This window comes from Fundidesulfovibrio agrisoli (assembly GCF_022808715.1).
Lineage (GTDB): Bacteria > Desulfobacterota > Desulfovibrionia > Desulfovibrionales > Desulfovibrionaceae > Fundidesulfovibrio > Fundidesulfovibrio agrisoli.
Genome location: NZ_JAKZKX010000013.1, coordinates 1 through 42,996 on the forward strand (window position 1 = coordinate 1; position 42,996 = coordinate 42,996).

Genomic DNA, 42,996 nt, shown 5'->3' on the forward strand with positions numbered 1-42,996 from the left:
GTTCGAGCCCGAGACTCGTTTTCTGAGCCAACGCGAAGCGGAATGGGAGTCCAGAGGGCCGAAGGCCCTTTGGCCGCCGGAGGCATATTGTGACGATCCAATGAAAAACGCCCGCTTGCGCGGGCGTTTCGTTATTCTGCTAATTCCCGGCCTCTTCGGCCTGGGCTCCGGTGAGCCCGTAGCGCCGCTGTCTGGCGGCGTAGGACTCCAGGGCCTTGTCCAGTTCGGCTGCGTCGAAGTCCGGCCAGGGCACGTCCGTGAAGTAGTACTCCGCGTAGGCGCTCTGCCAGAGCAGGTAGTTGCTGATGCGCACCTCTCCGCTGGTGCGGATCACCAGGTCGGGGTCGGGCTGGCCCGCGGTGTACAGCTCCGCGGAGAAGCTCTCCTCGGTGACGCCCTTGGGCCCCACGCCGCGCTCCATGAGCCTGCGGCAGGCCCGCAGGATCTCCTCCCGGCCGGAGTAGTTCAGGGCCAGGTTGAGCGACATGGAGGCGCACTTCTCGGTCTTCTTGATGACGTGCTTGAGCACCTGGCGCATGGTGAACGGAAACTGGTCCATCTCGCCGAACACGCGCAGCCTGATGTCCTGCTCCACAAGGGAGGAGAGCTCGTTGTTCAGGAAGCGCACGATGAGGTCGAACAGGAAGTTCACCTCGTCCTTGGGCCGCCCCCAGTTCTCTGTGGAGAACGTGTAGAGCGTCAGGTGGCCGATGCCCAGTTCCCGGCAGCGCGTCACCAGGGCCTTGGCGTTGCGGGTGCCCGCGTCGTGGCCCTCGCTGCGCGTGAGGCCCTGGCGCTGGGCCCAGCGGCCGTTGCCGTCCATGATGACGGCCAGGTGGCGCGGCAGCGCCGAAGCCGGGGCCGTCATTAGATCTCCATGATTTCCTTCTCCTTCTTGGCGAGCTGCTGGTCGAGCTTGGCCACGAAGGAGTCGGTGATCTTCTGGATTTCAGCCTCGCCCTTGCGCACGTCGTCCTCGGAGAGGGACTTGTCCTTGAGCTTCTTCTTCAGGGCGTCGTTGGCGTCGCGGCGGATGTTGCGCACGGCCACCTTGCCTTCCTCGGTGTACTTCTTGGCCACCTTGACCAGCTCCTTGCGGCGGTCCTCGGTGAGGGGAGGCATGCCGATGCGGATGATCTTGCCGTCGTTGACCGGGTTGAGGCCCAGGTCGGACTTCTGGATGGCCTTCTCGATCAGGCCGAAGGCGGCGCGGTCCCAGGGCTGGATGGTGATGGTGCGGCTGTCCGGCGTGGAGACGGAAGCCAACTGGTCGATGGGCGTGGGTGTGCCGTAGTAGTCCACCTTGATGCCGTCGAGCAGGGCAACGGAGGCCCGGCCGGTGCGCAGGTGGGAGAATTCCTTGTCCAGGGCCGCGGAGGCCTTTTCCATGCGGGTCTTGACGTCAGCGATCACGGCGTCCATGCGTCTCTCCTTATTCCACGATGGTGCCGGCCTTCTGGCCGGTGACCACCTTTTTCAGGTTGCCGGGCACGAACATGTTGAAGACCACGATGGGCATGCTGTTGTCCATGGCCAGGGTCACGGCGGTGGAGTCCATGACCTTGAGCTGCTTCTCCAGCACGTCCATGTAGGTGAGGCGGTCGAACATGACCGCGTCGGGGTTGGTCTTGGGGTCCTTGTCGTAGACGCCGTCCACCTTGGTGCCCTTGATGATGACCTGGGTCTTGAGCTCCATGGCGCGCAGGGCGGCGGCGGTGTCGGTGGTGAAGTAGGGGTTGCCGGTGCCGGCGGCGCAGATGACCACGCGGCCCTTCTCCAGGTGGTGGATGGCCCGGCGGCGGATGTAGGGCTCGCAGACCTCGCGCATGGTGATGGCGGAGAGCACCCTGGTGGAGAGCCCGAGCTTCTCCAGGGCGTCCTGCACGGCCACGGCGTTCATCACGGTGGCGAGCATGCCCATGTAGTCGGCGCTGGCGCGGTCCATGCCCGAAGCGGAGGCGGACATGCCCCTGAAGATGTTGCCGCCGCCGATGACCATGGACAGCTGCACGCCCATCTCGGCGGCTTCGACGATCTGGCCGCAGAAGGCGGAGACGGTTTCAGGGTCGATGCCGAAGCCCTTGGTTCCGGCGAGGGCTTCGCCGGAGAGCTTGAAGAGGACGCGCTTGAAACGAAGGTTTTCCATATGAATTCATCCTGGGGAGGGCGCGAAGGGCCGCCGGCCGCGGGCCAGGCCGCGCGGCGCGGGTGCGCGGCGCCCACCCCGAATCCCGGCTGGCCGGGGCAGGGGGGTGCTACAAAAATGACGCGATCGACGCGAAGCTACGTAATGGTTTTCTTGAAGAAGCGCGAGGGGAAACTTTCCTGAAAAAAGTTTCCGCCCCGCGCTTGAGATCAAAAAAAACGGGCCTTGCGGCCCGTTTTTTCGGCAGTTATTCGGCTGCGTCTTCGCCCAGCTGCATGCGGACGAAGCGGCCGATCTGGATGTTTTCACCCAGGGTGGCCACCAGGTCGTTCAGCAGGGTCTGAACGGTGAGCTTGTCGTCCTTGATGTAGGGCTGCTCGAGCAGGCAGACTTCCTTGTAGTACTTCTTGACGCGGCCATCGACGATCTTGTCGATGATGTTGTCGGGCTTGCCCTCGGCCTTGGTCTGGGCGACGTAGATGTCCCTCTCCTTGGCGAGCACATCGGCGGGCACCTGCTCGGAGGAGACGCAGATGGGGTTAGCCGCGGCGATCTGCATGGCCACGTTCCTGGCGAACTCCTGGAACTTCTCGCCGCGGGCGACGAAGTCGGTCTCGCACTTGACTTCCACCAGCACGGCGATCTTGCCGTTGGAGTGGATGTAGGAGCCGATGACGCCTTCGGAGGTGGAGCGGCCGGCCTTCTTGGCGGCCTTGGCCAGGCCCTTTTCACGCAGCCAGGCAATGGCCTTTTCAGGATCGCAGTTGCAGGCCTCCAGGGCCTTCTTGCAGTCCATCATGCCCGCGCTGGTACGGTCGCGCAGTTCCTTGACAACACTGGCGCTGATCTGAGCCATGGCTATTGCTCCTCCTGCTCCGCGGCGGCTTCGGCCACCGGAGCGGCTTCGGGTTTCACTTCATCCTTACCGGCGGCAACCTCTTCCTTGGAAGCGGCCTGGCCTTCGAGGCAGGCGTCGGCCACGCAGGTGACGAAGAGCTTGATGGCGCGGATGGCGTCGTCGTTGCCGGGGATGATGTAGTCGATCAGGTCGGGATCGCAGTTGGTGTCGACCACGGCCACGACGGGGATGCCCAGCTTGCGGCACTCCTGCACGGCGATCTCTTCACGCTTGGGGTCGATGATGAACGCGGCGGCGGGCAGGCCGTCCATGTCCTTGATGCCGCCCAGGGTGGCGTTGAGCTTGGTCACTTCGCGGCCGTACATGGAGATTTCTTTCTTGTGGTAGCGCTTGTGGATGGAGCCGTCCTCGAAGGCGGTCTCCAGCTTCTTCAGGCGGTCGATGGAGCCGCGGATGGTCTGGAAGTTGGTGAGCATGCCGCCCATCCAGCGGTGGGTCACGAAGTACTGGCCGGAGCGCTCGGCTTCCTTGCGGACGGCCTCCTGGGCCTGGCGCTTGGTGCCGACGAAGATGATGCGTCCGCCCTTGACCACGGTGTCGACCAGGAAGTCGTGGGCCTTCTGGAACAGCTTCACGGTCTGCTGGAGGTCGATGATATGGATGCCGTTGCGGGCGCCGAAGATGAAGGGGCGCATTTTGGGGTTCCAACGGCGGGTCTGGTGTCCGAAGTGGACGCCGGTCTCGAGCAACTGCTTCATGGTGACGTAAGCCATGAGTCTCTCCTTTGGGTTTTTCCTCCACGCCGGGCCCCGCTGCCAGCCCGGAAGGGCACCCGTGGCGGCGATGACGGCGTGTGTGATGTTGTGAAGCAGGGATAGCTACTACGCAATGCGCGTGTTGGCAAGGGGGTAGGGGCCGGAGCGTGCGATTTTCGGCTCCGTGCAGGGCTGTTGTGCAAGGCCTTGCACTGGCATGTGCAGGCATGTGCAAGGGCGGGTGCGCCGCATCGGCGATCTTTTTCATGAAAATCAGTCATTTCGAGCTGTTCTCCGTTGGCACGCTCAATGCTACCGGGTCGGTAGGCATTGAGCCCCAAAAGGAGTACAGAATATGTCCAAGACTTCCCGTTACCTGCAGGCCGTTGGCGGCATGTCCCTGGCTTTCCTCATCGGCCTGAGCGCCATGGCCGCCCAGGACGCCGCCACCGCACCCAAGGCCGCCCCGCAGGCCCAAGCCCAGGCTCAGACCTCCGCCGCGTCCGCGCCCGCGAAGCCCCAGACCTTCGCCCCGGGCATGCCCGGCTGGATGATGCACCTGCCCGCCGAGCAGCAGGAGACCGCCCGCAAGATCTGGCTCACGGAAGGCCGCACCGTCCTGGCCCTCAAGGAGATGCTCAAGGCCAAGCGTCATGAGCTCAACGCCATGATGGCCATGCCGAACGCGGACGACAAGGCCGTGGCCGCCCTGGTCAAGGAAGTCGCCTCCCAGGAGGAGAAGCTGCTCGGGGCCGAGGTCGCCCTGCGCCGCAAGCTGGAAAAGGAAGGCATTCCCACCTGGGGCCGCATGGACGGCATGATGGACGGCATGGGCGGCAAGGAAGGCTGCATGTCCGGCATGATGGACAAGATGGGCGGCATGATGATGGGCGGCAAGATGGATAAGATGGGCCAGATGGGCGGCATGATGGGCGGCATGGACCACTCCTCGGGCCATGACGCCGGTCAGGGCGGCATGGGCAAGCCCGCCGCTGCGGCCGCCACGCCGGCCGCCGGTCACGGCGCCCACAACGGATAACGGATTTCCCTCCATCCCTCGCATGGGCGGGCCACGGCGCGGCGTCGTGGCCCGTCTTACTTTTCGGCGCGCAGCCCCGATCCGGATGCCCCCGGAAATGTTAGACTTGGCCGGGCGGAGCATGTACCGTGCCTCGCGGCGGACCGGGCGTTGCCCGCCGCCGCGAACCACATCCAGTTGCGCAGCGGTACACGATGGGACATCACGAATCATCCGTCGCCACGCCGGGGAACATCCCGGCGCAAGCGCCATCCGCCTGGGCGCAGGCCGCCGTGCTGGCGCTGCCGCTGCTGTTCTACTGCGCCGCCTGCCTCTACCGCCTGGGTGACAAGTCCCTCTGGGTGGACGAGGTGCTGGTGCCGCTCACCGCGCGCTACCCCGTGGAGTACATCCTCCAGCGCAGCCTGGTCACCGATTTCCATCCCCCCGGCTACTACCTGATCGTCAAGTTCTGGTCCGCCCTCTCGGATGCGGACGCCTTCCTGCGCGGCTTCTCCGTGCTCTGCGGGGGGCTGGCCGTGCTCGTCTGCCAGCGGCTGGGGCGCGAGGCCCTGGGCGCCGGGGCGGGCCTGGCCGCGGCCTCGGCCCTGGCGGTGAGCCCCCTGTTCATCTCCCTGGCGCGGCAGGTGCGCCCCTACACCCTGATCGTGCTGCTGTGCGCCTTGCTGCTGCTGGGCCTGTGGCGGGAGGTGCGCCTGCGCCGCGACGGCGAGGGGCGGGGCGGGGCCTGGCCACTGGCCGTGGCGCTCTGCCTGGGGCCGCTGGTGCATTACACCTTCCTGTTCGTGATCCTGGCCGGGGGGATCTGCCTGCTCACGGAGCCCGCCGCCCTGGCGGGCATGCTGCGCCGCCGCAAGGCCCTGCTGGCCGCGGGCGCGGCGAGCCTGGGCTGCTCCGGGTATTTCCTGCTGCACCGCATGGGCGAGGCCGGGCAGCCCGGCACGGTGCTGGCCACGCTCAGCAACATCGGCTCCAACATGGTCTACCTGCTCTCCTACCAGTGGGGGATGAACACCCTGGCCGCCGCCATGGGCGCGGCCTGCCTGTTCGGGCTGTGGGCGGCCTTCGGGCGCTCCCGGCGGATGGGCCGGATGCTGGCCGTTTACGTGCTCTCGCCCTGGGTCGCGCTGGCCGCGCTGCGCTACGCCTCCTACTCCAACCCCTGGCACTACGCCTACACGCTGCCCGCCCTGGCCCTGTGCCTGGGGGCCGCTGCGGACAGGCTCTGCCGGGGGCGCATCCTGCCCCTGGCGCTTGTGGGCGCGTTGTTCTGCGCCGGTGCGGCCCTGCAGTTGGCCCCGCGCTGGGAGGCCCTGTACGCGGACGACTCCGAGAACTTCGCGGCGGTTGCCCAGGCCCTGGAGCGCGCGGGCACTGCCGGGCGGGCCTTCGTGGTGCCGGAGCGGCTGCACCAGAACGCGGTGGCGCGCTACCTCTCCCCCCAGGCCCGCAAGGACTTCCTGACCCAGCGCATCGGGCCGGAGTCCGGTGAACTGGAGCTGCTCTGCGTGGGGCCGGAGTGCGGCTCCGTGCTGGGCGACAGCTTCCCGGCTGGCTCCGGCGGGGTCTCCAGGCCCCTGAAGATCGCCAGATCCACCGCGCTGGACATCTCCGGCGAGCCGGAATCGATGGAGCTTTCCTTCAGGCCGGGCGCGTTCTACTCCCAGGTGTACGAGGCCGAGAACGTGCAGCTCGACACGGGCTTCGGGGGCAGGATCATGCCCACGGACAACAACGTCAGCGCCGGATTCGTATACCGCTTCGTGAACCGGGGGCCCAAGTTCCCCTACGCCTCGGCCATCGTGCTGCGCTACGCCAACCTGGGCCTGGGCAACGCGCTCAGGGTCTCCGTGAAGTTCGACGACGAGGCCCCCCAACTGCTCTTCGCCACCGGCGGCATCGACGCGCGCCGGGCCAAGGCCATCCCCGTATTCCGGGAGAAGCCCTTCGCCTCCATGCTGGTCATGGTGGAGATGCTCTGCGCCCCGCGCACCCCGGCCTTCCCGGGCGGCAACCAGCAAACCATCCGGGTGGAGGGGCTCTCCATGCTCTTCTCCTGCTACAAGAGCCATGAGTAGCATGCTGCGCGCCATTGTCCTCATTGGCCTCCTGCTGGGCCTGCTCCTGGCGGCCGGGTGCGGCCAGGGCGGAGACGCCTTCGTGGCCGACGCCGTGCTGGAGGCCCCCGGGGGCGTGGTGCGGCAGGTGTACGGCCTGGGCAAGCCGAGCCTGCTGGGCTGTTCGGGAATCTACGCGCGGCTGGGGCAGTTCCCGCTGACCAGCCTGGCCTTCCACTCGCCCAAGGCCCGCGACGGCCGCCTGGTGCTGAGTTTCGTGAACATGGTGCCGGGCCAGTACGTGGGGCTCTCCATGAACTACGCCCCACTCAAGGATTGGAAACTGCCGATGGAACTGGACCTTGAGCGCCGGGTGGAGCTGACCATGCCCGTGCGCATCGAGGCCGGGCTCAACGTGGTCACGCTCTCCTACCTGAACACGGACGCGACCCCCCAGGGCTACGGCTACGAGTTCGGCTCCCGGAGGGCCATGATCGTGGATATGCGGGTGGAGGCGGACTGAGGCTGGGGCCGCCGAACTATCGGCGGTCCGGTTTTCGCGGCAACGCAGCCCGCGAGGATTTGAGGCGGGCCGCTAGAGCGAGATGACCACCGGCACCACCACGGGGTCGCGCTCCAGCACCTTGCGGAAGAAGCGCCGCAGGGAGGAGCGGATGCGCTCCTTGAGCTTGTCCGTGTTGCCGGGGGGCACGTTGTCGATGGTGTCCAGGATGACGCACTTGGCGTCCTCCAGCACGTGTGAATACTGCTGCTCGAACACGAAGCCCTTGGAGATCAGGTTGGGGCCGATCATCACTTCGCCGGTCTTCTCGTCCATGACCAGCATCACCACCACCATGCCTTCGCCCGCCAGGAGCTGGCGCTCCTTGAGCACGCTCTGGCCCACGTCGCCCACGCCCTTGCCGTCCACGTAGACCTGCTCCACGAGGATGGGGTCCTCCAGGCGGATGCCGCCCTCACCCAGGAAGGTGATGGGCTGGCCGTCCTCGATGATGATGGCCCGCTCCGGGGCCACGCCGTGCTCCAAGGCCAGGCGGCGGTGCTTGACCAGGTGGCGGTACTCGCCGTGCACGGGGATGAAGAACTTGGGGCGCACGGTGTCCAGCATGATGGCCAGCTCTTCCTGGTGGGCGTGCCCGGAGGCGTGGATGCCCTGGACGCGCTCGTAGAGCACCTCCGCGCCCTGGCGGTAGAGCTTGTCGATGAGCTTGTGGATGGCCCGGATGTTGCCGGGGATGAAGCGCGAGCTCATGAGCACCAGGTCGCCCGGGTGCACGCGCAGCTGGCGGTGCTCGCCCGTGGCCAGGCGCGACAGCGCGGAGAGCGGCTCGCCCTGGGAGCCGGTGACCAGCAGCACGGACTTGTCCAGGGGCATGGCGGGCAGCTCGTCCATGTCGGCCCAGACCCCGGCGGGCATGCGCAGGTAGCCCAGGTCGCGGGCCAGCTCGATGTTGGTGGCCAGGCTCCTGCCGGAAACCGCCACGCGCTTGCCCGTGTCGTGCGCCAGGTCGAAGATCTCCTGCATGCGCTGGATGTGGCTGGAGAACAGCGTGACCACGATGCGGCCCGTGGCCTTGCGGAAAATCTCGCCCAGGCTCTGCTTGATCTCCATCTCGGTGAGGGCGAAGCCGTCGCGCTCCACGTTGGTGGAGTCCGACATCATGCACAGCACGCCGGGTTCGGCGAAGCTGCGGAAGGCGTCCAGGTCGGTCTGGTGGCCGTCCAGCGGGTAGCGGTCGATCTTGAAGTCCCCGGTGTGCACGATGCGCCCGGCCGGGGTCTCGATGCCCAGGCCGTAGCTGTGCACGATGGAGTGGCAGACCTGGAAGAAATTGAAGGCGAAGGGGCCTATCTCCACGCGCTCGTTCTTCTGCACGGGGCGCAGGTCCGCGTGCTTGAGCAGGCCGTGCTCCTCGAGCTTCTTGGCAACCAGGGCCAGGGTGAAGGGCGAGCCGTAGATGGGGGCGTCGATGTAGGGCATCAGCCAGGGCAGGGCGCCGATGTGGTCCTCGTGGCCGTGGGTGAGCACGATGGCCTTGAGCTGCTCCTTGCGGGCCAGGATGAAATCGAAGCGGGGGATGACCACGTCCACGCCGAAGAGGTAGTCCTCGGGGAACATGAGGCCGCAGTCCACCATGACCAGGCTGCCGTCGCAGCTCAGGCCCATGCAGTTCATGCCGATCTCCCCCAGGCCGCCCAGGGGATAGATGGTCACTGCGGCGGACATTGGCGAACCTCCTGGTATGCTGCCCCCATGTAGTCCTGCAGCCAGGCGCGGAAGGCTTCGCGCTCGCGGATGGTGAAGCGCTCGGCCGGGTCGAAGGCGGGCAGGGCCTTCACGTGCACCACGCCGGGCTTGGGAACCCACTTGCCTCTGGGCAGCACCTCGCCAGAGCCGGAGACGATCACCGGGGCCACGGGGATGCCGCACTTGAGGGCCATGATCATGCCGCCGATCTTGAATTCGCCCAGGCGGCTGAAGTCATGGCTGCGGGTGCCCTCGGGGAAGACCACCACGGAGATGCCCTTCTTGGCGGCGGCCACCGCGTCGTCGATGGACTTCATGGCCTTGCGCGAGTTCTCCCGCAGGATGGGGATGTGCCCGGTGCGGCGCATGGCCGGCCCGAAAACGGGTATCTTGAACAGGCTCTCCTTGGCCACGAAGCGCACGTTCCAGCCGCGCAGGGCGTGCACCAGCACCAGGATGTCGAACTGGCTCTGGTGGTTGGCCAGGAACACGCAGGGCTGCCCCGGCTTCAGGGCGGAGAGGTCCGCGCGGACCTCAACGCCTGAAACGGCCAGGGAAAGCCGGGCCCACAGGCACATGAACCAGTGGGCCACGGGGGCGTTCTCCCCGATCCCGGCCGTGAGCCAGCACAGGCAGGAAACGGCGACGAGCAGGGGCAGGAAGAACGCCAGGTACGTGATGCGGTACAGAATCGTCATCGTGCTACGCTACGCGACGTCCCCTTCGTGGTCGTGGTCGCAGCCGCAGGCGCTCTCGATGGTCACGACGATCTCGGTGGCGTCACGCAGGGCGCCGGAGAGGTCCTTGAGCTGGGCGGGGGTCAGGTCGTCGGCGTCGAGCAGCTCGGCGGCCTTGAAGACGACGCGCATGGCGTTTTCCAGCAGCAGGTCCTGGGGATCGATCTCGAAGGTTTCTTCTTCCACGGTATTCTCCTTGCGATTGGGTGCGGATTTGGTGCGAACAACGGGTCTGTACCCTCCGCACGGGCAAAAAGCTAGGCCTCGGGAGCCAGATGCCGCATGATGATCTCGAGGTCCGCCGGGCGGGACTTGAGGTTCAGCGACACCGAGTGCCCGTGCACATGCAGGCTGCCGCCCGCGAACTCCACATATCCGGCCGAGAGCACGGACGAATAGGGGACCAGTTCGCGCATCTCGCCATGGCTGACTCGGCCGGGGAAGAGGATCGGGGCCGGATGCCCCGCGAAATCCTCGAAGATGATGTACTTCATGGTCGTCCTCCGAGGCTATTGGTAGAGTTTTTCCGGGCTGTTGTCACGAGGCAGGGCTGCGGTGGGCCCCGGCCGCCGCACGAATGTCACTGCGATGACCTTTACAATGCATCAAAAAGTGCATAATAACCGCTGGCTGAACAACGCATGTAAAGCCAATTTACATATATATCAGGTTGATAGCAATGAACCAAGTCCCCATGAACCTTCGCCGCCTGGTGGCCGACGTGCTGCCCAAGGGTTTCGAGGTCGCCCGCGCAGGCGAGGACGAACCCGCTGGCGGCTACGCCTACTTCTACGTCACCGACCCGGACCAGCGCCGCCGCACCTTCTCCCACGCGACGCCCACCCTGGACGAGCTCTACGGCGAGATCCGCAAGCTGGCCGTGGAAGTGCGCCGCCTGGACTACTGGAAGCGCAAGTCCGAGATCTCCGACGCGGACATCGACGCCCTGGTGGAGAGCGTGTGCACCAACATGCCCAAGTTCAAGGGCCAGCGCTGGGGCTACGCCGCCAAGGACATGACCACCCCCTGCTGCGGCACCAAGATTCCGGCGGGCAAATGGTGGATCCACGAGGACGCCGGAATGCTCGGCCAGTTCGCGCCCATCGCCGCCAATGCGGGCTCCCCCGACGTGGTGTTCATGGACGCCCAGGACTTCGCCCGCTACCTCATCGAGCGCAAGGAGTCGCGCTTCGAGAGGTCCGTGCGCCAGTAACGGCCGCATCGCTTCGATTTTCAAGCCGCCGCGGGGGTGACCCCGCGGCGGCTTTTCATTGTCGGCCCAATGGATTGTTCCGGGCCCGTCAGCGGGCGGCCCCTTCAACATGCGAAGAAAGCCCCGCGCCGAGGTTTCGGCGCGGGGCTTTTTATTGCGGGCGATTGGGCCGCCGGGCGCTACATCTTCCCCAGCAGCTCCAACTCCTTCTCGTGCTCCTGGACCCACACGAACAGGTCCTCCAGGATGTTGCGGGCGCTCTTCTTGGGCGTCCAGCCGAAGGTCTCGCGCACCTTGGCGGTGTCCGTGAGGTAGATGGCCATGTCCGCCGGGCGGTTTTCGGTTTCGCGCAGCACCTCGATGCGGTTGCCGGTGATCTCCTCGCAGAGCATGGTGGTCTCCAGAAGCGAGAGGCTGACTTCCAGGCCGCCGCCCACGTTGAAGATGCCGCCGTCGGCCTTGCCCCAATCCGCCAGCTGCAATTCGAGCAGATCGAACAGGTCCGCCGGGTGGAACAGGTCGCGCACCTGTTTTCCCGAGCCGCCGAAGCCGATGTACTTGAGCTTGCGCTTGAAATAGTGGGCCTGCATCCACAGCGAGAACACGCCCTGGTCCACCTTGCCGAACTGCCAGGGTCCCGCGATCACGCCGCAGCGGTTGACCACGCCGCGCACGCCGTACATGGCGCGGTACTCCTCCAGCACGAACTCCGAGCAGAGCTTGGTGGCCCCGTACATGGACTTGGCCCCGTAGATGGGGAAGTTCTCGGCCACGCCGCGCGGGCTCCAGCCTTGGGGGCCGTCCTCGGTGGACCACACCAGGCGCGTGGCCCCTTCGGTCACGGGCACGGCGTTCAGCGGATCATAGGCGTAGACCCGGCTGGTGGAGAGGAACACCACGTCCGCCTTGTGCTTGCGGCAGACCTCCAGGCAGTTGATGGTGCCGGTGAGGTTGGTGTTGATGAGGTATTCGGGGCTGCCGCCGAACCCGGCCAGCACGGAGGGCTCGGCCGAGCACTCCAGCAGCAGGTCGATCTTGGACTCGAAGCTCAAGTCCTCGGTGTTGCGGATGTCGCCGTGCACGAAGCGGATGCCCGCGTCGGCCAGACGGCTCAGGTTGAACTCAGAGCCCCGGCGCTTCAGGTTGTCCAGGACGATGATCTCCTGCTCCGGGTAGCGGGCCTTGAAGGCCATGGCCAGGTTGGAGCCCACGAAGCCGGCCCCGCCGGTGACCAGGATGGCGCCGTCGTACTTTTTCATGTTTCCCTCTGGGTGGAGCCGACCTGCATGCAGCGGGCCGGACGTGCGGCTGTGTTTCGTGGGCCGCGTATCAGGTGAAGGCCGGGAAGGGAAGACCCGCCGGTGAACGCAGACCGGGTGGCCTGTCAATAAAGCGCATTGTAACAGCCTGTTCAAGAAACCCGCTGGCAAGGCGCAAGGGAAAGTCAAGGCCGAAGCGTAGCTGGCCTACGCGAGGGTTTGACTTTTCCGCGGCAACGCAGCCAGCGGGGATTCTGGGGCAGGCTGTCAGGCCCTCTCGGTGCGCACCAGCTGGGCCAGGCCCAGGGAGGCCACGGCCAGGGCCGCGCCCGTGAGGAATGGGATGCGGTAGTTGAAGGTCCAGAGCCAGCCGCCCAGGGCCGGGATGAACACCGCGGCCACGTGGTTGATGGTGAAGCCCACGGCCGAGGAGGGCGCGATGTCGGGCTTGTCCGCGATCTTCTGCAAGTAGGTGCGGATGCAGACCACGAAATTGAAGGCCAGGCTGTCCAGGATGAACATGGCTCCGGCCACCAGGTGCGACTCGGTGTAGGCGTAGGTGACGAAAACCAGGATGGCGCAGACGTACTCGATGCTCATGAGCGCCCGCTCGCCGAAGCGGTTGATCATGCGCCCGATCACAGGGTTGGCCACCCAGGCCACCAGGTTGTTGACCACGAACAGGGCGCTCATGGTGGACAGGGAGTATTCGAACTTCTTCACCAGCAGGTAGGCCGCGAAGACCATGAAGATCTGGCGGCGCGCCCCGGAGAGGAAGGTCAGGGCGTAGTAGATCCAGTAGCGGGCGCGCAGGACCATCTTCTTGTGCTGGGGGGGCATGTCCTTGTCGGAGGGGTCCTGGAACAGGGCCCAGAAGCCCAGCAGGGCCACGAAGCCGCCCACCAGCCCGAACAGGGTGGGGTAGCCCAGGCGGCCAGCCAGCAGGTAGATGAACACGCCCACCGCGATGTTGGCGATGGCCGAGGCGGCCCGGAGCCTCCCCAGAATCACCGGGGCCATCTCCAGGCTGAAGTATTGCAGAGAGAGCGACTGGTTGAGCGGCTCGAAGAAATGGAAACCCGTGGACATGAGCAGCGTGGTGAACACCACGCCCCAGAAACTCGGCGCCAGCCCCGAGACCGAGACGCCCACCCCCAGCACCAGCACGGAGAGCGCGGCCGCGCGGTGCTCGCTCATGATGAGCAGCAGGTAGATGACCAGCAGGGAGAGGAAGCCCGGAACCTCGCGCACGGAGTGCACCAGGCCCATCTCGAACGGCCCGAGCCCGGCGGCCTCCACCGCGAAGTTGTTGATGAGCGTCACCCAGCCCTGCATGCCAATCTGGGAGGCCACCGCGGTTACGAGAAGAAACAGATACATCCTGCGCTGGGGTATGGACATGGGGCCGCCTGTTGGTCGAAAACTGCGTCTAGGCCGATGATTCCTGCCAGAAAACTCCCCTCCGGTCGAGCCTCAAGGCGCTCCCGCCCGCCGGGAGGGTGTTGTTGACAGCGCGCGGCTGGGGTTTTAGACGCCATACATGGAAAGCGCATCCCGTGTTGCTTCCGCCTTTACGGATGCGGACCGTCATCAGGAGGTTTCCGGCGTAGCGCGCCGTGCGGCTTCCGGACGCCCCCTGCGCGCCGGACCCCCAGCCTCCGTCCTCCGCAGATGATCGACCTGAACACCGCCCTGCTGCTGGGCTTCCTGCTGCAATTCGCCATGGGCATGGTCATGGTGCTGGCCTACACCCTGCGCGCGGCCTATCCCGGGTTCCGCTCCTGGACCTTCGCCCTGATCTGCTGGGTCTTCGCCGGGGGGAGCTTCTACGCCCGGAGCGTGCTGGGCGAGATGCCTTCGGTGGTGCTTACCAACGGGCTCTATTTCACCAGCATCCTGCTGTTCTACAGCGGGCTGGCCCGTTTCTACGGTTTCGACAGGGACCGCTCCCGGCAGCGCCAGAATTTCTTCGTCGCTTTGAGCATGTACGCGGTGGTGCTCTGCTTCCTATTCGTGAAGAACGACCTCCACGTGCGCGTGCTGCTCAACAGCCTGACCATGGGCGTGCTCATGGTGCGCACGGGACTGGACGCCCTGCGGGGCTCGCGCGGGCGTTGCCTCCCGATCCAGAGGCTGCTCTCCTGGTGTTTCTTCGTGCTTGCCGCGCTTCTGGTGTGCAGGGGCCTCATGGTCTGGTTCATGAGCCCGGAGGCGGACATCCTGCGCCAGGGCTCGGGCCTTCTGCCCTTGCTGGTGGGGAACATCCTGAGCATCGTGGTGATGGTCTTTTGCCTCATCACGCTCACCAGCTGCCGCCTGGAGGAGGAGCTGCTCCAGGCGCAGGAGCGTCTGCGCGAGCAGGCCCAGCACGACGGCCTGACGGGCCTGTTCAACCGCCGGCATTTCTCCGAGCTGGCCGCTCAGGCCGCCCGGCAGGCGAAGCGTTACAAACAGCCCCTGAGCGTGATCCTCTTCGACATGGACGGGTTCAAGAACATCAACGACACTTTCGGCCACGCCATCGGGGACGACGTGCTTCGCACGGCGGCCGCAACCTGCCGCAAGGTGCTGCGACAGGCGGACGTTGCCGCCCGCTGGGGCGGCGAGGAATTCGCGGTGCTGTTGCCCCAGACCGGTCTGGCCGGGGCCCTGGAGACGGCGGAGAGGCTGCGTGAATGCCTGGAGGGCCAGAGGGCCGGGCAGGCCGGGGAACTGGCGGCCACGGCCAGCTTCGGCGTGGCCTCCCTGACCGGAGACGAGGACGTGGAGGGGCTGCTGCTGCGCGCCGACGCCTACCTCTACGAGGCCAAGCGCGACGGCCGCAACCGGGTGAAGGCCCAGACGCCCGGGCGGGGCTGACAGCGGCCTAGGGAATCCGCAGCACCTTCACGTTGACGAACTCAAGCAATCCCTGCCTTCCCAGCTCCCTGCCGAACCCCGAATTCTTCACCCCGCCGAAAGGCAAACGCGGGTCCGATTTCACCAGCGCGTTCACCGCCACGGTCCCGGCCTCGATGAAGCTGGCCAGCTTGCGGCCCAGGGCGGCGTTGGCCGTCCAGACGCTGCCGCCCAGGCCGTAGGGCGTCTGGTTGGCCAGGCGCAGGGCGTCCTCCGGGGTCGCGAAGCTGGTGATGCTGGCCACTGGGCCGAAGACCTCCTGCTCGAACACGGGCATGCCGGGGCGCACGTCGCCCAGCACCACAGGGCTGTAGAAGAACCCGGGCCCCTCCACGGGGCCGCCATCCAGCAGCGTCTTCGCGCCCATCTCCACGGAGCGGCTCACCTGGGCGTGCAGGGTGTCGCGCAGGTCCGCCCGGGCCATGGGGCCCACTCGGGTGGCCGCGTCGCACGGGTCGCCCATCTTGAGCAGGCCCACGGCGTGCACCATCCTCTCCTCGAACTCCCGCACCACCTTGCGCGCGACCAGGAAGCGCTTGGCCGAGACGCAGGTCTGCCCCGCGTTGTAGAAGCGCGCGGCCACGGCCGTGGTGGCCGCCAGGTGCAGGTCGGCGTCCTCCAGCACCACGAACGGGTCCGACCCGCCCAGCTCCAGCACGCACTTCTTGATGGCCCGCCCGGCCACGGCCGCCACGGCGGACCCGGCCCGGCAGGAGCCGGTGAGGCTCACGGCGCGCACGCGCCTGTCCTCGATGACGGAGGCCACGCGCTCCTCGCTGATGCGCAGCACGCGCAGCAGGCCTTCCGGAGCGCCGCAGCGGGTGAAGAGATCCTCGATGGCCAGGGCGCAGCCCGTGACGCTGGGCGCGTGCTTGAGCAGGAAGCTGTTGCCCGCCATGAGCACGGGCGCGGCGCAGCGCAGGGCCTGCCAGAAGGGGAAGTTCCAGGGCATGATGCCGAGCACAACGCCGATGGGGTCGTAGACGATCTGGGCGTCCTCGGGAGCGCCGGGGGGCGTCTCGGGGGCCAGCATCTCCGGGGCGTGGTCGGCGTAGAAGCGGCAGCCCGAGGCGCAGCGCTTGATCTCGGCCCTGGCCTCGCCCACGGGCTTGCCCATCTCGGCGGTGATGAGCGCGGCCAGTTCGTCCGTCCCTGCCTCCAGCATGTCGGCCAGCTTGTGCAGGCAGGCCGCGCGTTCGTCCATGCGGAACTTGCGCCAGCAGCGCAGCGCGCCGTGGCTCTGGGCGAGTATGGCCTCCAGCTCCTGGTCCGTGTGCTCGCCGTAGGCGGCGATCACGGCCCCGGTGGCCGGGTTGACGCTGGTGAATGACTTGTCCATGGGGAAAACCTCCAACCCGCAGGCCGGGCGCTCCGGTTACTGCGTATCGGGGCGGACGTCCAGCGCCGCGTGATGCGGCGCGCTTCGTCGTATGGCGGGTATGCGCGCCCGGGCGGGCGCGGGGTGCGCTATTGGGGGGTGCTTGCGCCGGGGTTCATGGCCACGTGCTTGACCTCGAGCTGCTTCTGGGCCGCCACGATCTTGAAGCCTTCCTCGATCAGGCGGGTGGCTTCGCGCTCGCGGATGCGGCGGTTCTTGGCCCCGAGCACCACGGCCACCAGGCGGGTGTCGCCGCGCCGGGCCGTGACCACGATGTTGAAGCCCGAGGCGCAGACGAAGCCGGTCTTGAGGCCGTCCACGCCCTCCACCTTGCCCAGCAGGCTGTTGGAGTTGTGGCGCACGCGGTTGTTGTGGGTGAACTCGGTCATGGAGTGCACGGCCAGGGTCTGCGGGAAGCGCTTGAGGTAGGCCTGGGCCAGCAGGGCCATGTCGCGCGCGGTGGTCACCTGGCCGTCGGCGGGCAGTCCGTTGGGGTTGAAGAACTGGGAGTTGGCCATGCCGATTTCCTTGGCCTTGCTGTTCATGGCCTCCACGAAGGGGTGGGTGTCGCCCTTGCCCAGGTATTCGGCCACGGCCACGCAGCCGTCGTTGGCGGAGGCCACGGCGATGCCCTTCATCAGTTCGTCCAGCGTGACCTGCTCGCCGGTGCGCAGGCGCATGGTGGAGCCGCCCGCGTGGCTGGCCTCCTGGCTGACGGAGATGACCTGCTCGGGCTTGATGCTGCCAGACTGGATGAGTTCGTTGAGAATATAGAGCGTGAGAACCTTGGTCAGGGAGGCGGGGGGGATGGTCAGGTCGGGTTCCTGGGCGAAGAGGATGTGCCCGGTCTCGATATCCATGACCAGGGCGGCTTTGGTGTCCACCCCGAACTCGCCCTTGTTGGAATCTGGCTGCGCTATCGTCTTGACCGGAGCCTTGAGCTCGGGGGCCTGGGCCTTGGAGTGCTTGGCTTCCTTCCTGGTGGATTTCTTGCCGCCGTGCTTGGCTTTGGAATCGGAGGATTTGGCGGGGGTGGACTGTTTCGCGCCGCCGCTCTTGGCCTGCTTGGCGGTGGCGGAGCCTTTCTTGGTCTGCGTCTGCGATTGAGCGGTGTTCTTCTTGCCGTCTTTGGATGATGCAGCCAGGGTGATGTCTGCTGGCAGGATCAGGGCCAGGATGGTCAAGAGGGTTGCGAACGCCTTCCAAATGCGCATTCCGTCGGTCTCCATGTCGGCTTGTGGCCGGTTTACGTCGCTTCAAGTACGGCGGTGCGGCGTTTCCGGAAACCGGGCGCTTCGCCGTGCGGCCCGGTGGAGGGATGCGCCCGCCCCCGATCAACGGACTGGGGATTTCCTAGCGCAAACGCAACGCACCGCGCAACCACTTTCTGTGCTGCTGCAATTGCTGCACAGGCGGATTGCGAGCGTTGCAATCGTTACTACATGCGAAGGATCAGTTGTAAGCCCCTCACTGCGGGGCGGCGGGCGCAGTCTGCTCCCCTTGGGGGAGGACGCTGCGGCCCTGGTCTTCCTGGGGCTTGGCCTCGGCCTGCTTCTCATCCGCCCTAGCTTCCGGCTTTGCTTCCGGCTTGGCTTCGGGCTTGGCCTCCGCTTTCACCTCGGGCTCCGGCTTGGGGGCCGGAGGGGTCAGGCGGGAGAGGTCGCCCTCCAACTGGTTCACCAGCAGCTCCGCCGCGGTGGCGATGGAGCGCAGGTCCGCCTTGGCGTAGGCGTTGCGCGCGGCCACGATGTTGCCGGTGGCCACGTCCACGAGCCGGGCGTCCAGGCGCACGGAGGAGCCGTTTTTGGCCACGGAGCCGGTGAGCACGCCCTGCGCGCCCACCATGGAGCCGATGGCCTGGGCCACGGTGCCGGGGGCGTTGCTGCCCTGGCCGAACTGCATCTCGTCCAGCACCTTCTTGAGCGCGGCGCGCTCAACGACGCTGAATGAGCCGGAGTTCACCGCGCTGGTGATGAGGAACTCCGCCGTGACACGGCCGAGGTTCTCCTTGAGGGCCTCGTCGGTGACGGCGTCGAACTCCAGAATGGCGATCTTGAAGGGCTTGGCCTGCGGGGGCTGCTGCGCGGCGGCGGGACCGCCGATCACGGATACGGCCAAGGCCAGAACGAGAACGAATGTGAGCGTGAGGACACGTATGGGCATAGGGGCCTCCAAACCGCGCGGACCATACAGCGATACGGAGCGGGACGCAAGGCGGGGGCGGAGGGGCTCTGCCGTGCGGGTTTTGGAGGGGGTGTGTTCATTATATGCCGGATCGCTTCACTTCTGGCTGATCCCCACCGGCAACCTCTCAAAGGTGGATTTTCGGCGTGGCTTGATGTGCCTAGGCATTACGGAGTTGGTTGGACATAAGCTCCATGATAATAGGGTGTTGAACAGCGTCAGATGGCGGATGTTCGTTTTACCAGTGGGAGTCGCCCCCATTGTGTTCTTTTGTTGGCAGTTAGGCCTGATTCTAGGCGCATTTGGTGGCACATAAAAGTAGGGAACCCCTACTTGACTACGGCTTGCCGCTAAAAGAAATAAATGAGGAAACTGTCAAGGGGGAAACTAACGTGAACACGTTGAGGACCATCTCTTTGTTGTCCTTACTGGCATTGTTTGGCTGTAGTTCTGTCCCCATTGGTCAAAAAATGATAACCGCACCCCAGAAAAAGATGCAAGCTGCCAAACACTGGGATGTACTGGCGCAGCACATAGCAAACAAGATTAGGAACATGACTGTCGGCGACCGTGATCTTGCCTACAGGAGCGTGTATTTAGACTCTGACGACATGTCTGAGTTTGGTTCTACACTCAAAGAATTGATCCGGTATCATTTATTCAAATCCGGTGTGAGTGTTGCCGATTATCAGGATGGGGCAATTGTCCTGACGTATAAAACCAAAATTTTGAACCACAATGCCGACAGAGTTTCCGGCGACTGGATCTATCAAGATCAACTAGCACTCGGTGCAGCGTATCTCGGTACAGGTGCCGCATTTGGTATCGCAGCTGTTTACAACGCCGCGGATTATTCATCCCGCACAGTTGCTCAAGGCGCGCTTGTCGGGCCGGCCATCGGGTTCGGAGTGGCTGGTCTGCTCAACACAGCCATTTATTCACAGTTCACGGGAATCACCAACACGGAGATGATTTTTGCGGCAGAAATGCATGCCGATGGGAAGCTGCGGGATATGTATGTTGACGTTTATTATATAAACCCGGAAGACGTTCAGCAGTATATCGCTAGGGCTCAAAGGAAGTATCTGGAGGGGAGCCCTCCGCTTAAAGGCAAGAATTTCAAGATCGTGGGCGAAGGTCAGCGCCGGACCAAATAATCAACTACAAGCACGGGGAATCCTATGTTTAAAATATTTTGTGCCTTCGTGGTTACGGCTGTCCTGTGTTCATGTGCCGGTTACGCGCCAACTGAACAGCGCATAGTAGCAGTGAACAATGAACAGAATCTGATAGACTACAGTTATAAGGCGTGCGAACTGCTCATGCTGCGTTCGTCTCGGAATATAACCGCATCAGACGGTATTCTCGTGGCCAGTTTTGTTAACACGGATAAGCTTGAAGAGTCATCCACATTTGGTCGAGCGGTTGCGGAGCAGTACATCACAGGCCTTACCCTGCAAGGTTGCAAGGTTTCTGAGATCAAATTGCGAGGCAGCTTGTTGGTTAAGCAGAATGCCGGAGAGTTCATGCTGTCACGCGAACTGAAAAACATCGTGTCGAATTATAAGGCGCACGTTGTTCTGGTCGGGACGTATGCCAAGGGTGTCGACAACGTGTACGTGACTGCAAAGTTTGTCGACCCGACGGATAGCTCGATAATAGCCGCCGTTGATTATAAAGTGAAAATGACTCCAGACGTCAGGAAGATGACTGAGGCACAATAGCCCAGGCTGCGCAACTAAAGAAAAGGCCCCTCCAGTGAGGGGCCTTTTTGCATGTCGGCATCAATATCACAGCCGCCCTCGCGGGCGGCCCTCTGCGTTCTTTCGTCACTCTCCGCCTACGCGGTCTCTTCCCTCTTCTGCGCGGCAACCTCGGCCTCGCACACGCCCTGGTACGTCACCCTGTCCGCGTACTCGGCCTGCTTGCCCTTGTTCCAGCGCGACACCGGGCGGTAGTACCCCACCACCCTGGTGAACACCTCGGCATCCTTGCCGCAGCTCGGGCAGAAGTGGTGCTCGCCGGAGATGTAGCCGTGCTCCTTGCACACGCTGAAGGTGGGCGTGATGGAGAGGTAGGGGATCTTGGTCATCTTGAAGGCGCGGATGATGAAGTTCTTGAGCGCCTCGTGGTCGGCCACGGCCTCGCCCAGGAAGGTGTGGAACACGGTGCCGCCGGTGTAGAGCGGCTGCAGCTTGTTCTGATGCTCGAGCGAGGCGATGACGTCCTGGCTGAGGCCCACGGGCAGGTTGGTGGAGTTGGTGTAGTAGGGGGTGCCGTTGCCCGAGGCCTGGATGTCGGCGTAGAGCGACTTGTCGATCTTGGCCAGGCGGTAGCTGGTGCCCTCGGCCGGGGTGGCCTCCAGGTTGTAGAGGTTGCCGGTCTCCTCCTGGAAGCGGGAGGTCAGCTCGCGCAGGTGGTTCAGCGCCCGGGTCATCAGGCGCACGCCCGCATCGGTCTCGATGCCCTTGCCCAGGATGTTCAGGCAGGCCTCGTGCCCGCCCACCAGGCCGATGGTGGCGAAGTGCCCCTTGTAGCCGTTCTTGAGGTAGCGGGCGCTCCAGGGGAACATCTTGCGGTCAAGGTGCTCCTGGATCATCTTGCGTTTGAACTCCAGGGCGTCCTTGGCCATGGTGGCGTACTCGGTGAGCAGGTCCAGGAAGTCCTCCTCGCCGTGGGAGAGGTAGGCCAGCTTGGGCAGGTTCAGCGTGACCACGCCGATGGAGCCGGTGAGGTCGCCCGCGCCGAACAGGCCGCCCACCTTGTTGCGCAGCTCGCGCAGGTCCATCTGGAGGCGGCAGCACATGGAGCGCACGTCCTCGGGGGAGAGGTCGGAGTTGATGAAGTTCTGGAAGTAGGGCGCGCCGTAGCGGGCGGTGAGGTCCAGCAGCTTGGCCCCGATCTCGGAATCCCAGGGGAAGTCCTCGGTGACGTTGTAGGTGGGGATGGGGAAGGAGAAGATCTGCCCGGCGTAGTCGCCCTCGCCCATGACCTCCAGGAAGGCCCGGTTGAACATGTCCATCTCGGCCTGGAACTCGCCGTAGGTGGCGTCCTGCAGCTTGCCGCCGATGATGACGGCCTCCTTGGCGATGTGCTTGGGGGGCGTGAGGTCGAAGCTCAGGTTGGTGAAGGGGGTCTGGCCGCCCCAGCGCGAGGTGGTGTTCAGGTTGAACACGAATTTCTGCACGGCCTGGCGCACCTGGCGGTAGTCCAGCCCGTCGTGGCGGATGAAGGGCGCCAGGTAGGTGTCCACGTTGTTGAAGGCCTGGGCCCCGGCCCACTCGTTCTGCAGCGTGCCCAGGAAGTTGACCATCTGCCCCAGGGCGGAGTCGAAGTGGCGGGCCGGGCCGGCGGAGGAGCGGCCCTCCAGGTTGAAGCCCTCCAGCAGCAGGTCGCGCAGGCTCCAGCCCGCGCAGTAGCCCGCCAGGCCGAAGGAGAGGTCGTGGATGTGGAAATACCCGTGGTCGTGGGCGGAGCGCACCTCCTCGGGGTATTTCTCAAGGGCGTAGCGGGCCTGCACCGTGCCGGAGAGGTGCAGCATCAGCCCCTGGAAGGAGTGGCTCATGTTGGCGTTCTCGGCCACGCGCCAGTCCGCCTTGGAGATGTAGTTGTCGATGGTCTCCGCGATGTCCAGGAAGGCGGCCTTCTGCTCGCGCAGGGAGCGGCGCTTCTCGCGGTAGATGATGAAGCGCTTGGCCACGTCGAACAGGCGCGAGTCCATGAGCACGCGCTCGACCATGTCCTGCACGTGCTCCTGCACGGGCACGTCCACGCCCTCGAGCTTCTCCTCCACCTTGCGGGCCAGGCGCTTGGCCAGAAGCGGGTCCTGCACGCCGCTGGCGCGCAGGGCCTTGAGGATGGCCTGGGCGATGCGCTCCAGGGACCAGGTTTCCAAGCATCCGTCGCGCTTCATTATCTGCTGGGGCATTTCAGGCTCCCTTCCCCTCGGACTTCGGGGGGATGTATGTTTGTTCCGTAAGCTCGTGGCCGGGGGGCAGGCATTCGCGCACCCGCCGGACATCCTCCGGGGCGAGCCCCGGAACGAGCGTGGTTCTGAAGAAAAACGACCCGGGCCGGGCCTCGGCCAGGGCGAAAATCCGTTTCAGGGCGGCGCGCGCCGCCTCCGGGCTTGTGGCGCCGCCGGTGAGCTCGGGATAGCGCTCCCAGGGGCCCTTGACGTCCACGGCGAAGATGGTGCCGGGGTGCAGGGCCAGAATGTGCTCCACCACCCCGGGCAGCATGCCGTTGGTGTCCACCTTTACCGGCAGGCCCAGGCCGGTGAGCCTGCCCACGAGGTTCGGCAGGCCGTGGTCCAGCGTGGGCTCCCCGCCGCAGACCACCACGCCGTCAAGCCAGCGCGAACGTTGCGTCAACGTGCGCATGACGTTGTTGCGGTCCAGTTCGGGGTGCTTTTCCGGGGTGAAGGCCAGGCTCTGGTTGTGGCAGGTGGGGCAGCGCAGGTTGCACCCGCCCAGATAGATCACGCTCACGCTGCGCCCCGGCCAGTCGCACAGGGAGAAGGGCGTGAAGGCCCTGAGCCGGGCCTCGGTCGCGGTGGGCGCGCTGGGGCTCGGGGCCGTGGTCAGGGTGCGGGCGAGATTTTCCATAGGCAATGATTCCTCTACCGCTAGCATATCGGCGCGGCCCAATGAAGAGAAAAATGCCACGTGATATGCAACAGTTACGACACAAGGGCTGCAACGGCTCGACAATAAAGGAATTGTCAAAATGAGAAAAACAGCACGCCCGGAGCGAGGTGGTGGACGCCCGCCGAAGCAATTCCGGCTGGCGATTCGCGGGAGCCCGTGCCCGTTTCGCGGGGCATGGCCTGATCTCCCCAGGGACGTCTTCTGGCTTCCGGCGGGGTGGTGCCCGGAGGCCTTCCCAGGTTTTCACCCAGTGGCCTCCGCCCATGTGCCGGTTACAGCAGCGCGCCTGCGACGGACTTGCACCGTCTTCCGTTTCCCGGGGCGTACAGGAATGATTCTTACAGATTATCCGTGAAGGCTGTCAAGCGACGAATTACAACCCTTTGATACGGCAGGGCTTTTTTTTGCGCGGGCTGCGGCTGGGCCGATACAGGCTCCGCAGCCCGCGTTGCGGCTCAGTCGTCTTTTTTCTTTTTCCAAGGTTTTTCAGTGCCTTGGCGCAGGCGCTCGATGTTCTCCCGATGCTTCCAGACCACCAGGCCCGCGATCACGAAGGCCACGGGCACCACGCTGCCCGGCCCGAACCACCAGACCGTGAAGGGCAGGCTCACCGCCAGCAGCAGCGACCCCAGGGAGACGAAGCCCGAGATGGCGATGGCGGCCACGCACAGGCCCACGGAGACAAGCGTGGCGGGCGCCGACAGCGCCAGGAACGCGCCGATGGTGGTGGCCACGCCCTTGCCGCCCTTGTAGCGCAGGAACACCGGGAAGATGTGCCCGGCCACGGCGGCCAGGGCCACCAGGGAGGGGTAGAAGCCCTCGCAGCTCATCTGCCAGGCCACGGCGACGGGGATGAGGCCCTTGAGGGCGTCCAGCACCAGGGTCAGCACGCCGAGCTTCGTGCCGCACAGGCGCGAGACGTTGGTGGCCCCGATGTTGCGGCTGCCCGCGGTGCGCGGGTCGATGCCCCGGGCGGCCTGGGCGATGAACAATCCGAAGGGGAACGAGCCGGCCAGATAGGCCAGGGCCAGCCAGGCGATCTTGGCGAACATGGTCTACTCCTTGCCGTCCAGGGGGAACCAGTCCCCCACGTCGGGCTTTTCTTCTTCCTCGCGCGCGCTCATCACGCGGAATTCGTTGGTCAGCGGGTCCACCTTGCCGAGTTTGACCCAGAAGCGCTGGCCGGGCTGGGCGTTGCCGCCGAGCATCTCGCGGCCCACCCGCACGTACATCTGCAGCTCCGTGAGGCTCAAGGCCGTCAATTGCCCGCACTCCTCGACCACCACGGCCTCGAACTCGCGTTCGCGGGCGTTCTGCTGCATGAACAGGAGCTTCCAGTAACGCGGCCGGAAGCGCTGCACCTGGCCCACGGCGTCCAGGCGCGCCGCGATGCGCGGCAAGAGCTCCGTCAGGGCCTCGCGGCCGTACAGCGGGGCGCCGGATTCAAGAAAGTGCTGCACCTGGGCCATGTTCACCAGGTCGCTCAGGCGGCGCAGGGGCGAGGTGATGGGCGCGTAGGCCTCGGCCGCGATGGAGGCGTGCCTGCCGGGGCGGGCCTCCAGGGTGGCCCCGCTGAGCTGCTTCACGGCGCGGTGCATGTCCACCGGGCTGGTCCAGACACCGGCGTAGCCGTGGGGGATGGAGACGTCCTGCACGCGGTGCAGCAGGGGGATATCCCGCTCCTTGGCCCAGGCCGCGATGGAGGCGTTGGCCAGGATCATCAGCTCGCTCACGGTCATCTGGGCCTTGGGGTGCTCCTCCTGCCTGCACAGCTCCACGCGCAGGGCCTCGGGCGGGCCGCACAGGGCCAGCTTGGGCTCGGGCCTGTCCAGGATCACGGCCCCGCGCTCGATGCGCGCGGCGCGCAGAGCCTGGGCCACCTGATGGGCCACGGCTACGGTCGGGCCATGTTCGTCCGTCGTTTCTCCGGACTCCAGCCAGCGCTCCACGGACTCGTAGGTCAGGTTGGCCTCCACGCTCACCCAGCCCAGCCGGGGCTCGAAGCTCCGCGGCGCGGCCTGGGCGTCCAGCTCCCAGTCCAGCAGCAGGGCCGGAGTGGGCTGGCCGGCGTTGAGGCTCAGCAGGCCGCAGCCCAGGGCCTCGGGCAGCATGTGGCTGGTCTGTTCCGGCAGGTAGAGGCTGGTGGCGCGGTCGCTGACGGCCTGGCCCAGCGGGCTCTCGAAATTCCAGGCGGCGGTGGGCCGCGCCAGGGCCATGCGCACCTTCCAGCCCCCGCCGGGCAGGGGCTCCACGCGGAAGGCGTCGTCGATGTCGCGGGTGGTGGGAGAGTCCACGCTCAGGAAGCGGGCCGGGTCCGGCTCGCCGCGCATGGCTTCGAGCCGGGCGCGCAGGGCCTCGATCTCTGCGGAGAATGCCGCGCTCCAGGCGTCGCCGGGCTCGTACCCGGCCTGATCCAGCAGGAAATTGTAGTGCGGGGGGATGAGGCCCCACTCCTGGGCCAGGATCAGCGGCTGCTGCGGGTGCTCGGGCAGGCCCTTGCGCAGTTGCTGCCACAGGGGGGCCCACTGGGGGCTCTCCTGGTCGGCAAGCAGGGCCTTGAGCATCTCCCTGAGCTTGGCTGCGGCCTCCGGGTCCAGCTGGGCGGCCAGCTTGGCGGCGTCCTTGCGCCTGCCCGAGGCCCAGCCGGTCCACAACTCGTGGAAAAATGTCTGCCCGGCCGTGACCACCAGTTCCCGCTCGCGCGCGGCGGCCTGCTCGGCCAAGCGGCGCTCCACCACCTCGGCGGGGTAGACCTCGAAATTGGGCGGCTGGAACTTGAAGTGGGTCTTCACGGCCAGGAGCGCGCGGCCCATGGCGGCCACGCGGTCCACATCGGGGTTCTCGAAGCTCAGGCCCGCGAACCAGGCCGGGGAGGACACCGTGACCTCGCCCTGGGCCAGCTCCCAGATCTCCAGCGGGTCGATGCCGGCGGCCAGCTCCTCGCGCAGGCGGGAGTGCTCGCGCAGCTTCTCCAGGATGGCTTCGCGGTTGTGCGCGCCCTCGAAGCGGGGGCCGATCCAGGGCAGGATGCGCGAGGCCGCCAGCTTGCTCTCGCGCTTGTTCAGGGTGAACAGATGCAGCTTGTCCCCGGTGGCCTGCTCAACCCAGGCGAGCTGGGGCTCGTTGCCCTGGAGGAACTCCACGATGCAGCCTGCGCTGGCCATGGACTGTATGGACGGATGCTTGGTCAAAAACATTCTCCGGCGGCCGGGACGGGCCGCCCGTCATAAGCTGTATTCACCGCGCACGGCGCGAAGCCGGAGGGGATTCCAAAGGGAGGAACTCCCTTTGGCCGCCGGAGGCTTCCGTATGTCTCGGCCCCAGCCGTGGCCTCCGCGCCGCCGAACCGACCGCTGTATTTGAAGAACATCGGCCGGTTCGACGCGCGGGAGGCGCCGGCAGGAGCCAGCGCGGTTCGCCGCGTTTGAAACGTGGCGAACATACAAGGCTTCTCGCCAATCGCAAGGCTGGATGCCGAAAAGCCTCCGGCGGCCAGAGGGGCTTCGCCCCTCTGGACTCCGAAACGGCTTCGCGGCAAGCGCCTTAGTGCTTGAAGGAGCGCTGCCCCGTGAAGACCATGGCCACCTGCGGGGAGGCCTCGTTCACGGCCTGCACCACCTCCCAGTCGCGGATGGAGCCGCCGGGCTGGGCGATGGCCGTGACGCCCTGGGCCAGGGCCAGGTCCACGCCGTCGCGGAAGGGGAAGAAGCCGTCCGAGACCAGCACGGAGCCGGGCAGGCCGCCCCTGTCCGCCCTGGTCTGGGCTTCGATGCCCTCCAGAACCTTGCCCAGGGAGGTGTCCGTGGCGGCCTTCTCGCGCAGCTCGTGGATGGAGAGCTGGTGGCGCTCCCAGGCCAGCAGGTCGGCGTACTTGGTGTAGGCCTTGTGGATGGTCAGCTGGACCACGCCCACGCGGTCCTGCTCGCCGGTGCCGATGCCCACGGTGGCCCCGTCGCGCGCGAAGATCACGGAGTTGGAGGTCACGCCCGCCTCCACGGCCCAGGCGAAGAGCAGGTCGTCGGCCTCGCGCGGGCTGGGGGCGCGGGCGATGAAGGTCTTGCCGTCCTTGGTGGAGCCCTGGGCCGGGATGAAGTCGTCCGCGCTCAGGATGCGGTTGCGGAAGGAGAACTGCATGACCATGCCGCCGTCCGTGAGCGACTTGATGTCCAGGAAGGGCTGGCCCACCATCTCGGACAGGCGGGCGATGCCGGGCAGGGCGATGATGCGCAGGTTCTTCTTGGTGGTGAGCACTTCCAGGGCTGCGGGCTCGTAGTCGGGGGCGGCGACCACCTCGAAATAGTTGGCCGCGATGCGCTCGGCCGTGGCCTTGTCCAGGGTGCGGTTGACCACGATGGCCCCGCCGAAGGCGGCGATGCGGTCGGAGAGGTTGGCGCGCTCGAAGGCGGTGGCCAGGCCCTCGTCGGTCCAGGCGGCGCCGCAGGGGTTGTTGTGCTTGAGGATCACGGCGGCGGGCTTGGCCGAGAGGTACTGGAGGATGTTCAAGCCGTTGTCCACGTCGGTGAGGTTGGTCTTGCCCGGGTGCTTGCCGGACTGGATCAGGTGCTCCTCGGTGATGGCCGAGACCAGGCCCTGGCCCGCGCCCCTGAAGCGCACCCCGCCCAGCTCCAGCGCGCCGGAGGCGAGCTGATAGAGCGCGGCTGGCTGGTCCGGGTTCTCGCCGTAGCGCAGGCCCTTGGCCTCGCCGTCGATGGTCCAGCTGCGTTTGGTGAAGGTCAGGGTCTGCCCGCCCATGGTGATGGTCATGTCCTGCGGGAAGGGGTCCTCGGAAATGGTGGTGTACATCTTCTTGAGATCGCTCATGGTCTGCTCCGGTATGGCGTGCTGAGAAGGGCACCCTAGCACAGCGGGGAGTGGGCGGCAAACGGGCATTGGCCGCGCGGGTTTTTCGTGCTAGGCGGTGCGGGTACGATCGTGGAGGCCGTGTGGAAAAAGTGCTCGTGAAGCTGGCCAAGCAGCTCAACAACTACGACGAGGCGTCGCTCATCAACCTGTGGGAGAAGTACGCCGAGCAGGTCAAACGCTTCGAGCCTTCGCGCCGCTGGGAGGAGTCCGTGCTGATCCTCTCCATGATCCAGGCCGTGCGCTTCAAGAACCAGCTTTTCAACCTGCACTGGTCCGAGGGCCGCGCCCCGGGCGAGGTTCAGCCGGAAAAATCCCTCATCGAGGCCGTGCACCAGCCCGGCCAGGCCCCCCAGCCGCATGCCCCGGCCAAGCCCAAGGGCAGGGTGCTCTCCTTCAAGCACAAGGAGGACGCCATGAGCGAGACCGTCATCACCCGCGACGAATCCGAGGACGACGGCCAGTAGCCCGCCCGTATTCCCGCTCCCGGCGCGAAGCCGGGAGGGATTCCAAAGGGAGGAACTCCCTTTGGCCGCCGGAGGCCTCTTCGCCCACCCTCTGCCCCGTAAATCAAAACAACTTTCCATAACCTTGGCCGTTTTCACGCGGCGCGCGCCGGTTCCCTTGGGATGCCGCGCAGCAGGCTTGCACCGCGCCCGGCATCCTGCCAAGCGGGCGTGTTGCGCACTGCGCCATGTCAGCCACCTGGAGATGGTCTGAAAACAAAAAGGGCCCGCGTCACGAGCGCGAGCCCTTCTTCGTTTCGTTCTCCCGAGTTCCCTAGCCTGCGGTCTTGTGCTCCTGAAGCTCCCGCGTGCGCTCGATGCGGCCGCGCGTCTCCTGCATGGCCAGCAGGAAGCGCGTCATCAGGTTGGGGTCGCCCATCTTCATCTTGGTGTAGCGCTCGATGCCGGTGGCGTAGAGCGCGTCCGCCTTTTCGGCCAGCTTGGCCAGCGCCTCGGCGTCCGCGCCTCCGGCCGCCTCCAGGCGGGAAAGCTCGCGTTCCAGCGCGGCCACCTCGCCCAGGTAGCGCTTGAACTCGCGGTCCGCCTCCTCCCTGGTGGAGCCCGCGCCCATGAGCCAGCGCGTGATGACCAGGAAGCCGGAGGCCAGGCTCATCACCAGGCCGAAGATCCCCTGGACCTTCTTCCAGGTCTTCTCCGAGAACACGGGGTCCTGGCGCTTGAGGTAGGCGGTGGTGCCCTCCGAGATGGGGAAGCCGGAGGGGGTGGTGACCAGCTTGGGGTCGAGCTTCTGGCGCAGGGAGGTCTCCATGCCCACGCTGAAGAGCACCTCCAGCAGGTCGGCCACGGCCCCGGGCGGAACCTTGGCGTTGGCGACCATGAACATGTTCACGCCCAGGGCCTTGATGTCCTTGGCGGGTATGGGCGGGTTGACGCTGTAGGTGTAGCTGAGGATCGTGGCGTTGGCGACCCAGCCGTAGCGCAGGGAGAGCGAGGCCGGGAAGGGCAGCTCCATCATCTGGTAGCCGTTGTGCTTGATGAGGTGCTCCACCAGGAAGGAGGGCAGGGTGGAGAGCACGAAGATGGCGTCGGGCATCTTGCGCGGGGGCAGGGCGGTGAGCTTCTCGGAGGAGAAGTTGGTCTCGGCGTAGTCCACCCCGTGTTCCAGCTGCGAGAAGTTGAGCACGGTCTGGGCCACGATGCGGGTGCCGCCCTCCTTGGAGCCCATGTTGATGACCTTGCCCTTGAGGTCCTTGATGTCCTTGATCTCGGGGCGCACCAGCAGGTGGACGACCTCCGGCATGATGGCCGTGACGTGGCGGACGTTGGGCAGGTGCACGTCCAGGCCGCCCTGGATGATGGCCAGGTCCAGCTCGCCCTTGTCCAGGGCGTCGAGCGCCGCGAAGGAGCCGGAAATCGGCTCGATCACCAGGTTTATCGAGCGTTTGGCGGCCTCCTGGCGCAGCACGGTGGCCAGCTTGTGCCGGTTGCCCAGGATGTCGCCGCCGGTGATGCGCAGGGTGTAGCTGCGCGGCCAGAGCTCCCAGACGGAGTAGCCGCACCAGCCCGCCAGGGCGAGCACGATGAGCCCGCCCACCACACGCCTGAACCAGACGTTCTTCTGCAGCCTGACGAGATATTTGTTGAGTACGTCTTGAGCTTCTGACGCCATGATCGCTCCTTGAGAAGCTTGGGTTGGGCGTGGTCCGGCGTTGCGTTCCGGGCTGTTAGTAGACGCGGACGAGCTGCTCTTTCTCGAGCAGGGCCTGGCCCTCGCCGCTGATGGCGAACTCGACGAACCGCTTGGCCCAGGGGGTGGCGGTCTGGCCGATGGCGAAATAGTAGGTTCTGGCCAGGGGGTAGCGGCCCGAGAGCACGGTCTCCCGGTTGAGGTCCACCGTGTCGATGGTCAGCACCTTGACCTCCCCGCCCAGGTCGGGCAGCGCGGCGTAGCCCACGGCCCAAGGGTTGGCCTGGATCTCGCCGGCCATCATCTTGCCGCTTTCGAGCTGCTTGGCGCCCTTGGCGATGTCCTCGCCTTCCAGGGCCGCCTCCTCAAGCCCGCGCCGGGTGGTGGAGGAGGACTTGCGCGAAAGCAGCGCGATGGGCTGGTCCGGCCCGCCGAGCTCGCTCCAGTTGGTGACCGCCCCGGAGAACACGTCCTTCACCTGCTTCATGCTCAGGTTGGAGACGGGGTTGGAGGGGTTCACCACGACGGCGATGGCGTTCTTGGCCAGGATGAAGTTGCGGACGCTGTCGCTGTCTTCGCTGCGGCTCATATCGCGGGAAAGGCCCGCCACGTCGATGGCTCCGGTCTTCACGGCCAGGAGCCCCGCGGTGGAGCCGCCGCCGTCGCAGACCACGCGCAGGCCCTCGGTCTTGGCGGCGAAGGCCTCCCCGAGGTGCTTGGCGAAGGGCAGGACCGTCGAGGAACCGGCGATGAGGAGGGACTTGTCGGCCTTCTCCCGCTGGCAGCCCAACCCCGACAGCGAGAGCAGAAGCGCGCAGAGCAGGCACAACTGGAAGGCGGCCTTCGCGGTGCGGCCGGTACGGCGACGCGGTGAATTGTGTGCGGACATTGCTGCGGCCTCCTACGGAGCGGGGTTGGTGCTGATCGGGAGCATCTTGAGCTTCTTGGCCAGCTCCTGGCCCTTGTCCGGGGCTTGCAGAAAGCGGACGAAGGCCTGCGAGGCTTCGGAGGGGTTCTCCTTGACCACCACGGCCAGGACGCGCGTCAGCGGATAGCCGCCGTTCAGGATGTTCTCCCTGTCGGCCGCGACGCCTTCCACGGTGAGCGCCTTGATGCTCTCGCTCAGCAGGCTCCAGGCCACGTAGCCGATGGCGTTCCTGTCGGCGGCTACGGCGCGCAGCATGGGCTGCATCTCCATGGTCCTGGCCTGGGGGGTGATGGCCGCGTCCGCGCCCAGGACCTTGTCCTTCCAGAGCTCGTAGGTGCCGGAGACACCGTCGTGCGTGGTGACCACGATGGGGGCGTCGCTGCCGCCCACGTCCTTCCAGTTGGTGATCTTGCCGGAATAGATCTTCTTGAGCTGCTCCAGCGAGAGGGCGGACACGGGGTTCTGCGGGTTGACCACCGGAACCACGGCGTCGTTGCAGAGGGGGATGGTCTTGAGGTGGACCTTCTCGGACTTGGCCTTGCGCTCCAGCTCTTCGGGAATCTCGGAGGAGATCATGGCGATCTCGGAGGTCCCGTCGATCAGGGCCTTCACCCCGCGCGCCGTGCCGCCGCCCGAAACAGTGACGATGGTGCCGGGGTTCTCCCGCATGTACTGCTCGGCGGCCAGTTGGGTGAAGAGCCGCAAGGTGTTGGAGCCCGCGACGTGGACGCTCTGCGAGCCTCCGGCAGCCTTGGCCTGCATGGCCGAGGGGAGGATGAGGGCGGCGGCCAGGGCGAAGAGGATCAGCCTCCGCCACAGGCCCGGACGGACTTCGCGCCTTGTGAGCTGGTGGACCATTGGGACAACCTCGGGTGCGGTGGGTTGGTGAACGACGCTGGTTCCGACGGCCGGGGAGGGCGACATCCGAAAGCGTAGGGACACAGCTTAGTATGAAAGTGCCGTTCCGGGGAAGGCGAAATCTTATAGGGAATTATATAGACGCCTAAGCATTGTGCAACCATGCGGAATCACGGAGCACAGACGCGGAATGGGGGGGGCTGGCGTCGCTGCTGTGCGTCCGGTCGCACGGGGCGACAGTCGTTGTGGAGGGCTTGGGGGGATGGCCGGGGCGCGGCGGCCCGGAACGCAAGCCCCCGTCCGGCCGTGGCGGATGGTTCCGCCATGGCCGGACGGGGGAAGATGTTGGCTGTTTATTTGCTGTCGCCGCCAGTCGGCGGGGCGGGCTTGCGATCCTCTGCTTCGGCGTCGCCGGGGGCGGCCGGGGCTTCCGATGCGGCCACGAGTGCCGCTTCCGGCTGGCCATTCGGCCCAGGCTTGTCCTCCGTGCCGGGTGCGACGGGTGTTTCGGGGCTGCCGCCAGGTTCTCCGGAAGTAAGGGCTGCGGTTTCGCCCTCGGGGATCAGGGCGCTCCCGGCCGGAGTAACCGTTTCGGCGACCGTTTCCGTGCCGGCGACCGTTTTCGGGGATGATTCAGCCGGGGTCTCGGAAGCTGCGCCGGATTGTCCGGCCGATTCGCTCTCGGAAGGCCCGTCCCCCTGGGCTTCGCTTCCGGTCGTGGCCGCGGGGGCCTCACCTGAGTCCCCGTCCGGTCCGGCCTCGCCCATCCGCGCCTCGGGGGCGGAACCCTCATCGCCTTCCTGCGGGGGCGGCGGGGTGTCCATGGTCACCGGGTTGTCGCTGGGGGCCACGAAGGGGCTGGCCAGCGGGGTGCGGTTGTCGGGCGGGGCGAAGTCCGGGTACTCTTCGGGGTCCAGGTAGACCCAGGTCAACTCGTGCTTGTTGTTGTAGAGGTGCACCAGGCGCGAGCCGGGGAAGCCCCAGAATTTCGCGGCGGTCTCGTGGTCCGTGGGGTTCTGGAACTTGAGCGTGCACACGAAGTTGCGGGCCTTGCCGAAGTTCTGCCAGCGCTCCACCAGACGCCAGAGCCTGTCCGGGTAGCAGATCACGTCGCTGAAGAGCCAGTCCACCGGGCCAACCTCGCGCGGGTCGAGGGCGAAGGCGGAGAGCATGCGGTACTCCACGCCGGGCATGGCTTCGATGCGCGGCTCCAGCGGGGCCTTGTCCACGCTGAGCACCTTGCAGCCCAGGCTGGCAAGCACCCAGGTCCAGCCGCCGGGGCTGCCGCCCAGATCCAGGCAGAAGCTGCCGGGCTTGGGCGCGGTCTCCAGCAGGGTGAACAGCTCCCAGAGCTTGAGATAGGCCCGGTTGGGCGGATCGACCTTGTTCTCCAGGAATTCCACCTCCCCGTGGGGGAAAGGGCTGGAACAGGCCGGGGAGGCGATGATGGTGTCGCGGTCCAGCATGGTCCAGGAGCCAAGGGGCGAACGGGGCGGTTGCGTGCCGATGGCCACGGGCTTGGGGCGCACGGCGGGCAGTTGCTCCTCGATGAGCTTGGCCCGGCGGTGGTGCCGCACGGACCACAAGGCCCAGTTGCGCTGCAGGGACTTGAGCTTGGCCACGCCGTCCCCGATGGAGGTGATGGGGATGCGCCTGGGGTTGAGCCAGATGTTCTGGGCCCAGGCCACGCGGCGCGGCGGCCCGGGCGCGAAGACCAGGCGGTCCACCACCTCGGAGACGTCGCCCAGCTCGTAGACGAGCTCGTTCACGAAGCCCTTGGGGGCGAGATAAACTGTGAAATCCATATGTGTCGGCCTCCCGGCGGCCAAGGTATTTCGTTGACAACGCTGGTGCGGTTTTTTACGCAAAAAAGCCTTTTGTGAAAGTGCTAACTTCCCGCCCCGGCCCGGGCAAGCCGGGGCAACAATATCATCCGAGGTCCGGGGGCGTCCTGCGAACCCCGGCGGCCGCGCGGAGAAGGCTTTCGCGCGGCCACACTCCTGGAGGAGCAATGGCTGGCATCGTGGTGCACGGCGCCCAATGGGGCGACGAGGGCAAAGGCAAGATCGTGGACCTCCTCACCGAAAAGGCGGGGATCATCGTCCGTTTCCACGGCGGCAACAACGCCGGGCACACCCTGGTGGTGGGCGGCGAGAAAACGGTTCTGCACCTGATCCCCTCCGGCATCCTGCACCAGAGCAAGCGCTGCGTGATCGGCGCCGGCGTCGTGCTGGACCCCGAGGTCTTCCTGCAGGAGGTGGACAAGCTGGCCGCCAAGGGCGTGGACATGTCCCCCGCTCGCCTGGCCGTGAGCCTGCGCACCCACGTCATCATGCCCTACCACAAGATGCTCGACGCCGCCCGCGAGGCCGCCAAGGCCGGGGCCAAGATCGGCACCACCGGGCGCGGCATAGGCCCCTGCTACGAGGACAAGGCCTCGCGCGTGGGCATCCGCGCCGGAGACTTCCTCGACGAGGAGCTGCTGGCCGCCAAGGTCGCCCACGCCATCAAGGAGAAGAACGCCCTGCTGGCCGGCCTGTACGGCCTGGAGCCGCTCGATCCGGCCAAGGTCCTGGCGGACCTGAAGCCCCTGGCCAAGCGCGTGGCCGCCTACCTGGCGGACGTGCCCGGCATGGTGCAGCAGGCCCTGAAGAGCGGCGAGGGCGTGCTCTTCGAGGGAGCGCAGGGCACCCACCTGGACATCGACCACGGCACCTATCCCTTCGTCACCTCCTCCAGCTGCCTGGCGAGCAACGCCGCCGCCGGTTCCGGCTGCTCCCCCAGGGACATGGCCTCAGTCATCTCCGTGGTCAAGGCCTACACCACCCGCGTGGGCTCCGGCCCCTTCCCCACCGAGCTGACCTGCGCCCACGGCGACCACCTGCAGAGCGTGGGCGCCGAGTTCGGGGCCACCACCGGCCGCAAGCGCCGCTGCGGCTGGCTGGACGCCGTGCTCCTGCGCGAGGCCGTGCGCCTCAACGGCACCACCGGCCTGGCCGTGACCAAGCTGGACGTGCTGGGCGGGCTGGACAAGATCAAGATCTGCACCGGCTACCTCTACGAAGGCGAGACCATCCTATATCCGCCCCAGCGCGAGGGCGCGCTGGCCCACGTGGAGCCCATCTACGAGACCATGCCCGGCTGGAAGGACGACATCACCGGCTGCCGCACCTGGGAATCCCTGCCCGAAGCCGCCCGCAAGTATCTGCTGCGGGTTGAAGAGCTGGCCGGAGCCCCGGTGAGCGTCATCTCCGTCGGCCCCGACCGGGAGCAGACCATCTACAAGGGCTAGGCCCACGGGCGGTCGGCGCATGGACGCAGCGTTCTTCGGGCTCGGCCCCAGGCAGGACCGCGCCCGCCGGCAGCTTGACCGGCTGGCGGCGAATCCCCCGCAAGTGCTCGTACTGGAGGGCGGACTGGCTCCCGAAAGGGAGGCGGCCGCCCTCTATTTCGCCGCGGCCTGCAACTGCGCCGGTTCCGGGGCGAATCCGGGCGGCGGCGCGTGCGGGGCCTGCCCGGCCTGCGTGCAGATACGCGACAAGATCTTCATGGACCTCATCTTCCTGGATGGGGTGGAGCAGTCCATCAAGGTGGACGACGTGCGCGAGGTGCGCCAGAAGGTGGGCGAGCCCCCGCGCGGCTCCGGCCACCGGGTGGTGGTGTTCACCGAGGCCCAGTCCCTCACTCCGTCGGCGGCCAACGCCCTGCTCAAGTCCATGGAGGAGCCGCGCCCCGGCAACTGCTTCCTGCTCCTGGCGCCGCAGCGCGAGCGCCTGCTGCCCACCCTGGTATCCCGCTCCTGGACGCTCACCCTGGCCTGGCCCGAGGCCGGGGGCTCCCTGGCCTGCCCGGCGGACGCCGAGGCCTGCGACAACGCCGTCTGGCTCGAGGCCCTGGAGCGCTTCTGGCGCACCGGACAGGGCCTCTTCGGCCTGACCTCCGCCAAGACCCGCCTGACGCGCAACGTGGCCCTGGCCGTGGTGCTGGCCCTCTCCAAGGAACTTGCCGACGTGCTGGCCGGCCGGGAATGCTCCCGCCTGGGGCGGTTCCTGGGCGAGCGCCTGGGCCTGCAGGGCCTGCGCAGCCTGGACCTGCTGCTGGAGACCACCCAGGAGGCCCTGGTGGGCATGGCGAACCCGGCCCTGTCCATCGAGTGGATGGCCACCCGCGTGGCCCTCTGGGTGCGCTGAACCCACCCGGAGCTGCTTCCGCCCGCCTCCAACCCTCCAGCACTGTTGCACAATACCCTCTGCAATGCAGCAAGTTCGCGCTTAATCGGATTCCCTCTTGTCTTTTTTCATCCGCTTGGGGTAGAGCAAATACAACCGTCTCCGGCGAGTATCGCGCACGCGCCAAGAAATGTGGCCCCGGCCCCGCACATGAACGCGGTTCAGGGCTGCCCAGGGCGAAATCCATTTGACGCGCCGGAGGGGAGACATTCTTTGCGCAACCGCCTTTTCTTCCGGCTGACCATGCCCGTTGTGGGGGGAGTGCTGCTCATCTGGGGCGGGCTGCTGGCCATGGCCTTGAACCTCATCTCGGAAGTGGTGGCGGACCATGCGGACCACCAACTGCGCAGCTACGCCCGCGAGACCAGGAACATCCTGACGGAGTCCAACGAGGTGCAGCTGGCGGCCATGCGCGCCCTGGCGCAGAAGCTCGCCCAGAACTCCACCCAGAATCCCGCCCATGCCCAGGCGCAGGCCGCGGCCGCGGAACGCGGAGCCAGGCGGCAGGCCCTGGACCGGCTCCTCAGACTCTACCGCATAGAGGACGTCCCCGCCGTGGTGGTGGACGCCGACGGCTCCGAACTGATGCGCCACGCCCCGGGCGGCCTGATCGTGCCCGTCGAGCTCAAGGAAAAAATGACCACGCTGCCCATGAAGCTGGACGGCTTCCCGGGCCACGCCTTCGAGCTTGATTTCCAGCCCTGGGGCTGGCGCGTGATCCTGGGCGACGTGAGCACGGGCTACCAGTTCATGGCCACCGACATCCGCAACATGACCCTGGGGGGGGCGGCGATCCTGCTGGTGGCGCTGCTGGCCTACCTGCACTACACCCGGCGCACGGTCTCCGAGCCCCTGGAGAGCATCCGGGGGGCGTTGCAACGCGGCGAGCGGCCCGGCTACACGGGCATCGAGGAGTTCGGGGCGGTGGCGGAGTCCATCGGCAAGGTCATGGACTCCCTGGACGAGCGCGACCGGCAGCTGCGCGTCAGCCGCACCTGGTACCGGCGGATGTTCGAGTCCGCGCCGGTGATGATGTTCTCCATGACCCAGGACGGACGCCTGAGCGACGTGAACCGCATGCTCTGCGAGCACGGCGGCTACTCGCGCGAGAACCTGATGGGCATCGAGGCCGGGCGGCTGGTCACCATGGAGGCCGGGTCGTTGCAGGATATCTTGTCCGGCAAGCTCATGAGGAGGGTCCCGGCCCTGCTGCGGCTCAAGGGCGGGGAACAGCGCCAGGCGCTCGTGGACGCCCTGCTCACCGAGGATCCGGCCGGCCGGCGGGTGGTGCTCGCGGCGGTCATGGACGTGACCGGCCAGCTCGACACCGAACGGGCGCTCATCGCGGCAAAGGACGCGGCCGAGGCGGCCAACCGGGCCAAGGGCGAGTTCCTGGCCAACGTCAGCCACGAGATCCGCACGCCGCTCAACGGCATCCTGGGCATGCTGCAACTGCTGGAGCGCTCCCGGATGGAGCCCCGCCAGGCGGAATGGGTGGGCAACGCGCTGGAGAGCGGGCGCTCGCTCTATACGTTGCTGGGCGACATCCTGGACTTCTCCTCGCTGGAGTCGGAAGGGGCGGGCTTCGACGACGAGCCCTTCTCGCCCGCGGGGCTGCTGTTCGAGATGGCGCAGCTCTTCTCCCACCAGGCCCAGGACAAGGACATCCTGCTCGCCGTGGTGCCCGAGCCGGGCCTGCCCCGCACCATGACCGGCGCCGGGAGCAGGCTGCGCCAGGCGCTCTTCAACCTGGTGGGCAACGCGGTCAAGTTCACCCAGAGCGGCTCGGTCACCCTCAAGGTGGACATGGCGGGCGACACGCCCGAGGGCGCGACGCTGCTGCGCTTCCAGGTGTCGGATACCGGCATCGGCATCGGGCCGGACAAGCTGCGCTGCATCTTCGAGCCCTTCACCCAGGCCGACGGCTCGCACACCAGGCGCTACCAGGGCGCGGGCCTGGGGCTGGCCATCGTCAGCCGCCTCGTTTCCCTGTGGGGTGGCCGCCTGGACATGGCTTCGGCTCCCGGCAGGGGCACCACGGTCTCCATCACCATCCCGGCGCGCCCGGCGCGCCCGGCGCCGGCCGGGGTGGAGGCCCCGCTGCACGCGCAGGCCGCCCTGACCGCCCCGCAGGGGGCTGGGCGCGTGCTCCTGGCCGAGGACGACCCCATCAACACCGTGCTCACCATGGACATGCTCGAAAGCCTGGGCTACCGCGCCACCATCGTGGAGAACGGCTCACAGGCCATCAAGGCCCTCAGCCAGGAGGATTTCGACTGTCTGCTCATGGACCTCCAGATGCCCGAGATGGACGGCATAACCGCCACCAAGGCCATCCGGGGCGCTTCCGAGCTTGGGCTCAAGGCGGAGATACCCATCATCGCCCTGGCCGGGCACGCCCTGCCCGGGGACAGGGAGCGCGTGCTGGCCGCCGGAATGAACGATTATCTTGCGAAACCCGTGGATTTCGATCACCTGGAGATGGTGCTGGCCAGGGTCATGGGCAACCCTGCCCGGCGAAGGCTCAGCTGACCTGGAGCAACCTCGCCCGCCCCCATCCGGGCCAACCATGCGCAAGCACCTCTGCATCCACGGCCATTTCTACCAACCCCCCCGCGAAGACCCCTGGCTGGGCGCCATCCTGCCCGAAGGCAGCGCCGCCCCGAGCCTGAACTGGAACCAGCGCATCACCGGGGAATCCTACGCGCCAATGGCCCGGGCCAGGCGGCTGGACGGCTCCGGTCGCATCACCGCGCTGCTCAACTGCTACGAGTGGATGTCCTTCAATGCGGGGCCCACGCTGCTCTCCTGGATGAGCGGGGCCGACCCGGACACGGTGCGCCTCATGCGCGAGGCCGACGCGGCCAGCATCCGCAGGCTGGGCAAGGGCAACGCCATGGCCCAGGTCTACCACCACCAGATCCTGCCTCTGGCCAGCGAACTGGACAAGGAGCTGGAGGTGGCCTGGGCCGTTGACGACTTCACGGCCCGCTTCGGCCGCGCCCCCGAGGGCATGTGGCTGGCCGAAACCGCCGTGGACACCGCCTCGCTGGAGGCGCTGGCCCGGCACGGCGTGCGCTTCACCGTGCTGGCCCCGGGCCAGGTCAAGGCCGTGGCCGCGCTGGACCACCCTGAATGGAAGCCCGTGGACGCCTCCAGCCTGGACATCCGCCAGCCCTACCTGGTGAAACTGCCCTCCGGGCGCAGCGTGAGCGTGTTCTTCTACGACGGCCCGCTCTCGCAGGCGGTTGCCTTCGAGGGGCTGCTCGCGGACGGCGAGAACTTCTGGCGGCGGCTCTCCGGAGCCTGCTGCCCGGGCCTGCTGGCCCTGGCCACCGACGGCGAGACCTACGGCCACCACTTCAAGTTCGGGGAGATGGCCCTGGCCTTCGTGCTGGACCAGGCCCGCCAGGAGCGCGACGGCGTGGCCCTGACCAATTTCGCGGCCTATCTGGAGGCCAATCCGCCCACCATGCAGGCGCGGCTGCACGAGCCCTCGGCCTGGAGCTGCGCCCACGGCGTGGAGCGCTGGCGCTCGGACTGCGGCTGCACCACGGGCGAGCACCCCGGCTGGCACCAACGCTGGCGCGGCCCCCTGCGCCAGGCCCTGCAGGGCGTGAAGGACGCGGCGGATGCGCACTTCTTCCAGCGCGGGGCCGAATGCTTCAAGGACCCGCGCTCAGCCCTGACAGCCTATGGCAAGGTGCTGGCCGGGCTCTCGACCCAGGACGGTTACGCCAAGGCCCATTTCCGCGCGGGGCTGTCCGCCGCGCAGCAGGCCACGGCCTGGAGGCTGCTCTCCATGCAGCAGTGGGGGCTGGCCTCCCTGGCCAGCTGCGCCTGGTTCTTCGACGAGGTCTCCCGCATCGAGCCCGTGAACGCCCTGACCTTCGCCCTGCGCTCCATGGAGCTGGCCCGGCGCACCGGCGGGCCGGACATGGAGCCCGGGCTGCTGCCCATCCTGCGCCAGGCCGAGTCGAACCTGCCGGAGTACGGCAACGCCGAGGTGGTCTGGCGGACCATGGTAGCGCCCAGGCGCGAATCCGAGGCATCCCTTACGGCACAGGCGCTTTTGACCCTGCACCTGGAGGAGCGCTTCCCCGAGCCGGAGCGCAGCGCCTGCGTGTCCTGGCCGGGTGTCGGGGTCGAGGTGGCGGCGCAGAGCCCCTCCAGCGGGACGGTGCGCATCTCCTGGGCATTGGAGAGCGGCGCGGACGAGGCCCGCTGGGAGTGGCGGAGGCCCTCCGGCGGGGAGGATCCGCTGCTGCGGCCCATAAGCGTGGAGGCGGCCTCCGGGCCGGAGGATTTCCTCCCGGCCGTGCTGCCGGTGAACAAGCGGCAGGCCCTGGCCGACGCCTGGGCGCTCCATGCCTCGGAGAAGGCCTGGGAGTGCGTTCTCGCGCGCATGGGCCAGGGCGCGCACCTGGTGGCCGAACTGCAACAGGCCCAGACCACCCTGACCCTGGCGCCCCTCTGGGCCGGGATGTGGCAGCAGCTGGCCTGGGCCTACCTGTGGGGGCTTGACCTTTCGCCCAAACAGGGTGAACTTTTGCGGGTGTTCCTGGCCCAGGCCTCGGGCTCGGGCTGGGAGCGCGACGGTCTGATGGAGCGGGTGAGGCGGCGCGCGCTCCAGGAAATCTGCACCGGTCTTCCCGACTGGGAGGCGCTTTGCCGTATGGTGCTGCGCGTCAGGGAGCTGGGCCTGCCGGAAAACTGGTGGAAGGTCCAGAACGTCCTCTGGGAGGGCTCCCTGCATGCCGGCGCGGGGCGCGCCTTCGCTCAACTCATCGGATTTGCGTAATGACCAAAGATATCCCCCTGCGCGAAAGGATCATCTTCGCGCTCGACGTGCCCGACGCGGCCCGTGCGCTGCATTGGGTGGACCGGCTCGAGGGCGGCCTGGGCTACTTCAAGGTGGGGCTGCAGCTCTTCCTGGCCGAGGGCTTCCCCCTGGTGGAGCGCATCCTGGAGCGCGGGCACAAGCTCATGCTCGACCTCAAATTCCTGGACATCCCCCAGACCACGGGCCTGGCCATGCGCGAGGCCGCACTGCGCGGCGTGCACCTGGCCACCATCCACGCCCACGTCTCCAGCGTGGCCCGGGCGGCCGTGGCCGAGGCCGGGAGCGTCGGCGTGCTCGGCGTCACGGTGCTCACCAGCTACGGGCAGGAGGAACTCGCCGAGCTAGGCTACCCCGGCAGCGTGGAAAGCCTGGTGGAAGCCCGTGCCGGCATCGCCCTGGGCGCGGGCTGCGCCGGGGTGGTGGCCTCCGCCAGGGAGGCCTCACTGCTGCGCAAGGCCTACGGGCCGGACTTTCTGATCGTGACCCCTGGCATCCGCCCGGCCCAGCACGGCAAGGACGACCAGCGCCGGGTCATGACGCCCGGGCGGGCCATCGCCGCGGGCGCGGACCACCTGGTGGTGGGGCGGCCCATCAGCCAGTCGGACGCCCCCGTGGAAACCGCGAAGCGGATGCTGGAGGAAGTGGGCGAGACGTTGGAGTCCATGCCCCACGCATAGGACGGGCTTCAGCGATGAGATGCTCCATGGCCCCGAACCGTCTGCTCATGGTCACGCTGGGTGTCTGGGCCGCCCTGCTGGCGGCCTGCGGCCCCTGCCTGGCCGGGCAGACCGTGGTGTTAGACACCGGGGAGTGGCCGCCCTACACCTCCCAGACCCTCCCCGGGGGAGGGTTCATGACGGAAATAGTGGCATCCGTTTGCGCCGAGGCAGGCATCGAGCCCCGCTTCGAGTTTCTGCCCTGGGCCAGGGCAGAGGCGGGCGTGAGCTCCGGCGAGGCCTTCGCGGCGTTCCCCTACGCGATCACCCCGAAGAGGAAGGAGCATTACGACTTCTCCGAGCCGATGTTTTACGGGTTGTCGGTGCTCATGATCCGGGAGGGCAACGAGAAAGTGAAGCATCTGGCCGACGGGGCGTCTGCCGCGGACATGAAGGACATCGTCATCGGGGCGATGGTCGGCGGCTACCAGGCCCACGTCCTGGAGTCTGCCGGGCTTCGGGTGGAGCGAATCCCCAAGACGGAGCAGCTGGCTGACATGTTGCGGAACGGGCGGCTGGACGGCATCGTGGACGACAAGGAGGTCCTGCTGCACACGGTGCGGACGAAATTCCCCGGAGACCACGGGTTCAGGATCGTCCACATCCAAACTTTCCGCAAACAGCCCAACGGGCTGATGGTTTCCAGAAGCTATCCGGGCGCGAAGGCCCTGCTGGAACGGTTCAACGAGGCCCTGCGCAGGATGCGGGCCTCGGGCGAGTACGAGGCCCTGGCCGTGCGCTACGGCCTGGAAGTCGATCCCTGAGTCTATTCCGTCCCCATCGCCGGGGATAGCCAGACACCCGGGACAGTTTGGAGTATCTGCTCGATTGTCGGCCTGCCCGGGCTTCCCCATCGCCGGGGTCCGGGGGGAGGCCCTCCCCCCGGCGGGGTTCGGGGCAGCGCCCCGCGCGTCTCTTCCTGCTTCTCTCCCTACTTCTCTTCCAGCTTCTCTTCCGATTCTTTC

At 66.8% G+C, this 42,996-nt stretch carries 36 protein-coding genes, 1 pseudogene and 1 riboswitch; of the genes and pseudogenes, 14 read left to right on the forward strand and 23 right to left on the reverse strand.

The features are described 5' to 3' along the window. Window positions 1-139 precede the first annotated feature (139 nt). The 5 genes from uppS to rpsB form a co-directional block, all read right to left on the reverse strand. On the reverse strand, window positions 140-868 hold the full coding sequence (uppS, locus tag MLE27_RS10715; RefSeq protein ID WP_243312069.1) for a polyprenyl diphosphate synthase: 729 nt from the start codon (window positions 866-868) through the stop codon (window positions 140-142). Then, the gene (gene frr, locus MLE27_RS10720; protein ID WP_243312070.1) at window positions 868-1,422 is read right to left on the reverse strand and encodes a ribosome recycling factor; all 555 of its coding nucleotides are present in this window, start codon (window positions 1,420-1,422) and stop codon (window positions 868-870) included. Before frr ends, uppS begins: the two co-directional genes overlap by 1 nt. Window positions 1,423-1,432: 10 nt before the next feature. After that, window positions 1,433-2,146, reverse strand: a complete 714-nt coding sequence (gene pyrH, locus MLE27_RS10725) for a UMP kinase (RefSeq protein ID WP_243312071.1) — start codon at window positions 2,144-2,146, stop codon at window positions 1,433-1,435. Window positions 2,147-2,393: 247 nt separating this feature from the next. Then, on the reverse strand, window positions 2,394-3,002 hold the full coding sequence (gene tsf, locus MLE27_RS10730) for a translation elongation factor Ts (RefSeq protein ID WP_243312072.1): 609 nt from the start codon (window positions 3,000-3,002) through the stop codon (window positions 2,394-2,396). 2 nt (window positions 3,003-3,004) lie between these two features. After that, window positions 3,005-3,778 (reverse strand): 30S ribosomal protein S2, encoded by a 774-nt coding sequence (rpsB, locus tag MLE27_RS10735; RefSeq protein ID WP_243312073.1) that lies wholly within the window; start codon window positions 3,776-3,778, stop codon window positions 3,005-3,007. A 337-nt stretch (window positions 3,779-4,115) separates the two neighbouring features. Between rpsB and MLE27_RS10740 the strand changes: the two genes are divergently transcribed. The 3 genes from MLE27_RS10740 to MLE27_RS10750 all read left to right on the forward strand — a co-directional run bounded on the left by MLE27_RS10740 (window position 4,116) and on the right by MLE27_RS10750 (window position 7,379). Next, window positions 4,116-4,799, forward strand: a complete 684-nt coding sequence (locus MLE27_RS10740) for a periplasmic heavy metal sensor (RefSeq protein ID WP_243312074.1) — start codon at window positions 4,116-4,118, stop codon at window positions 4,797-4,799. 194 nt (window positions 4,800-4,993) lie between these two features. Further along, window positions 4,994-6,877, forward strand: a complete 1,884-nt coding sequence (locus tag MLE27_RS10745; protein WP_243312075.1) for a glycosyltransferase family 39 protein — start codon at window positions 4,994-4,996, stop codon at window positions 6,875-6,877. 1 nt (window position 6,878) lies between these two features. Continuing rightward, on the forward strand, window positions 6,879-7,379 hold the full coding sequence (locus MLE27_RS10750; RefSeq protein WP_243312076.1) for a hypothetical protein: 501 nt from the start codon (window positions 6,879-6,881) through the stop codon (window positions 7,377-7,379). 72 nt (window positions 7,380-7,451) lie between these two features. Here the strand turns inward: MLE27_RS10750 and MLE27_RS10755 are convergent, their stop codons facing one another. The 4 genes from MLE27_RS10755 to MLE27_RS10770 all read right to left on the reverse strand — a co-directional run bounded on the left by MLE27_RS10755 (window position 7,452) and on the right by MLE27_RS10770 (window position 10,356). Beyond that, window positions 7,452-9,104 (reverse strand): ribonuclease J, encoded by a 1,653-nt coding sequence (locus tag MLE27_RS10755; RefSeq protein ID WP_243312077.1) that lies wholly within the window; start codon window positions 9,102-9,104, stop codon window positions 7,452-7,454. Beyond that, window positions 9,089-9,823 carry a lysophospholipid acyltransferase family protein gene (locus MLE27_RS10760; protein WP_243312078.1) on the reverse strand — a complete coding sequence of 245 codons (735 nt, stop codon included), beginning with the start codon at window positions 9,821-9,823 and terminating at the stop codon, window positions 9,089-9,091. Before MLE27_RS10760 ends, MLE27_RS10755 begins: the two co-directional genes overlap by 16 nt. 9 nt (window positions 9,824-9,832) lie before the next feature. Next, the gene (locus tag MLE27_RS10765) at window positions 9,833-10,048 is read right to left on the reverse strand and encodes a hypothetical protein (protein WP_243312079.1); all 216 of its coding nucleotides are present in this window, start codon (window positions 10,046-10,048) and stop codon (window positions 9,833-9,835) included. 71 nt (window positions 10,049-10,119) lie between these two features. Next, on the reverse strand, window positions 10,120-10,356 hold the full coding sequence (locus MLE27_RS10770) for a hypothetical protein (protein WP_243312080.1): 237 nt from the start codon (window positions 10,354-10,356) through the stop codon (window positions 10,120-10,122). A gap of 185 nt (window positions 10,357-10,541) precedes the next feature. On the opposite strand from MLE27_RS10770, the gene MLE27_RS10775 reads away from it, so the two are divergent. Beyond that, complete coding sequence (locus MLE27_RS10775; RefSeq protein ID WP_243312081.1) at window positions 10,542-11,075, forward strand: hypothetical protein; 534 nt, start codon at window positions 10,542-10,544, stop codon at window positions 11,073-11,075. 179 nt (window positions 11,076-11,254) lie between these two features. Here MLE27_RS10775 and MLE27_RS10780 read toward each other — a convergent pair whose 3' ends face one another. Both MLE27_RS10780 and MLE27_RS10785 read right to left on the reverse strand, forming a co-directional pair. Next, window positions 11,255-12,334: an NAD-dependent epimerase/dehydratase family protein gene (locus MLE27_RS10780; RefSeq protein WP_243312082.1), complete on the reverse strand. Its 1,080-nt coding sequence runs from the start codon at window positions 12,332-12,334 to the stop codon at window positions 11,255-11,257. A 267-nt stretch (window positions 12,335-12,601) separates the two neighbouring features. Then, window positions 12,602-13,735, reverse strand: coding sequence for an MFS transporter (locus tag MLE27_RS10785; RefSeq protein ID WP_243312083.1), 1,134 nt, complete (start codon window positions 13,733-13,735; stop codon window positions 12,602-12,604). A gap of 270 nt (window positions 13,736-14,005) precedes the next feature. Between MLE27_RS10785 and MLE27_RS10790 the strand changes: the two genes are divergently transcribed. Beyond that, window positions 14,006-15,193, forward strand: coding sequence for a GGDEF domain-containing protein (locus MLE27_RS10790; RefSeq protein WP_243312084.1), 1,188 nt, complete (start codon window positions 14,006-14,008; stop codon window positions 15,191-15,193). Window positions 15,194-15,200: 7 nt separating this feature from the next. Here the strand turns inward: MLE27_RS10790 and MLE27_RS10795 are convergent, their stop codons facing one another. The 3 genes from MLE27_RS10795 to MLE27_RS10805 form a co-directional block, all read right to left on the reverse strand. Then, complete coding sequence (locus tag MLE27_RS10795; protein ID WP_243312085.1) at window positions 15,201-16,571, reverse strand: NAD-dependent succinate-semialdehyde dehydrogenase; 1,371 nt, start codon at window positions 16,569-16,571, stop codon at window positions 15,201-15,203. A 128-nt stretch (window positions 16,572-16,699) separates the two neighbouring features. Beyond that, window positions 16,700-17,824, reverse strand: coding sequence for a serine hydrolase (locus tag MLE27_RS10800; protein WP_243312086.1), 1,125 nt, complete (start codon window positions 17,822-17,824; stop codon window positions 16,700-16,702). A 253-nt stretch (window positions 17,825-18,077) separates the two neighbouring features. Next, window positions 18,078-18,773, reverse strand: coding sequence for a FlgO family outer membrane protein (locus tag MLE27_RS10805; RefSeq protein ID WP_243312087.1), 696 nt, complete (start codon window positions 18,771-18,773; stop codon window positions 18,078-18,080). A gap of 413 nt (window positions 18,774-19,186) precedes the next feature. Here MLE27_RS10805 and MLE27_RS10810 point away from each other — a divergent pair, with 413 nt between their 5' ends. Both MLE27_RS10810 and MLE27_RS10815 read left to right on the forward strand, forming a co-directional pair. Then, window positions 19,187-19,951 carry a hypothetical protein gene (locus MLE27_RS10810; RefSeq protein ID WP_243312088.1) on the forward strand — a complete coding sequence of 255 codons (765 nt, stop codon included), beginning with the start codon at window positions 19,187-19,189 and terminating at the stop codon, window positions 19,949-19,951. 24 nt (window positions 19,952-19,975) lie between these two features. Beyond that, window positions 19,976-20,518 carry a FlgO family outer membrane protein gene (locus tag MLE27_RS10815; RefSeq protein WP_243312089.1) on the forward strand — a complete coding sequence of 181 codons (543 nt, stop codon included), beginning with the start codon at window positions 19,976-19,978 and terminating at the stop codon, window positions 20,516-20,518. A 116-nt stretch (window positions 20,519-20,634) separates the two neighbouring features. Here the strand turns inward: MLE27_RS10815 and MLE27_RS10820 are convergent, their stop codons facing one another. From MLE27_RS10820 to MLE27_RS10840, 5 genes are all read right to left on the reverse strand, one after another. After that, complete coding sequence (locus tag MLE27_RS10820; RefSeq protein ID WP_243312090.1) at window positions 20,635-22,722, reverse strand: ribonucleoside triphosphate reductase; 2,088 nt, start codon at window positions 22,720-22,722, stop codon at window positions 20,635-20,637. A gap of 1 nt (window position 22,723) precedes the next feature. Continuing rightward, window positions 22,724-23,401, reverse strand: coding sequence for a radical SAM protein (locus MLE27_RS10825; RefSeq protein WP_243312091.1), 678 nt, complete (start codon window positions 23,399-23,401; stop codon window positions 22,724-22,726). 216 nt (window positions 23,402-23,617) lie between these two features. Further along, window positions 23,618-23,779: riboswitch (cobalamin riboswitch) on the reverse strand. Between the two features lie 119 nt (window positions 23,780-23,898). Next, on the reverse strand, window positions 23,899-24,495 hold the full coding sequence (gene plsY / locus MLE27_RS10830) for a glycerol-3-phosphate 1-O-acyltransferase PlsY (RefSeq protein ID WP_243312092.1): 597 nt from the start codon (window positions 24,493-24,495) through the stop codon (window positions 23,899-23,901). A 3-nt stretch (window positions 24,496-24,498) separates the two neighbouring features. After that, the gene (locus MLE27_RS10835) at window positions 24,499-26,634 is read right to left on the reverse strand and encodes a ribonuclease catalytic domain-containing protein (protein ID WP_243312093.1); all 2,136 of its coding nucleotides are present in this window, start codon (window positions 26,632-26,634) and stop codon (window positions 24,499-24,501) included. 352 nt (window positions 26,635-26,986) lie between these two features. Further along, window positions 26,987-28,264, reverse strand: coding sequence for an IMP cyclohydrolase (locus MLE27_RS10840; RefSeq protein ID WP_243312094.1), 1,278 nt, complete (start codon window positions 28,262-28,264; stop codon window positions 26,987-26,989). Window positions 28,265-28,386: 122 nt separating this feature from the next. On the opposite strand from MLE27_RS10840, the gene MLE27_RS10845 reads away from it, so the two are divergent. Next, window positions 28,387-28,770, forward strand: a complete 384-nt coding sequence (locus MLE27_RS10845) for a hypothetical protein (protein ID WP_243312095.1) — start codon at window positions 28,387-28,389, stop codon at window positions 28,768-28,770. A gap of 313 nt (window positions 28,771-29,083) precedes the next feature. Here MLE27_RS10845 and MLE27_RS10850 read toward each other — a convergent pair whose 3' ends face one another. The 4 genes and pseudogenes from MLE27_RS10850 to MLE27_RS18260 form a co-directional block, all read right to left on the reverse strand. Further along, window positions 29,084-30,439: a TAXI family TRAP transporter solute-binding subunit gene (locus tag MLE27_RS10850; protein WP_243312096.1), complete on the reverse strand. Its 1,356-nt coding sequence runs from the start codon at window positions 30,437-30,439 to the stop codon at window positions 29,084-29,086. 55 nt (window positions 30,440-30,494) lie between these two features. After that, window positions 30,495-31,346: a phosphate ABC transporter substrate-binding protein gene (locus tag MLE27_RS10855; RefSeq protein WP_243312097.1), complete on the reverse strand. Its 852-nt coding sequence runs from the start codon at window positions 31,344-31,346 to the stop codon at window positions 30,495-30,497. A gap of 12 nt (window positions 31,347-31,358) precedes the next feature. Beyond that, entirely contained in the window at window positions 31,359-32,243 is an 885-nt protein-coding gene (locus MLE27_RS10860) for a phosphate ABC transporter substrate-binding protein (protein ID WP_243312098.1), read from the reverse strand. A gap of 914 nt (window positions 32,244-33,157) precedes the next feature. Further along, window positions 33,158-34,048, reverse strand: a pseudogene (locus MLE27_RS18260) (SAM-dependent methyltransferase); the annotation flags it as partial. A 206-nt stretch (window positions 34,049-34,254) separates the two neighbouring features. On the opposite strand from MLE27_RS18260, the gene MLE27_RS10870 reads away from it, so the two are divergent. From MLE27_RS10870 to MLE27_RS10895, 6 genes are all read left to right on the forward strand, one after another. Beyond that, window positions 34,255-35,535: an adenylosuccinate synthase gene (locus MLE27_RS10870; RefSeq protein ID WP_243312099.1), complete on the forward strand. Its 1,281-nt coding sequence runs from the start codon at window positions 34,255-34,257 to the stop codon at window positions 35,533-35,535. Window positions 35,536-35,554: 19 nt separating this feature from the next. Next, window positions 35,555-36,433, forward strand: a complete 879-nt coding sequence (locus tag MLE27_RS10875) for a DNA polymerase III subunit delta' (protein WP_243312100.1) — start codon at window positions 35,555-35,557, stop codon at window positions 36,431-36,433. A 252-nt stretch (window positions 36,434-36,685) separates the two neighbouring features. Next, window positions 36,686-39,004, forward strand: a complete 2,319-nt coding sequence (locus tag MLE27_RS10880; protein WP_243312101.1) for a hybrid sensor histidine kinase/response regulator — start codon at window positions 36,686-36,688, stop codon at window positions 39,002-39,004. Between the two features lie 37 nt (window positions 39,005-39,041). After that, window positions 39,042-41,273: a DUF3536 domain-containing protein gene (locus MLE27_RS10885; RefSeq protein ID WP_243312102.1), complete on the forward strand. Its 2,232-nt coding sequence runs from the start codon at window positions 39,042-39,044 to the stop codon at window positions 41,271-41,273. Next, window positions 41,273-41,992 (forward strand): orotidine-5'-phosphate decarboxylase, encoded by a 720-nt coding sequence (gene pyrF / locus MLE27_RS10890; protein WP_243312103.1) that lies wholly within the window; start codon window positions 41,273-41,275, stop codon window positions 41,990-41,992. Before MLE27_RS10885 ends, pyrF begins: the two co-directional genes overlap by 1 nt. 26 nt (window positions 41,993-42,018) lie before the next feature. Next, on the forward strand, window positions 42,019-42,795 hold the full coding sequence (locus MLE27_RS10895) for a substrate-binding periplasmic protein (protein ID WP_243312104.1): 777 nt from the start codon (window positions 42,019-42,021) through the stop codon (window positions 42,793-42,795). The last annotated feature ends 201 nt before the right edge of the window (window positions 42,796-42,996 follow it).

Coding starts and splice junctions, on each gene's coding strand:
- rpsB (WP_243312073.1), bottom strand. CDS start 3,778: ATGGCTTACGTCACCATGAAGCAGTTGCTCGAGACCGGCGTCCACTTC.
- MLE27_RS10895 (WP_243312104.1), top strand. CDS start 42,019: ATGGCCCCGAACCGTCTGCTCATGGTCACGCTGGGTGTCTGGGCCGCC.
- MLE27_RS10780 (WP_243312082.1), bottom strand. CDS start 12,334: ATGAAAAAGTACGACGGCGCCATCCTGGTCACCGGCGGGGCCGGCTTC.
- MLE27_RS10775 (WP_243312081.1), top strand. CDS start 10,542: ATGAACCAAGTCCCCATGAACCTTCGCCGCCTGGTGGCCGACGTGCTG.
- MLE27_RS10805 (WP_243312087.1), bottom strand. CDS start 18,773: ATGCCCATACGTGTCCTCACGCTCACATTCGTTCTCGTTCTGGCCTTG.
- MLE27_RS10855 (WP_243312097.1), bottom strand. CDS start 31,346: ATGTCCGCACACAATTCACCGCGTCGCCGTACCGGCCGCACCGCGAAG.
- MLE27_RS10870 (WP_243312099.1), top strand. CDS start 34,255: ATGGCTGGCATCGTGGTGCACGGCGCCCAATGGGGCGACGAGGGCAAA.
- MLE27_RS10800 (WP_243312086.1), bottom strand. CDS start 17,824: ATGCGCATTTGGAAGGCGTTCGCAACCCTCTTGACCATCCTGGCCCTG.
- MLE27_RS10825 (WP_243312091.1), bottom strand. CDS start 23,401: ATGGAAAATCTCGCCCGCACCCTGACCACGGCCCCGAGCCCCAGCGCG.
- MLE27_RS10850 (WP_243312096.1), bottom strand. CDS start 30,439: ATGGCGTCAGAAGCTCAAGACGTACTCAACAAATATCTCGTCAGGCTG.
- MLE27_RS10785 (WP_243312083.1), bottom strand. CDS start 13,735: ATGTCCATACCCCAGCGCAGGATGTATCTGTTTCTTCTCGTAACCGCG.
- pyrF (WP_243312103.1), top strand. CDS start 41,273: ATGACCAAAGATATCCCCCTGCGCGAAAGGATCATCTTCGCGCTCGAC.
- MLE27_RS10755 (WP_243312077.1), bottom strand. CDS start 9,104: ATGTCCGCCGCAGTGACCATCTATCCCCTGGGCGGCCTGGGGGAGATC.
- MLE27_RS10875 (WP_243312100.1), top strand. CDS start 35,555: ATGGACGCAGCGTTCTTCGGGCTCGGCCCCAGGCAGGACCGCGCCCGC.
- MLE27_RS10840 (WP_243312094.1), bottom strand. CDS start 28,264: ATGAGCGATCTCAAGAAGATGTACACCACCATTTCCGAGGACCCCTTC.
- MLE27_RS10740 (WP_243312074.1), top strand. CDS start 4,116: ATGTCCAAGACTTCCCGTTACCTGCAGGCCGTTGGCGGCATGTCCCTG.
- frr (WP_243312070.1), bottom strand. CDS start 1,422: ATGGACGCCGTGATCGCTGACGTCAAGACCCGCATGGAAAAGGCCTCC.
- MLE27_RS10885 (WP_243312102.1), top strand. CDS start 39,042: ATGCGCAAGCACCTCTGCATCCACGGCCATTTCTACCAACCCCCCCGC.
- tsf (WP_243312072.1), bottom strand. CDS start 3,002: ATGGCTCAGATCAGCGCCAGTGTTGTCAAGGAACTGCGCGACCGTACC.
- MLE27_RS10790 (WP_243312084.1), top strand. CDS start 14,006: ATGATCGACCTGAACACCGCCCTGCTGCTGGGCTTCCTGCTGCAATTC.
- plsY (WP_243312092.1), bottom strand. CDS start 24,495: ATGTTCGCCAAGATCGCCTGGCTGGCCCTGGCCTATCTGGCCGGCTCG.
- MLE27_RS10860 (WP_243312098.1), bottom strand. CDS start 32,243: ATGGTCCACCAGCTCACAAGGCGCGAAGTCCGTCCGGGCCTGTGGCGG.
- MLE27_RS10795 (WP_243312085.1), bottom strand. CDS start 16,571: ATGGACAAGTCATTCACCAGCGTCAACCCGGCCACCGGGGCCGTGATC.
- MLE27_RS10745 (WP_243312075.1), top strand. CDS start 4,994: ATGGGACATCACGAATCATCCGTCGCCACGCCGGGGAACATCCCGGCG.
- MLE27_RS10815 (WP_243312089.1), top strand. CDS start 19,976: ATGTTTAAAATATTTTGTGCCTTCGTGGTTACGGCTGTCCTGTGTTCA.
- MLE27_RS10820 (WP_243312090.1), bottom strand. CDS start 22,722: ATGCCCCAGCAGATAATGAAGCGCGACGGATGCTTGGAAACCTGGTCC.
- MLE27_RS10750 (WP_243312076.1), top strand. CDS start 6,879: ATGCTGCGCGCCATTGTCCTCATTGGCCTCCTGCTGGGCCTGCTCCTG.
- pyrH (WP_243312071.1), bottom strand. CDS start 2,146: ATGGAAAACCTTCGTTTCAAGCGCGTCCTCTTCAAGCTCTCCGGCGAA.
- uppS (WP_243312069.1), bottom strand. CDS start 868: ATGACGGCCCCGGCTTCGGCGCTGCCGCGCCACCTGGCCGTCATCATG.
- MLE27_RS10770 (WP_243312080.1), bottom strand. CDS start 10,356: ATGAAGTACATCATCTTCGAGGATTTCGCGGGGCATCCGGCCCCGATC.
- MLE27_RS10760 (WP_243312078.1), bottom strand. CDS start 9,823: ATGACGATTCTGTACCGCATCACGTACCTGGCGTTCTTCCTGCCCCTG.